The organism is Paraburkholderia terricola, from assembly GCF_900142195.1.
GTDB classification, from domain to species: Bacteria; Pseudomonadota; Gammaproteobacteria; order Burkholderiales; family Burkholderiaceae; genus Paraburkholderia; species Paraburkholderia terricola.
The window spans coordinates 173,015-228,883 of sequence record NZ_FRAB01000008.1; the positions used below are offsets into that span (position 1 = coordinate 173,015).

A 55,869-nucleotide genomic window follows, 5' to 3' on the forward strand; every position below is an offset into this window, starting at 1 on the left:
TCACCCAGTAGCGCAGGCTGTCGGTCACCATTTGCAGCACGCGCGGATGCGACAGGTTCAGCGTATTGCCGGTGCCCGTGTCGTTGATGTAATAGCGCGGCTCCTCGGGCAGCAGCCGGTAGTAGGACGCGTTGTCGAGGCCCTTGAAGGAAAGCGTCGGGCCGCGCTCGTTGCCCTCGGCGGTGTGGTTGTAGACCACGTCGAGAATGACTTCGAGGCTGGCGTTATGAAAGCGGTCCACCATCTCCTTGAATTCGCCGACCGATTCGGTGGATGAAGCAAAGAAGCGCGGGTCGGCCGCGAAGAAACCGATGGTGTTGTAGCCCCAGTAGTTGGTGAGACCTTTTTCGAGCAGATGGCTGTCGTTGACGAAGGTCTGTATCGGCATCAATTCGACTGACGTGACGCCGAGGCTCTTGATGTAATCGACCACCACCTGCTGCCCGAGCCCCGCAAAGGTGCCGCGCAGATTGTCGGGTACGTCGGGATGACGCCGGGTAAATCCGCGCACGTGGGTTTCGTAGAAGATCACGCGCTCCCACGGCAGCGCACTGCGCTCGGGATGGCTCCACGAGAAGTTGGCGTCCACCACCTTGCACTTCGGCACGAAGGGCGCGCTGTCGCGTTCGTCGAACGAGAGGTCGCCTTCCTCGGCATCGAGCGTATAGCCGAAGATTTCCGGCGTCCATTTGAGTTCGCCGATGTGCGCCTTGGCATACGGGTCGAGCAGCAGCTTGTTGGGATTGAAGCGATGCCCCTGTTCCGGTTCATACGGCCCATGCACCCGATAGCCGTAAACCGCGCCCGGTTTCAGGTTGGGCACGAACACATGCCAGACCTCGTCGGTATATTCGGGCAGCTCGATGCGCTCGATTTCGTTCTCGCCGGTTTCATCGAACAGACACAGTTCGACTTTCGTTGCATGCGCCGAAAAGAGCGCGAAGTTGACACCACTTCCATTCCACGTCGCACCGAGCGGAAAAGGCGTGCCTTCCGCGATGCGCGTCGAGTAGCTGCTCTGGGATGACATAGGGGTTCCTGTGGAAGCGCGAGCGCGTGCACGCGTGTTCTAGTGTATGGCCAAACAGCAAGCGCGCCCGAAGGAGCAAATTGCGGGCCCGGCTTTCGCAGGTCTCGCTTCGCGGAGCACGCGGCCTCCGGCCAATGAAGCGGCACGAGTTTTGCACCAGCATGATGAAAAGCTTGTCGACCCCGCGCCGTTACAAGCGCAAGAACAACAGGGAGAAGAGTCATCATGCGAAGCCTACATACTGCGCCGCTCGTGGCGGCGGTACTACTCGCCGCGACGCTCGCCGCCAACGACACCTACGCTCAGGGCGCGCCCCAGGCCATCACCGAAAGACGCACGGACGTGGTCCAGCTCGCGAGCGGCTACCGCGCGTCGAAACTGACCGGCGCCGATGTCTACAACAGGAACAAGGACACCATCGGCACCCTGGACGATCTGATCGTCTCGCCGAGCGGTGACAGAAGCACCTACGCGATCCTGTCGGTGGGCGGCTTCCTCGGCATCGGCAAGCATCTGGTGGCCGTGCCGTTCAACGATTTGCAGATCAACAATCGCCGCATCGTGCTGCCGGAAGCGACCAAAAAATCGCTCGAAGCGCTGCCTGAATTCAAGTACGCGGATTGATCCGCGGGCTATCCGCCGCCGGCGGTTCGGCTAGAACGTTGATTGCCCGCGCTGACCGGTTGCAAGGAGCGGAGCCTTGCGAACCGGTTAGACGCGCGGATCGCCATACGGCGATGAGCGTTCAGCCGCGCGGCCTTCACGCGAACAGTTTGTCGAGCGTAATCGGCAAATCCCGCACGCGCTTGCCCGTCGCGTGCCAGATCGCATTGCCCACCGCCGCGGCCACGCCCACCACGCCGATTTCGCCCACGCCCTTCACGCCGAGCGGATTGACGATGTCGTCGTGCTCGTTCACGAACAGCACGTCGATATCGTGGATGTCGGCATTCACCGGAATGTGATACTCGGCCAGGTTGTGGTTCATCTGCCGCCCGAGCGCGTGGTCGAACTGGCCGTGCTCGTGCAGCGCCATGCCGATGCCCCACACCACGCCGCCGGCAATCTGGTTGGCCGCCGTTTTCGGGTTCACGATGCGGCCCGCGGCGACGGCGCTGACCACGCGCGTCACGCGCACGGTGCCGAGCGCTTCGTCCACGCGCACCTCGGCGAACACCGCCGAATGCGTGCCCATCGAATACGCCTGCTGCTTTTCATGCGGCTTGACGCTCGCCTGCTCTTCCAGCGTCTCCAGACCCGCGCGGGCCAGCAGCGCGTCGATGCCGATCGCGTCGTCGGAGCCGCTGCCGCAGACGAGCCGGTTGCCGGCGCGTCTCACCTCGTCGCGCGCAACCATCGCGAAGCGCCCGCCGCCGTATTGCCGCGCCAGTTCGACGAGGCGGTTTCGCAGCCGCTCGCACGCGACATGAACCGCGCTGCCCACCGACGACACCGTCCACGAGCCGCCCTCGATCGGCGCTTTCGGCAAGCGCGTGTCGCCGAGCTCGAAGTCGACATCGTGAATCGACACGCCTAGCGCATCGGCGGCGATCTGCGTCATCGCCGTGTAGGTGCCGGTGCCGATGTCGGCGGTGGAGCTCGACACTTCCACGCGGCCGTCGGGCGTGAGCACGGCGCGCGCCGCCGCTTCATTTTGCATTGCGTCCCATGCGCCGGTCGCCATGCCCCAGCCGATCAGTTCGCGGCCCTCGCGGCGCGCGCGCGGCGCAAGCGGCCGCCCCTCCCAGCCGAAGCGCGCGGCGCCTTCGCGATAGCAGTCGCGCAGCGCCTTGCTGGAAAACGGCAGATTCTTGTTGGCGTCGCGCTCCGCATAGTTGATGAGCCGCAATTGCAGCGGGTCCATCTGCAACGCTTCGGCCAGTTCGTCCATCGCCGTTTCGAGCGGGAAAAGACCTTGCGCCGCACCCGGCGCGCGCATGTCGGCCGGCGTCGGCACGTCGAGCTTGACGACCTTGTAGCCCAGCGTGACGTTCTCGCATGCGTACAACTGGCCGGCCCAGTTCACGAGCACGTCGCAGTAGTCCTCGTAGCGCGAGGTTTCCGCGACCGCCTCGTGAATCACCGCCTGCAGTTTGCCGTCCGCCGACGCGCCCAGCGCCACGCGCTGAATCGATTGCGGCCGATGCGCGAACGTGAACATCTGCTGGCGCGTCAGCGTGACCCGCACGGGCCGCTTCAGATCGCGCGCGGCCATCACGGCGAGCGGCAGATGATATTGCGGCCGCAAGCCCGAACCGAACGCGCCGCCGACGAAGGGCGACTCCACCTGCACCTCGTCGTCCTTCAGGCCGAACACGGCGGTCAGATAACGCTTGGTGTTGACCACCCCCTGGGTCTTTTCATAAACGATCAGATGCCCATGCTCGTCCGGCACCACGGTGCAGCCGTGCATTTCCATCGGATTGTGATACTCGGCGGGCGTGCTGTAGAAGCCGTCGACCCGCACCGCCGCGCTCGCCAGCGCGCGGTCCGCGTCGCCGCGCGGCGACGGCGGCGGATCGAACCCGCCCTTTTCCGTGGACGGCGGCACAGCGCTCATCAACGCTTCGCTCATTTCCGTCTGATGCGGCGTGTGTTCGTAGCGGACCTTGACGAGCGAGGCCGCATGGCGCGCCAGTTCCAACGTTTCCGCCACCACCAGCGCGACCGGTTGTCCGCTGTACCACACGCGGTCGTCCCAGAGCGGCCTGAACGGCGTGCCGCCGGGGGCGACCATGTCTTTGTAGGGCTGGTCCGCCAGCGGCAGTGGCGGGCGATTCAGATGCGTCAGCACGAGCAGCACGCCGGGTAGTTCGAGCGCCGCCGACGCATCGATCGCCACGATACGGCCGCTCGCGATCGTGCTCGACACCACGAAACCATACGTCAATCCATTGGCGGCGTAGTCCGCCGCATACTGCGCGGCGCCGGTGACTTTCAGCTTGCCGTCGACGCGCTTGTGCGGCACGCCCACGGCGCGCGTCGCCGGAAAAGTGTCGGACCCGTTCATGATGGGCCCTCCTCGAACGAACGCTGCGTCGCCAGTTCGAACGCGCGCACGATCACGCGCGTCGCCAGTTCGATCTTGAACGCATTGCCGCGACGCCCTTGCGCCTCGCGCAACAGCGAGTCCGCGAAACCGCGCACGGTGGCGGCGTTCAGCGGTCTGCCGCGCAGCACGGCTTCGGCATCCAGATCGCGCCACGGTTTGTGCGCGACGCCGCCGAGCGCGCAATGCGCGCGAACGATGATGTCGCCGTCCAGTTCGACGCCGAGCGCGACGGACACCAGCGCGAACGCATACGAGGCCCGGTCGCGCACTTTCACGTAAGCGTGATGTTCGGCGAAGCCTCGCCTGGGCAATTCGACGGCGATCACCAGTTCGTCGTCGCGCAGGTTCGTATCGATGTGCGGCGTCTCGCCGGGCAGGCGATGGAACTCGGCGAACGGCAGCGCGCGCGTGCCGTCGTGGCCGGCGAGATGCACCGTCGCGTCGAGCGCCGCCAGCGCCACGCACATGTCCGACGGATGCACGGCGATGCACTGATCGCTCGCGCCGAGAATCGCGTGCATGCGGTTGACCCCTTCCATCGCGGAGCAGCCGGTGCCCGGCTCGCGTTTATTGCACGGCGTGCCGGCGTCGTAGAAGTAAAGGCAGCGGGTGCGTTGCAGCAGATTCCCTCCGACGGTCGCGACATTGCGAATCTGCGCGGACGCCCCCGCCAGGATCGCCTTGGCAAGCAGCGGGTAACGCGCGGCCACGGTCTCGTCGTAGGCCACCGCGGTATTCGTCACCAGCGCGCCGATTCTCAGGCCGCCGTCGCCGGTGGCTTCGATCTGCCTGAGCGGCAAACGGTTGATATCGACCAGCGTGGCCGGATGCGCCACGTCCTCGCGCAACAGGTCCACCAGATTCGTGCCGCCCGCGATGAACGCGGCGGCGGCATGCGCGCGATGCTGGTCGATCGCCTCGGACACCGCGCTTGCGCGGGTATAGGAAAAGCGGTTCATGGCCGCGCTCCCGGCGCCGTGAGCGGCTGATCGGACCGCTGCGCCGCATCCAGAATCGCCGCGACGATATTCGTGTACGCGCCGCAGCGGCACAGGTTGCCGCTCATCAGTTCGCGAATGTCGTCGGCGTTTTTCGCGTGGCCTTCGGCGAGCATCGCAACGGCCGAGCAGATTTGCCCCGGCGTGCAGTAGCCGCACTGGAAGGCGTCGTGATCGATGAACGCCTGTTGAACCGGATGCAGCGTGTCGCCGTCGGCAAGACCTTCGATCGTCGTGATCGACGCGCCGTCGCGCACGGCCGCGAGCGCGAGACAGGTATTGATCCGCTGGCCGTCGACGATCGCGGTGCAGGCGCCGCATTGGCCGTGGTCGCAGCCTTTCTTGATGCCGCTCAGGTGGCAGCGTTCGCGCAGCAGATCGAGCAGCGTGGTCCACGGCTCGATCTCGAACCGGTGTGTCTTGCCGTTGATCTCGAACGTCACCGGCACGCGCTGGACGTCGCTCGGCGCGAGGTCCAGCGCCGCTTGTGCTGTGGGGGTTTCCATTGGATGTCCTCCGGACGGTAGGTCGCGCAATACGAACGGCGCGCGCAAGCCACGTGCCACCATGCCGCCGTGCCAAGGCGCCGGCCGCGCTTCGCAGGCACGCGTGATGCGCGTTTTTCATGGGGCGGCTCGCGAGCCTCGCACGCGAGTCCTCCCCACGCGTGGCACGCGAAGCAAGCCGCACTCGCGGCAACGCCGCTGCCGGCCGGCGCGGCGGGCATTGCAAGATGTGCAGCGAACCCGCATTTCTTTCAATCGGCTCCGCGCAGCCGGCATCACGCGCCGCGGCAGTGCGAGAACACTGCTTGCCATGCGCTTCACACTCCACTCGTTCAGGAGGTATCCATGCATCACGTCCACGAAATCATGTCGCGCGACGTCGTCAATGTGACACCCAACGACACCATTCAGCATGCCGCGGAATTGATGCGGCGCTACGACGTCGGATCGTTGCCGGTGTGCCAGAACCATCGGCTGATCGGCATGATCACCGATCGCGATCTCGCGGTGCGCGCGTTGTCCACCGGCTGCCCGGCGAACACGCCGGTACGCGATTTCGCCAGCACCGATGTGCAATGGTGTTTCGACGACGACGACGTCGACGCCGTCCAGCAACGCATGGCCACCGCGCAGGTGCGCCGCATGCCGGTGGTCGATCACGACAAGAACCTGGTCGGCGCGCTGTCGCTCGGCGACATCGCCACGCGGGCCGACAGCGCGTCGCGCGACGAGGTCGCCAACACGCTCGAAGGCGTTTCGCAACCCCGCATGCACTGAGAAGGAGAGACACATGGCACAGCATCCCAGTCACTCGCAGGACCATCGGCATCCCGGCCAGCCGAATCCGATCGAGGTGCAAAAGGCGCTGCACGGTGTCGACTATCCGACGACGCGCGAAAAACTGGTGGAAGCCGCACGCAGCAACGGCGCAAACCAGGACATCGTGGATCTCGTCGGTGAGTTGCCGGATAAGAACTACGACAGCCCGGCCGCGGTTTCCAAGCAACTGTCGCGCACGCAGTAGCTTGGACCCGGCACCAGGCTGATAAAAACAGAACCGGCGCATCGTCATGCGGCGATGCGCCGGTTTTTTTCTTCATGCCGCCATGCTGCGGCAATGCGCAAGCCAGTTAAATAATGGGCGACCCGCCGGTGACCGCGATCGTCGCGCCGGAAATGTAGCTGGCGTCATCGGAGGCGAGCATCACATAGGCCGCCGCGAGTTCGGCGGGCTGACCGGGGCGCTTCATCGGCACCTGCTGGCCGAATTTCTCGACTTTCTCGGCGGGCATCGTCGACGGAATCAGCGGTGTCCAGATCGGCCCGGGCGCCACGCAATTCGCGCGTATGCCCTTCTCGGCCAGCAATTGCGCGAGCCCGCCGGTGAAGTTCTGGATCGCGCCCTTGGTGGTCGCATAGGCGATCAAGCCGGGGTTCGGATGATCGGCGTTGATCGACGTGGTGTTGATGATCGAGGCGCCGGGCTTCATCTGCTTGACCGCCGCCCGCGTGATCCTGAACATCGCGCCGATGTTGGTATCGAAGGTCTTGTCCCACTCCTCGTCGCTGATCGCGTCGAGCGACGGGTAACTCATCTGGTACGCGGCATTGTTGACCAGCACATCGAGCCGGCCGAACGCCTCGACCGCGCGCCTGACGATCTCCTCGCAATGCTCGGGGCTCGTGATGTCGCCGCGCAGCAGCACCGCCTTGCGGCCCGCCTCTTCCACCCAGCGCGCGGCTTCGCGCGCGTCGTCGTCTTCGTTGAGATAAGAGATCAGCACGTCCGCGCCTTCGCGGGCGAACGCGATCGCCACGGCGCGGCCAATGCCGCTGTCGCCGCCCGTGATGATCGCCGCCTTGCCGGCGAGACGGCCCGAGCCTTTATAGGATTTTTCGCCGTGGTCGGGCTGCGGTTTCATTTCCGCCGTGGTGCCGGGCGTGTGATCCTGTTGCTGCCTGGGAAACGGTGGCGTGGGACGTTGCGTGTCGGTCATGGCTATCTCCAGAGTGCGAATGAAGAGGCGCGGCGCGTCGTGAACCGGCGCGGCCGTTGTGTTGCACGCAGCAACCCACGGACCCGCGAGGGATCGCGCACGATGCGTTTCGAGCCAGGGGTTTTTGCCTAAGGGTATGCCGTCGCGAAGTGTGCCGCGAAATGTGCCGCGAAGTGTGAAGAAGCGCGCCGGGATGTGCCGCGTTGGTGGCGAAGTGTCCAACCGGGCCGGCATATCGACGTTGTGGTCGTGCATGAATCGGCTACTGCTCGCATGCGTGCCCATGCGTTTTTTCAAACGTTGCGCAACTTTACGGCGGCCCGGCCGCATGCAGCGCGGCCGCCGATTCGAGTACCCGCAGCAGGCGTTCCGGCGTCAACGGCTTCGCGCAGTGGGCGTCGAAACCCGCGGCTCGCGCGCGCGCCCGGTCGTCGCGCGAGGCGAAAGCGGTGCAGGCGATCAGCAGCATATGCGCGGTCAATGGATCGGCCCTTAGGCGGCGCGCCAGTTCGAGCCCGTCCAGGTCCGGCATCTTGATGTCCAGGACCACCGCGAAGGGCTGCCATTCGCAAGCCATCTCGCAGACCGCGAGCGGATCTTCGAGTGCGCGGCACTCGAAGCCGTCGGCGTTCAGCAGCATTTGCAACGCGTCGGCCGCTTCGCGGTAGTCGTCCACCACCAGCACGCGCCGGTGCGAGGCCATCGCGTACTGGATAGGCCGCCAGACCACCACGTCGTCGCTGTTGTCCATTCCTCGGTCGAGCGTCACTGTCTTCTCCCTGTGCTTGTTCTTCGGTCGCGCTCGAGCGGCGCTCGAGCAACCTGCGCGAGCGGTGCAAGATTCGCTCCCGCAGCGCGGCGAACCAGGCCGCTTGCCGCGCAACGTCCGCTGTTTTCCGACACGGTCTCGCAGCGCGCAGCCGGTACACGGTCCCACGAGGCACACGACACCACCATAGCGCAACGCGGGGAACGGCGTTTGCTGTTTTGCGCATGTCGATCCATCGCCCGCCGGCACCGGATCTCACCTCGGAGTTCTTATGAAACGCACATTCATCGTGCACGCGGCCCTTGCCGCGTGCATCGCGCAATCCCTTGTTTTCGCCGTTCCGGTCCACGCACAAACCGAAGCCGCCTCGACGACGACAGCCAATCCCCTGCCGGAAGCGGACAAGAAATTCGTCCAGGCCGCGTCGATGTCGAGTTCAACCGAAATCGACGCCGCGAAACTCGCCATGAGCCGCTCGAGCGATGGCGACGTGAAGAAATTCGCCGGCCACATGGCGGCCGATCATACGAAGCTGACCGTGCAACTCAAGATGGCCGCGCCGCGCGGCGTGAGCGTGCCGAAGGACAACTCCGACACGGCCCTTCTCGACAGCCTGCGTCCGTTGAAGGGCGCGGAGTTCGATACGGCCTACATTCAGAAGGTCGGCTTGCAGGGGCATAAGGAAGCGGTGTCCGCGTTTCAGGACGAAATCGCCAACGGCCAGGATGCGAAGCTGAAGAGCGCGGCGCAAAAGGCCTTGCCGACAATCGAGAAGCACTATCAGATGGCGCAGGACCTGGCGAAGAAGAAGAACGTCACGGCGCCGTAACACGCGATACGCGACGCCGGCGCGGTCGATCGCGCTGGCGTCTTTCGAACGCTTCGAAGCTCATCATGCCCACCTCGAAATCCGGACGATCGCGCTCCACCGCCGCGGGTGCCGATGCAGACGCCTCGGGCACAGCGGACGCCGCCGCGGACGTGCAACCGGATCAGCAACCCAGGTCGCTCGACGCGTGCCGTCGCTGCGCGCTATGGAAAAACGCGACGCAAGCCGTGCCCGGCGCGGGGCCGAAGCATGCGCCGATCATCCTCGTCGGCGAACAGCCCGGCGACAAGGAAGATCTGGCGGGCAAGCCGTTCGTCGGCCCGGCGGGCGCGCTGCTCGATCACGCGCTCGAGCAGGCCGGCGTCGCGCGGCATGACGTTTATGTGACCAACGCGGTCAAGCATTTCAAATGGACGCCGCGCGGCAAGCGGCGCATGCATAAGACGCCGGCCCAGCGCGAGATCGACGCCTGCGCTTACTGGCTCGAAAAGGAATTGCAGTCCACCGGCGCGCGCGTGATCGTGGCGCTGGGCGTCACCGCGTTGAAGGCCGTGCTGGAGGACAAGAACGTCCGCATGCAGGACGTGCTGGGCCGGCCGATCAAGCATGGCGAGTACAGCGTGGTGGCGACGTATCACCCTTCGTTTGCGTTGCGCGCGCCCGATCCGGAAACCCGCGAGCGTGCCTTCGCGGCGATTGTCGACGCGCTGCGGCAAGCGGGCAAGCTGGTGTGAACGTGGTACGAAAGCGATGCTTGCCGCTTGCTGCGCTTATTGCACTTATTGCGCGCGATCGTCGATGAAGCCCTTCAGCATCGCCAGCGTGTCGGCGTCGTCGATATGCTTGTCGGTGCGCCAGCGCAGCATGCGCGGAAAGCGCACCGCCACGCCCGACTTGTGACGCGGGCTCGCCTGAATCCCCTCGAAGCCGATTTCGAACACGAGCGTGGGCGTCACGCTGCGCACCGGGCCGAATTTCTCGACCGTGGTCTTGCGCACGATCGCATCCACCTGGCGCATTTCCTCGTCGGTGAGACCGGAATAGGCCTTCGCGAACGGCACGAGGGTACGCACGCCGTCCGCTTCATCCCACACCGCGAAGGTGAAGTCGGTATAGAGACTCGCGCGCCGGCCATGACCGCGCTGCGCGTAGACCAGCACCGCGTCCACCGCATACGGATCGATCTTCCATTTCCACCATGTGCCGGAGGCTTTCGTGCGGCCCACGCCGTACATCGAATCGCGCGCCTTGAGCATCAAGCCTTCGACGCCGCGCGTCCGGCTCTCTGCGCGCAGCGCGGCGAGCGTTTGCCAATCGGACGCGCGCACCAGCGGCGACACGCGCAACAGATCGCGCGCCAGGCTGCCGTCGACGGAAGCGGCCAGCGCATCGAGGCGCGCGCGCCGCTCGACGAGCGGCGTCATGCGCAGATCATCGCCCTGCGCTTCGAGCAGATCGTAGGCGAGCAAGGTGGTGGGCGAATCGGCCAACACTTTTTTCGTCAGCGTTTTACGCGCGATGCGCGGTTGCAGGCGCGCGAACGGCAACGGCGCCGTCGCGCCGGGCTCCCACGCGAGAATCTCGCCGTCGATCACGAAGCCGTCGGGCAACGCGTCGCCGAGCGCCGTGACCTCGGGAAAGCGCTCCGTGATCAGATCCTCGCCGCGCGACCACAACCACACGCGGCCCGCGCGTTTGACGAGTTGCGCGCGAATGCCGTCCCACTTCCATTCGATCAGCCATTGCATCGGCTCGCCGAGCGTCGCCGGGTCGGTCTGCAACGGATGCGCGAGAAAGAACGGATAAGGCAAGCCCGCATCGTCGTCATGCGCGGCATGATGCGCTTCTAGGCCTTGCCGCGCCTCTTCGCTGCCGCTCTCCGGAGCGATCAGGCGCAGATAACGCGCGGCGTCGGGTTTCTGCCGCGAGTCGGTCCAGCCCACCATGCGTTGCGCGATCCGTTTATGGTCGACGCCCGCCACTTCCGCGAGCGCGCGCACCACGAGTTGCCGCGCCACGCCGACCCGAAAGCCGCCGCCGATCAGCTTGGTCAGCAGAAACCGTCCGCCCCAATCGAGTTCGTCCCAGTAACCGAGCAAGCGCGTGCGCAATTCCTCCGGCGCGAGGCCGCGAAGCGTCAGCACGCGTTGCTCGATCCATTGCGTGAGGCCGAGTTCGGAACTGCGTTGCGCGGGCGGCAGGATATGGGCGATGGTTTCGGCGAGATCGCCCACCGCGTGATACGACTCCTCGAATAGCCACGGCGGCAAGCCGGCCCGCTCGCGGGCGATTTCGGTCAGCAGACGCGTGGGCACCGATTGACGCGGCTTGCCGCCGGCGAGAAAGTACGACGCCCATGCGGCGTCCTCCGGTTCGGCCGCCGAGAAATAGCTGTTGAGCGCTTCGAGTTTGTCGCGCGTCGAGGTGGTCGCGTCGAGCGCGGTATAGAGGGCGGCGAAGCGTTTCATGGGCCGCTCGTCGTGTTGTCGGCCGCGGGTCGGGCTTCGAGATCGGCCGCGTTCGGCGTGTCATCTCGTGTGGCTTGTGTGGCTTGCGTGGTTTGTGTGGCTTCCACCGGCGAGGCGCCGCTCGTCGCGGCCGTTTCGTCGCCGCCCGCGGCGTCGGCCTCCACCGTGTCGTCTCCGTATTGCGTGTCGAACGCGCCTGCTTCGAGACCCTGTTCGCGCAGCCAGCGCACCATCGGCTCGACCGAGCCATGCGTGACGATGACGCGCCCCGCGCCCGTCGCATGAATCGCGCTTTGCAGGCCGGGCCAATCGGCGTGATCCGACAGCACGAAGCCGCGATCGACGCCGCGCCGGCGCCGCGCGCCGCGCAAGCGCATCCAGCCCGACGCGAACGCGTCGCTATAGTCGCCGAAACGCCTGAGCCATGCGCTGCCTTGCGCGGACGGCGGCGCCACGATCAACGCCTGCCTGAAAGCGGCCTTGTCCCTCGCCGCTATTTCGCCGACGACGCGCACCGGCGGCAAGCGCACGCCCGCCTCGCGATACGCGCGATTGAGCGGCGCGATGGCGCCGTGACAGAAGATCGGTCCGATGGCGGCGTCGACGCTCGCCAGCACGCGCTGCGCCTTGCCGAACGAATAGCAGAACAGCACCGACGCGCGTCCTTGCGACGCGTTGTGACGCCACCATGAATCGATGCCGTCGAACACGGCTTGCGGCGCGTCCCAACGATAGATCGGCAAACCGAACGTCGACTCGGTGATGAACGTCTCGCAGCGCACCGGCTCGAACGCAGCGCAGGTCGGATCGGGGTCGAGCTTGTAGTCGCCCGATGCGACCCACACGCGGCCCTTGTGCTCGATCCTGAGTTGCGCCGAACCCAGCACATGTCCCGCCGGGTGAAGCGAGACGGTCGTGCCGTCGAAGTCGAGCCGCTCGCCATAGGCGAGCGTTTGCAGCGCGATGCCGGGCAAGCGCCACAGCAGCACGTTCGCGCCCGCTTGCGAGGCAAGGTAATGACGGTGCCCGAAGCGCGCGTGATCGGAATGGGCGTGCGTGATCACCGCCCGCTCGACCGGCCGCCAGGGATCGATATAAAAGTCGCCGCACGGGCAGTACAAACCTTCTGGCCGGGCGACCACGAGGTCGGGATCGTGCGGGTTTTCCGGCTTGTCAGACGCGTTGTTCAATGTATGGGATTCCGACAGACTCCAGGCAAGGTCGATGAAAGGCGCAGCAAATCGCATTCCCGCGACTGATGTCACGCGAGTCGAGTTCAGCCACGCGGGATGGCTGCGTTCTTGCTTACGGTACGACAACAAGCGCGCCCGCACCCGCTGCATGTCGGCGGGCTCCGCGACGCGCGTCGTGAGCGACCATGCGAACCATCATCGACGAACACGCGTTGTATGTGGCGAAACATCCCGGCACCTTCGTCCTGCAAACGCTGAAGGCATTTCGCGCGAATCAGGGCTTGCTGCTCGCCGGCGCGGTGGCGTATTACGCGCTGTTGTCGATCGTGCCGCTGATGATCCTGATCGTGATCGCGTTGTCGCGCGTGGTGCCGGAGCACACGTTGCTCACCGCGCTGGGTCATCTTTTGCAATGGCTGGTGCCGGGTCAATCGGGCGCGCTGGTGCGCGAACTCGCCCATTTCCTGGCGCACCGCGAGGTGGTCGGCTGGGTGTTGTTCCTGACGATGCTCTTCTTCAGCTCGCTCGCCTTTACGGTGCTGGAAAACGCGATGTCGCTGATTTTCGTGCATCGCGTGGTGATCCGCCGGCGGCACTTCCTGCTTTCCGCGCTGCTGCCCTATTGCTACATTCTCTTTCTCGGCGTGGGCTCGCTGATCGTCACGCTCGTGTCGAGCGGGCTCGACGTGATGGGGGCCGAAGCGGTCGATCTGTTCGGCACGCATGTTTCGTTGCAGGGATTCTCGCGCGTCGTCCTGTATCTGCTCGGCCTCGCCGGCGAGATTTTCGTGCTGACCTCGATCTACATGGTGATGCCGGTCGGGCGGCCCTCGCTCAAGCATGCGCTGCTCGGCGGGATCGTCGCGGCGCTCCTGTGGGAAATCACGCGGCATGTGCTGGTGTGGTACTTCGCGACGCTCTCGCAGGTGAGCGTGGTGTATGGGTCGCTGACGATGGCGATCGTCATCCTGTTCAGCCTCGAATGGCTGGCGACCTTGCTGCTGTTCGGCGCCCAGGTGATTTCGCAATACGAGCGCTTCGGGCTGGAACCGCCGGACGCGCCGCAGCCGCGCATCAAGACCGGTTGACTGGCGATCAGCGCGCCTCACCGCCGACGCGCCTCGCGGATCGGCAAGACTGCGGTAACATTCCGCGAATGCCGGGCCTCGCGTGGTCTCGCGCGGGTCTCCTACATTCACGTTTTATTCCGTGCACGTTCCAGGATCGAGCATGCTTTATTCCCTGCACGTCTCAGGACCCACCATGAGCATCGCCCAGTGCGGCGACATACCGGTTTCGGGCAGCAACGAGCGCGTCACGGTGCTTGAGCATGGCTTCGGCAGAACCATGCTGTCCGGGTAACGCGATGCACAGCATGGACCCGCCCTTGCCGTCCGCCGATGCGTTGTTCGAGCATGCCGCCTGCGGCCTGCTCGTCGCCGATCCCGACGGCCTCATCCTGCGCGTGAACGCCACGTTCTGCGACTGGCTGGGCTATGGCGCCGGGCAGCTCGCGGGAACCCGCCGCATCGGCGACCTGCTGAGCAGCGGCGGCAAGGTGCTCTACGAGACGCATTGGGCGCCGCTTCTGCGCACGCAGGGCTCGGTCGCCGAGATCAAGCTGAACATGATGCATCGCGACGGCCATACGGTGCCGATGCTGCTCAACGCGGTGCGCCGCCGTCATGGCGACGCGAGCTACCTCGAAGTCGCGGTGCTGGTCGTCGCGGATCGCCACAAGTACGAACAGGAATTGCTGCTGGCGCGCCGCAACGCGGAGGCGTCGGTGGCCGCGCATCAACTGGCGCGCAAGGAGTTGCAGGAAAGCCGCGACGTGCTGAGTCTCGCGATGCGCGGCGCGCGCATGGGCGCGTGGTCGCACGAGCCGAAGTCGGGCAAGTTCTGGTGGAGCCGCGAACTCGAAGCGCTCGCGGGATACGCCGAGGGGCGCTTCGCCAACATGCGCGGCGGCTTTTTCGAACTGATTCATCCGGGCGACCTCGCCGCGCTGAACGAGGCCGTCGACCGGGCGGTGGCAAGCGGCGACGATTACGTCGCGGAATTCCGCTTCCTGCATGCGAGCGGCGACTGGTGCTGGATGGAAGGCCGCGGCCGCGCCACTTACGACGAACGCGGCGAGCCGCTGACCATCTACGGCCTCGGCATCGACATTACCGAGCGCAAGGAAGCGCAGACCGTGCTGCTGCGCCAGGCGGCGATTTTCGAGCACCTGAGCGACGCGATCGTGATCACGGATCTGCGCGGCAACATCACCGATTTCAACGTGGGCGGCGAGCGCATGCTCGGCTATCGCATGGGCGAGATTCTCGGCAAGCCGGTCTCGATGTTCCACCCGCCGGAAGACGCGCTGCGCATTCGCCGCGAAGCGCTCGCCGCGCTCGCCGCCGAGGGCACGTGGCGCAGCGAACTGCCGTTCGTGCGGCGCGACGGCTCGCGCGGGGTCTGCGAAACCGTCGTCAAGCCGCTGGCGAACGCGCGTGGCGACGTTTACGGCGCGGTCAGCGTGAACCGCGACATTACCGAACGCAGACGCGCGGAGCAGCAACTCAAGCGGCTGAATCTCGAACTCTCGAAAGCCGATCGCCGCAAGGACGAATTTCTCGCCACGCTCGCGCACGAATTGCGCAATCCCCTCGCGCCGATGCGCAACGTGCTCGAAATCTTGCGCCTGAAGGAATTCGCCGATCCGCAACTGAACTGGTCGCGCGACGTGTTCGACCGGCAATTGCAGCACATGACGCATCTGGTGGACGATCTGCTGGAAGTCTCGCGCATCACGCAGGGCAAGCTCGAATTGCGCAAGCAGCGGCTCGAACTGGCGCGCTCGATGCAATCGGCAATGGAAGCGGCGCGGCCCACCGTGCAGGCCTCGTCGCATCATTTGAGCGTGACGTTGCCGCGCGAGCCGCTGTATCTCGACGCCGATCCCACGCGCCTGTCGCAGATGATTTTGAATCTGCTGAACAACGCGGCCAAATACACGCCGCCCGGCGGCAGCATCTCGCTCGCCGCCGAACGCGAGGGCGACCAGGCGGTGATCGTCGTACGCGATTCCGGCATCGGCATTCCGCCCGAGCATCTGGGCAGCGTGTTCGAAATGTTCTCGCAACTCGCGCCGGCGCTCGATCGCTCGCAAGGCGGCCTCGGCATCGGGCTTGCGCTGGTGCGCGGCCTCGCCGAACTGCACGGCGGCACGGTCGCGGCGTTCAGCAGCGGACCCGGCACCGGCAGCGAGTTCGTGATCCGCCTGCCGCTTTCGCACGCGCCGGCCGAGGCGAGCGACGGCGCGCCGCTCGAGACGGCGCCTCAGGCCGCGCTGCGCGTGGTGATCGTCGACGACAACGCGGACGCCGCCGACAGCCTCGCGATGGTGCTCGGACTGGAAGGCCACGAGGTTCGGACCGCCGGCGACGGCATGGCCGGCTTGGCCTTGATCCGCGAGTTCGGTCCGCAAGCGGTGATTCTGGATATCGGCTTGCCGCTGCTGAACGGTTACGAAGTGGCGCGGCGCATTCGCGACGAACACGAGGAAGCCGATATTCTGCTGATCGCGGTGACCGGGTGGGGCCAGCAGCAGGACAAGCAAACCGCGGTGGCGGCCGGCTTCGACCATCATTTCACCAAGCCGGTCGATCCGCGCGAGTTGCAACGGGTGATGACGCGGCAATCGGCTTGATCGGCTGCGGGCTTTCGGCGCATGCCTTACCGTCTCATCGCCTCACCGCCCCATTCAAGCGCCCGACACGTCGATGACGAGCTTGCCGCGCACGTGGCCCTTTTCGAGCCGCGCAAGCGCTTCGGCCGCCGCGTCGAACGGGAACGTGCCGGCCGTTTTCACCTGCACACGCCCCTTGTCGATCAACGCGCCGATTTCGGCGAGCTGTCTGCCGTTCGGCTGCGCGGTGTAGCGCTCGGCGCGCGCGCCGCGATCGGCGGCCTCGGTTTGCGAGGGTTCCGTGAGCGTCGAGATCAGCGCGCCGCCGTTCTTGAGCACCGTCCACGAGCGGCGCTGCGTCTCGCCGCCGATCAGATCGAACACCAGGTCGACGTCGCGCGCGGCGTCCTCGAAACGCTGCGCGCGATAGTCGATCACGTGATCCGCGCCGAGTGCGCGCACGAATTCGACGCCGTCGCCGGAAGCCGTGGCGAACACTTCCGCGCCCTTGACCTTGGCGAACTGCACGGCGAAGTGGCCGACGCCGCCCGAGCCCGCATGAATCAGCACGCGCTCGCCGGCTTCGAGACAGCCGTGATCGAACAGACCTTGCCACGCGGTGAGCGCGGCGAGCGGCACGGCGCCCGCGGTGACGAAATCGATCGTTGACGGACGGCGCGCGAGCGCGCCTCGATCCACCTTGACGAACTGCGCATACGCGCCCTGCCCTTGGCCGACGAAACCATAGACTTCGTCGCCCTCGCGCCAGTCCTTCACATTCGCGCCCGCGCGCGCGACCACGCCGGCGAAATCGCGGCCGAGCGTATAGGGCAGTTTGTCTTCGCGAATCGCCGGGTACTGGCCCTCGCGCGTCTTGATGTCGACCGGATTGACGCTGGCCGCGCGCACGCGCACCAGCACTTCATTCGCGCCCGGCTCGGGCACGTCGATCGCTTCGGCGATGAACACTTCGGGACCGCCGAAGCGGTGAATACGATAGGCACGCATCTGGCTCATGAGTGGCTCCTTGCAAGGCGGGTCGTCGCATGACGCGGTGGTGCGTGTGCGTGTGCGTGTGCGTGTGCGTGTCGCGGCGCTTGCGCGGCCCGTGGTTCATCTCACGGACCGCGCAAACCCCGTTCCTTGCAGCGGGCTTACGGTCTTGCGGTCTCGCGCGAGCGCACGCATCGCACCACGCTATCGCCCCTACTCCTGGCTGCGCTTCGACTGCACGCGCGCGATCTGCTGCTTCGCGGCCTCGTAGATGCGCTCCGGCGTGAAGCCGAATTTCTTCTTCAGATCGGCAAGCGGCGCGGAAGCGCCGAACGTATGCATCACCACCTGCGCGCCGAGCCGCCCGACGTAGCGGTCCCAGCCGAGCGTCGCGGCCTGCTCGACGGCCACGCGCGCGTCGAGGTCGGGCGGCAATACCGAGTCCTGATACGCCGCGTCCTGACGCTCGAAAATATCCCACGACGGCATCGACACCACGCGCGCCGCGATGCCTTCACTCCTGAGCTTCTCGTACACGTCGACGCATAGCGAAAGTTCGCTGCCCGTGGCCAGCAACACGACCTGCGGCTTCTCACCGCCGGGTGCATCGGCGAGTACGTACGCGCCCTTCTTGACCCCCTCGGCGGATGCATAGCGGCCGCGGTCGAGCGTCGGCAACGGCTGGCGCGACACGACGATGCATGACGGCCGCCGCGGATTCGACAGCGCCACGCGCCAGGCTTCGGCTACTTCGTTGGCGTCGCCGGGACGCAGCACGGTCAGCCCCGGCACGCCGCGCAGCGACGCGAGCTGCTCGATCGGCTGATGCGTCGGACCGTCCTCGCCGACGCCGATCGAATCGTGCGTGAACACGTAGATCGACGGCACTTCCATGATCGCCGAGAGGCGGATCGGCGGCTTCATGTAGTCGCTGAAAATCAGGAAGGTCGAACCGAACGGCCGCAGATTCGACAACGCGAGACCGTTCACCACCGCGCCCATCGCATGTTCGCGAATGCCGAAGTGCAGATTGCGCCCGCCATAGTTGTCATGCTCGAAACTGCCTGCGCCCTCGAACTTCAGATTGGTCTTGGTCGACGGCGCGAGGTCGGCCGCGCCGCCGATCATCCACGGCACGCGCGCGGCAATCGCGTTCAGTACCTTGCCCGACGATTCGCGCGACGCGACGCCCTTAGCGTCGGCGTCGAAGGTGGGAATGCCGCTGTCCCAGCCTTCGGGCAACTCGTGCGCCTGCATCTGCGCGAATTCGCGCGACAGCTCGGGATACTGTTTGCCATACGCGTCGTATCGCGCCTGCCATTGCTCGCGCGCCGCCTTGCCGCGCGCGCCGATGCCTTGCGCGAAACGTTCGTGCACGCCATCCGGCACGTAGAAGAATTTGTCCTCGGGCCAGCCGTAGAACTTCTTGGCGAGCGCCACTTCGTCCACGCCGAGCGCCTCGCCGTGCGCGGCCGCGGTGTCCTGCTTGTTGGGCGCGCCCCAGCCGATGATGCTGTTGACCACGATCAGCGTCGGCCTGTCCGTGACGCTTTTCGCCTCCACCAGCGCGGCTTCGAACGCGGCGGCGTCGTTCGCGTCGTTCACATGCAGCGTGTGCCACTGGTAGCCGCGAAACCGGCTCTCCACGTCGTCGCTGTAGGCGAGATCGGTGTGGCCTTCGATGGTCACGCGATTGCTGTCGTAGATCCAGATCAGGTTCGACAGCTTCAGATGACCGGCCAGCGACGCGGCTTCGTGCGAGATGCCTTCCATCATGTCGCCGTCGCCGCACAGTGCATAGACGCGGTAATCGAACAGCGGCGCATCGGGCTTGTTGAAACGGTTCTCGTACCAGCGCCCCGCCATCGCCATGCCGACGCTGTTGCCGAGCCCCTGGCCGAGCGGTCCCGTCGTGGTTTCGACGCCGGTGGTCATCCGGTATTCGGGGTGGCCGGGCGTCCTGCTGTCGATCTGGCGAAAGCGCTCGATGTCGTCGAGCGAGACGGCGGGCGAGCCGGTCGGCTTGCCGTGCTCGTCCACGGCCTTGACGTTGGCCAGATGCAGCAGCGAATACAGCAGCATCGACGCATGCCCCACCGACAGCACGAAGCGGTCGCGGTTCGGCCACAGCGGCTCGTCCGGGTCATAACGCAAATGGTGCTGCCACAGATGATAGGCAACCGGGGCGAGCGCCATCGGCGTGCCGGGGTGGCCGGAATTGGCCTTTTGCACGGCGTCCATCGATAGCGTTCGGATCGTGTTGATGCACAACTGATCGAGGGCGGGATCGTTTTGCATGAGGACACTCCTTGTTCGGCGATTGAGAACCTGGCCGGCATGCGCGGCGTCGGTGCGTTCGGCGCGGCGTGTTCGTGGAAGCACGCGCGAGGCGCCGCGGCCGGCTTACGGGTGTGATGCGCGGTGTAGATGCGGGTGTGATGCGCCGATACGCCGAAATGCGCAGCGTGCGTGACATGCGGCACCGCGTTCGTTCGATGATCGGCGCCGGGTCTTTCAGACGGCTCGCGGCCTGGGGCGGTCGCTGCGATCCGCGTTCGGCATTGTCTCGGCCTGCGCGATGTCCCGCGCCTTCACTTCTCCCTTCACCTGTCCTTCACTTACGCGCCAGGCGATTTCCGCCCGCATCAAGCCGCGTGCAGCCAGTGTTCGAGCAGCGGGCCATGCTTGCCGTCGACCGGGTCCATCGCGGGGAACGGCAAGGCGTCCATGACCGCCTGTTCGTCGGGTGTGAGCGCTTCGCGGCGAATGTCCCACTGCTGGCCGCGCGGATAGCCGCCCACCACCTTGAACTGGCGCTCGAACGATTGCATGCAATGGCCGGTGCCGGCGGGCAGCAACAGCGCGTCGCCCGCGGCGATCGTCACCAGCCTGCCGCCTGGTCCGCCCACGATGACTTCCGCCGAGCCGTCGGCGACGCCGAGCACCTCGTGCGCCGTCGCGTGGAAATGGTGGTAGTCAAAAATGCGGTCGCGCCATTGCGGCGGCCATTCGTTGCGCTCGAAGAGGATCTCGAAGGCCGCGGCGAGATCGCCGGTGTGCGGCGACAGCGCGTGGCGATAAATCACGACCGGCAGCTTGCGGTTGTTCGGCACCCAGTCGTGCGGTTCCAGCATGAAGGCTTCGTACTCGGTTTTGACCGCGTCGAAGCCGTGCTTCGAATCGTTGAACATGGTTAGCTCCTGTGCGTGCTGATGCGGTGGCGCGCTGGCTCTCGGGGGTCGGCTGGGAGTCCGGGTCGAGTTCGGTCTACGCGTCGAGTTCGGCTACGCGCGATGGCGCTTGCGCGCCGCGCGCTTCCGCGGATCGCAAGCTTACGGACCTCGTGGCGCATTGCGCCATGAGCTTCCGCGCGTTGCGACTTGCGGCCGTGCGTCCTCGTGCGCTTGCGCGATTCGCATCACGCGGTGTGCGAGCGCGCAACCGTTGCCGCGCCGCATAAAGCAGGCCTGACCGCGCGCGAACGCGCGACGCGCGAACACCTGCGAGTTCACGCGCCGCTGGACTGCACGATTGCATTGCCGCGCCAGTGAAATTTGCAAACCGATTTGCAAACCGGGCTGCAAACCGGTCACATCAACCGGCGCGGTCCGCGCGTCACTGCGCCCTCAGCCGCCGCCGATGCCTTGCAGCACTTTCCCCGTGCCGCCGCATACGGTGCATTGCTCCCCTTCCACCTTGCCGGTGCCGTGACAGGCGCGGCAGATGTCCTCGCCCACGCCGGGCGCGTCAGGCGGTGCTTCGTCGCCGGGATTGAGCGGCTCGTTGTCCTGTTGCATCAGTTTCTCCATGTGGTGTTTGCCTGCATGCGACGGCGCGCCGCGCCGGCGTGTCAGCTCTTGCGGTGCGACGCGTGTCCGCCGCCGCCCGGCGGTTCCGCATGCTCGCCGGTGCCAAGCGGCACCTCCGCGGTTTGCTTCGGACGCTCGCTCGAACGCCGCGGATTGGTCTGCTTCGCCACGTCCGTTTGCTCGACCGGCTCGATGCCTAGCGGACTCGGCTCGACGTACTGCGTGCCGCTCGGCTTCGCGCGCGGCTTCGCATCGGATGCCGCGCCGGGTGCATTGCGGCTCTGGCCGGATTTGCTGTCGTGCGTATCGTGCATATCGTGCGTATCGCGCATCTCGCCCTCCTCGAATCGGCTCCATTGGCAGTGCAGCAACATCCGGTCCCTCTCCGCGATGCGTGCCGTGCAGCGTTAACGCGGCGACCTGGCACGGCCGTTGCGGCATAAAACGAGGGAGGTCCGTAGTCGTTTTTTGTAAAAAGGAGATCCTCATGAGCATCATGACGATTCGCGTGTCCGATAACGAGGTGCAAGTCGAACGAACGGTGTACACGTTCACGCAGAAGAGCGACGCCGACGCGTTCCAGCGCTGCCTCGCCGATACTTCGATCGACAACTGCTATAAGAGCCATCCGCCTGTGTCGGTGCGGCCCACGCCGCCGGGCGAGCGTCCTGACGATCCCGGCCGCGACAGCACCATCTCGCCGTCGCTCGGCGGGATGCCTTGAATGCCGGTTTGAACGGCGGCCAGCGGGGCCGCGCTTCGACGCGGCGCGCAACGTATCACTTCTCAGGAGCCGCGCGATCCGCGGCCACGATCTCGCGACCGTAGTCGATCGCGGCGCGGCGCGCCTCGTCGGCGGTCGCATACGGGCCGATCTCCGGCGCGCCGTCGAACGGAAACAGCACCTTCCGGTCCGCTTTCCTGACGACCTTTAGTCCGCCCACGTAGCGGCCGTCGCCGGTTCCGTGATAGCTCGCGTAGATCTCGAAATCGTCGTCGGCAACGTCGGCCTTATGTCGCGCCATGTGTGATTTCCCTTATCCCTGCACCTTCGGCGCGTCACGTTATCGTGGGCGGCGCGGTTCGTGCGAACGGTTCGGACGAATAGGCGAGCCGCACCGCGTATGGGGTTTCCAGCAACACGTGTTCCACGCGATGCGAGCCGATGCCTTAGCGAGCCGATGCCTTATCTAGCGTGGCGATCGCGCTATAGCCGCTATGGCACGAGGGTTGCGAGACAGAGTGCGGACATCGAATCCGCCTGGCTCGTGTTGCCGGTTCGAGTCCGGTCCCCGGCACCGGACGTCAACGCGAGCCCGACCGCACGTCACGGAGGTAGACCATGAAGTTGCCCAGCACGCGCTCGATGCGGAGGCTGCGATTGCATGTACCGACGCCGCCGGAAATCGATCCCGAAACGCCGCCGCCGCCGAACATCGATCCCGATCCGCCGCCCACGCCCGAGGATGATCCCTCGCACGATCCGCCCGAAGGCGATCCACCCGTCAAGCCGCCGCCCATGCGCGCGAGCCCGGCCGGAGCCGGCCGATTGCGGCGCGCTCGCAACTTGCGAAGCCGCACTTCATGCGGGCTCGCCGATCGGCAATAGAAAAGGCGCGCCGGATCGAACCGGCGCGCCTTTCAAATGCCGCACACATCGTGAATCGATATCGACCGATTCACGCTCGCTTCAACTTCAACTTCAATCTCAACGCAGCTTCGCGACGTCCTTCTCGCTCACTCGCGTCGTCGACGGATTACCGAACTGCGTCGTCACGTAGTTGGTGAGCGCGGCGATCTGCGCATCGTTCAACTGCGTCGCGAAGGCCGGCATGCCGACATCGCTGTCCGCGGTCTTGCGCTGCACGCCGTGCAAAATCACCTGCACGAGATTGACCGGGTTGGATGCGCCCACCGTCGAGTTATGCAATAGCGGCGGATAGTAGCCGTCCGGTGTGCCCTTGCCGTGCGCCTGGTGGCAGGTCGCGCAATTGCCGAGGTACAGGCGCGCCGGGTCGAGCGTACCGTCGCTCGACGCGACACCGCGCAAACGCGCGACGTCCGTCGACGGTTTGCCCCACGCGCTGCGCGAGCGCGTGCCGCCGTCGCTCACCGCCGGCACCGTGCGCACGTAGGTTGCGATCGCGTCGATGTCGGCGCCGGTCATCTTCGAGAAGCTGTGCTCCACAGCTTCGCCCATCGGCCCGGCGGCCTGCGCGAGACCCGGCACGCTGCCGGTTTGCAGATACTGCACGAGCTGCGCATGAGTCCACGCGCCGATGCCGCTGTCAGCCGAGGAAGTGATGTTGTAGCCGTCCCATCCCGCCAGCACCGAACCGCCGAGGAAGCCGCCGCCGGTCTCGTCGAGCGCCTTCTCCTGCATGCCGAAGCCGCGCGGCGTGTGACAGGTGCTGCAATGCGCGAGACCTTGCACGAGATACGCGCCGCGATTCCATTCGGCGCTCCGGTTCGGCCTGGCTTCGTAGGGGCCGCTCTTCAGGAACAGCCAGTTCCATACCGTCAGCGGCCAGCGCATGTTGAGCGGCCACGGAATGTCGCTCGCGCGCGTGGCCGCGTTCACCGGCGCGACGCCGTAGCGGAAGTACGCGTAGAGCGCCTTCACGTCGTCGTCGCTGACCTTTGCGTAGGACACGTAGGGCATGGCCGGATACAGATTGTGGCCGTCCTTCGAGACGCCACGGCGCAGCGCGCGGTCGAAATCAGCGAGCGTCCATGTGCCGATGCCCGTTTGCGGATCGGGCGTGATGTTGCTCGAATAGACCGTGCCGAGCATCGGCACCTTGAGCGGCAGGCCGCCGGCGAACGGCTTGCCCTTCGCCGTGCTGTGGCAGGCCATGCAATCGCCGGCCGTCGCGAGGTACTCGCCGCGCTTGATCAGCGCCGTGTCGTTGCTGTTTACCGCGTTGGCCGACGTATCGGCATGCGCGAATGCGGGCAGAGCCAGAGCGCCGGCCAGCAGCCAGAAAAAGGTTTTTTTCAGCACGTTCAAACTTCCTTCTTCAACTGGTCGGCCATGCGAAGCGCCAGGGCGGCAATGGTCAGCGTCACGTTGACGGTGCCCACCGTCGGCATCGTCGCGCTGCTGGAGATGAACAGGTTCGGGTGGTCGAAGGTGCGGCAATGCTTGTCGACCACCGAATCGCGCGGATCACTGCCCATGATCGTCGCGCCCGTGATGTGGTTGTTCGGCGCGAAATCGTCCTGGTACTCGATGTCCGTGCCGCCCAGCACCTTCGCCGCGTTGGCGTAGACCTCCTTCGTATGCGCCGCGCCGCGCTTCACGTAATCGTCGATGCGATAGGTGATCTCCGGGCGCGGGATGCCGATCGCATCCGTCTCGGTCCTGCTCGGCACGATGCGGTTTTCCGGCGCGGGCAGGATTTCGTGGAAGCAGTCGAATTCGACGAAACGCGCCGAGCGGTCGCGAATCCGGGCGTCGAGTTCGGCCGGCTTGATCAGCTTGCCTTGCTTGAAAATGTTGCGCGTTTCCTGATCGACGCGCGACAGGTTCGACAGGTGGATTTTCTTGGCGGCTTCGGTGGCGCGAAACGCGCCGTCGCGAAAGCCGATCAGTGAGGTCATTTCCTGCGGGCCGCGGCCCGGCCACAGCTTTTCGTCCGCGTAGAACGTGACGCCGGTGCCGGGGTGGTCCATCAGATTACGGCCCACCATGTCGGAACTGTTGCCCACGCCGTTCGGAAAATCGTGGCTGGTGGACATCAGCATGATCTTCGGCGTCTCGATGCCGTTCGCGGCGAGCACGAAATACTTGCCCTCCACGCGATGCTCGTTGCCTTGCGGGTCCTTGTACAACGCCGCGGCGATGCGCTTGTCCGCGCCGACTTCGAGCTTGTACACCACCGCGTTGTCGATCAGCCTCGCGCCGGCCTGCTCGGCCTTTTCCACATGCACGATGCCGTTGTACATCGCGCCGATCGGGCAGATCGGCATGCAGTTGTTGTTGCCGCAGCAGGTCGGGCGGCCGTCGTACGGACGGCTGTTGCGCGCGACCGGCTCGGTCACGACGTGATACCGCGAGTCGAATGCGTTGAGCTTGCTCTTGATGGTCTGCTCGTTGTACGAGAGCGGCAGCGGCGCCATCGGATACGGCTGGCTGCGCGGCGAGCCGAGTTCCTCGTCTGTCGGGCCCCATACGCCGAGTTCCTCTTCGGCGCGCTGGTAGTACGGCTCCAGTTCCTCGTATTGCATCGGCCAGTCGCGGCCCACGCCGTACACGGTCTTCATCCTGAAGTCGTTCGGCATGAAGCGCCATGCGGACGCGGCCCAGTGCCACGTCGTGCCGCCCACCGCGCGAATGTACTGCGAGTTGAATTTGTGCTCGCCCTTGAGGATCAGGTAGTCGTTGGGCGGACCGTACTCGGGATGCGGCGCCCATTGGCTCGACGGATACGGCGCCATGAAATCCATCTTGTCGGTCTGATTGCGAAAGCGCTCGACGATTTCCCAGCGCGGCATGCGCGGCCCGGCTTCGAGCAGGATCACGGACTTGCCCGCGAGCGCCATTTGATGCGCGACGATCGCGCCCGCCACGCCGGAGCCCACGACGACGACATCGGCCTGGCTGGTTTGTTGTGCTTTATCGGCCATGCTCAAGCTTGCCTTTCGATCGGTTTAGCCGCCCAGAAACCGGGCTTGTTGGGGCAGTAGGAACGGATGATCAGCGTGTCGGAGACCACCTCGAACATCAGCGCCTGCTCGTAGGTGATCACGACGTTGTCGACCGTGCCGAGATACCACGCTTCCATGATCTTCAGCGCGAGCGCTTGCTGGGCCGCGTCGGCGGAGTTCGAGGCCAGCGCGCCCGCCAGCTTCGGCAATTGCCGCGCGAGATCCGGCGTGGACTTTTGCAACGCGGCGAGAAGGCGCGTGCCGACCTCGCGATCGAGACCGGACTTCGCGCTCAGCGCTTGCGACAGGGTCATGAAGGCGTCGAGGGGGGCGGCGGACGAATCGTCGGCGAGCGCCTTGAGTGTGAGGGAGCCGGTGAGGCCCGCCGCCGTGATGGCCAGCGCGCCCTGGAGCCAGCGACGGCGCGTCATCGCCGACGGCTCACCGCGCGCGGCGTCGGCCCCGAGGGAAGCGTCCGGGTGGGACGCTCCGTGAGAGTCGTGTGGAGTCAATTGTTGGTTATCCCTTGTGAGGCGTTTTTGTGAGGCGTTTTCAATGTGTTTTTCGAAGCGTGTTTTTCAATGCGTTTTTTCAATGCTGATAGCGGGCAATGCGGTGTTGCCCGGCTTACCGCGGAGGTCGCGGCTGACGCCGCGAGAAGCGCTTCAGAACTGATGCAGCATCCCGACATACGCGCCGGTTTGCGATTCGCCAACGAGCGGGCTGGTATTGTTCGCCGCGTCGCGCGGCGACGCCTCGAGCGAAAAATTCGCGTTGCCGCTGTTGCGCACATAGCCCACCGTGCCGTACAGGAAGGTGCGCTTCGACAGGTTGTAGGTGGTGCCGAGCACGTACATCATCGCGTGGCCGGAGGGGTCGTGCGCGGCATCGCCGCCGCCGTCGCCGACCTTCACGTAGTAGCCGCCCGCCGTCACCGCCCAGCGCGGCTGGACGTTGTAGGTCGCGCCGAGCCAGTAGTGATCGGCGCTGTCGGCCACGCCCGCCGGCGAGTCGGGCGCCGAGTAATGCGTATAGGCGCCCTGAATCTTCACCGCGTCGACATGCACGTTCGCGCCCACGAAATATTCGCGCGAGCTCTGAAAGATGTTGCTGAAGCGGCCATTGCTGTCGCGCAGTTCGTCGTAGATGCCGCGCACGTCGAAGAGCGGCGAGTGATACGTCAGCATGATGCCGTCCGAGCGGCCGAACTCGCCGCTGGCGCCGCTGTTGAACGCGCCCGGCTGATTGCCGAACGCGTATTGCGCCTGCACGTCGAAGCCCCGGAACACCGGGCTGTGATACTCGACGTTATTGCTGGTTTGCTGCCAGTTGCGCCCGCGCACGAGCGAGGCCGATGAAAACGCCTGCTGCACGAACGGGTCGAATTCCCATACGCCGTCGCTGTCGATGAAGAGGTTGCGCCCGGCCTGCAACGTGCCCCACTGCTTGCTGCTCAGGCCCGCGAAGGCGCGCCGCGACCATAGCCGCCCGCCGCTGGTGGTGCCGTTCATGACCTGCAAGCCCGTTTCCAGATTGAAGATCGCGTTCAATCCGCCGCCGAGATCTTCCGTGCCTTTGAGACCCAGCATACTGGTGCCCCAATCGCCGCCTTCCGCGCTCCATCGGCTCGCACTGCCGCCCGAACCATTATTGATGTGATTCAGATATTCGACGCCGCCGTCGAGACGGCCATATAAGCTCACGCTCGTTTGACCGTGAGCGAGCGATGCGGCCAGCGGACTCGCCAACGCGACGGCAGTGATTAATTTCGTTGGTAGTCTCATCATCCTGAGTGAGTTTTCTGTCGCAATGTAGGGGCGATGCGGGCGGCGGCGTGAATAAAAACTACTCGACGCGCCATGCTGCGATTTCAATGCTGCGAGGGCTGCAGAACATCTGCCGGATTGGCGTTTCGGCGCTTCGCGCGGGCGGTTCAACGGCATGCGCATTGACTTGCCGCGCACACCGGACGAAGCCGGTTCCACGCGTGATTCGCACCGGCTCGCGATGACGATGTTGTAAAACTACACAGTTGGTCGCGGAACTATAGGTGATACACGCCGGACGGACTAGCCCTTTTACGCAATAAACTTTTGCGGACGGCGTACTCGACTTTCACGGCGGCAATGAAATTGGCGCCGCGACCTCGATGCGAAACGAAAGCTGCGCCGGCTAAGATAGCCGCTCATTCGGCCCGAGCCGAATCCGGATTCTCCATTGCTTATCAAACCTTTAACTTCGCCATGAACGCGCCCGAACTGACCGAAGACGAAAACCTTGGCCTTTATCAACGCGCGACCGAAAACGGCCCGGAATGGTGGCGCGTGAGCGTGGCCGACCGGCCGGAAAACTATCGGCTGGAGCATGGCGTGGGCGACGGTCACGGCGCCGGAGCGGTCGACATGGATCTGGTGGTCGACGCCGAAAACCTGCGCGCGAAGCTGAAGAAGTGGCGCCGCGAAGGCTTCGCGATCGACACCGCCGACGCCGCGAGCGAAGACAGCGCGGCGGAACGGGCCGCCTTCATGCCGGCCTTGCGGCGCGCGGCGGCGCTGGCCCTGGCGGAGAAACGTCGCGAGACGCAAGGCACGGACAGCACGCGCGACACCGTGCGTATCGGCCATATCGACGTGCCGTGCGGCATCGCCAACCCGCTCGTGCCGCGCCTCAATCCGGCCTATCTGTTCTCCGAGCGCTTTAACGACATCGTCGAGGACATCGTCGAAAACCGGCGCGTGATGCTGATCGGTCACACGGGCGCCGGCAAGACCAGCCTGATCGAACAGGTCGCGGCGCGCTCGCGTCACGGCGTGTTGCGCTCGAACATGAACGGACAGACCACGGTCGGCGATTTCGTCGGCTTCTGGACGGTCAAGGGCGGCGAGACGCTGTGGGTCGACGGCGTGCTGCCCACGGCGATGCGCGAAGGGCTGTGGCTGATCGTCGACGAAATCGATTTTGCCGAACCGTCGATTCTCGCCGCGCTCACCGCCGTGCTCGAACCGCACGGCCGGCTCGTGCTGAAGGAGAAAGGCAACGAGATCGTCGCGCCGCATCCGGCGTTTCGTCTCTTTGCCACCGCGAACGCGGTGGGCGCGATGAGCCAGTTCCGTCATCTGTATCAAGGCGCGAATCTGATGAACGAGGCGTTTCTCGATCGCTGGCGCGTGTACCAGCTCGACTATCTGACGCCCGCCGAGGAAGCCGACGTGCTGATGCGCACGCTCGCCCCGCACATGACCCGCCCGCTCGCCACCACCCTCGCCGCGATTGCCGCCGACTGCCGCGCGGCATTTGCCCGCGAGGATCTGTCGAGCGCGTTCTCCACGCGCCGCCTGCTCGACTGGGCCGAACTGATGCTGCGCACCGGCGACCCAGAGCGCGCGGCCGGCCCGGCGATCTACGCGAAGATCAGCCCCGAGGACGCCGCGTTGATTCGCGGCATCGTCCGTCATCACATCGCGCCGGCCGCGTGACGGTGAGCCGAATGAACGCGGCGCGCACGAGCGCGAAGCACGCGGCGCGCGACACGCGAGGCTTCGCGTTCGAATCGACGCTCGGCAAGGTGGCGCGCGTGCTCACCGGGCAATACGGCGTGACGGTCGCGTTCAGTCCCGATGGCCCGCGCGTCGAACCGGGCCGCATCGTGATTCCCGATTACGAGTTGAACGGCGGCGTCGAGCGCGACGTGCTGATCGGTTATCTGGACTTGCTGGTGGCGCGCGCCAAGCATGCTTCGCTCGCGCAACTCGACGCCTTGCCGGCCGGCGTCGCGGCCACGCTTGCGCAAGTGATCGACGACCGCCGCGTGTGCGCGCAATTGCTCGACGAATATCCGGGCGCGCGCTGGTTCATCGGCAAGTTGCGCGTGCATGCCGCCGAACGGGCGCGGCAACGCTGGCCGAAGCTGCACTGGCGCGACCGGCTCGTGTGGCTGGTGGAGCGTGCGCTGTGGGACGAACAGCCGAGCCCGACCGAAGCGAGCCATTCGTTGATCGCGGCGCTGCATGCGTCGCAAGATTTGCTGGACGAAGCGCGCGCGAGCGGTTCGACCGCGCGGAGCATCGCGACAGCGCAGGCGTTGGTGGCGCGCGTACGGGCTTTGTCGGCGGGCGACGTGAACAGCATGGCGTTCACCGCCGATCCGCTCGAAGACATCGAGACGGAAACCGTTGCCGCCTCGTCCGCGCCGTTCAACGACGACGACACCCTGCTCCCCGATCAGGGCAACACGGCCTCGCCGCCGTCCGATCAAAGCGGCGGCGCGCAGGCGGACAACGCGGTGGGCATGGGCCAATCGCCGGCCGATACGCAACAGCCCTCGGCCCGCACGGAAGGCGAAGCTGCCGCCGTCCCGCACGCCGCGCGCGCACGCCTGTCGATTCCGCTCGCCACCGAATTCGACGACATCGCCGACCTCACCGGCCAGGGCGACAGCACGGCGTGGCGCGAGCTGCGCGCGCAGGCTCGCGCGGACACCGCGCCGCTGAAGAAAAAACTCGAACGCGCGCTGAGCGCCGACGAGCGAACCCGTTGGCGGCGCGAACAGGAGCGCGGCGAGATCGACCGCACGTCGCTCGCCAGGCTCGCGACCTCGCCGGGTTATCGCACGCCGTTTCGCACGCAGCGCGCGGCCAAGGGACGCGACGTCGCCGTGAGCTTGCTGATCGACCGCAGCGGCTCGATGGCCGGACGCAAGATCGAACTCGCGCGGCTGTGCGCGGCGGCGCTGTGCGATGCGCTCACGCAGTTGTCGTTCGATTGCGAGGTGCTCGGCTACTGCTCGCTCGAATCCGCGCCGATGAAGCAGCTATACGAGCGGCAGCGTGCGGCCGGCGCGGATTTGCGGCGCTATAACCGCTTCGTCGAACGGCTCGATCTGAAGGTCTACAAGCGCTTTGGCGCGGCCGATCTGAGCGGCATCGCGCGGATCGATTGCGGCCACGAGAATCCCGACGGCGAGGCGCTCGCCTGGGCGGCGACGCGCCTCGCCGATCATCCGGCCGAACGGCGCATCCTGATGGTATTTTCCGACGGCTATCCCTCGACCGGCGACGGCGACACGCAGGTGTTGCGCAGCGATCTGCGCGAACGCGTCGCGGCCATCGGCAAGCGCGGCATCGAACTGGTCGGCATCGGCGTGCTGACCGATGCGGTCGAGGACTTCTATCCGCACAACGTGGTGGTAAGCCGCCTCGCGGAATTGCCGTCGACGGTGTTCTCCGTGTTGAGTGCGATGCTGCTGAAGCGCTAGCGCTGCGCGTCAACCGTCAGAACGCGTTCAACGGAATCTTCAGATAGCGCACGCCGTTGGCTTCGGGCTCCGGCAGCGCGCCCGCGCGAATGTTGATCTGGATGGCCGGCAGAATCAGCGTCGGCATGCCGAGCGTGCGATCACGGGCGGTGCGCATCGCAACGAATTCCTCGACCGTCACGCCGTCGTGCAAATGAATATTGTCGCGGCGCTGCTCGGCGACGGTGGTCTGCCATTGCGGCCCGCGCGAGTCCGGCGGGTAGTCGTGGCACATGCACAGCCGCGTCTGTGGCGGCAGCGCCAGCAAAGTCCGCACCGATTCATACAGGATGCGCGCATCGCCGCCCGGAAAATCGCAGCGCGCCGAGCCGCCGTCCGGCATGAACAGCGTGTCGCCCACGAACACCGTATCGCCGATCCGATACGCCATGTCCGCCGGCGTATGACCGGGCACATGCAGCGCCTGCGCGCTCAGTTGGCCGATGCCGAAGGTCTCGCCGGGCGCGAACAGATGATCGAACTGGCGGCCGTCGGCGTGCATCTCGTCGCCGAAATTGAAAATGCGCTTGAATGCCGCCTGCACGATGCGGATGCTTTCGCCGATCGCGATCTTGCCGCCCAGCGTCTCCTTCAGATAAGGCGCGGCTGAAACATGATCGGCATGCGCATGGGTTTCCAGCAGCCATTCGACACGCAAGCCATGCTCGCGGACGAAAGCGACGATGCGTTCGGCGCCCGCCGTCGACGTGCGGCCGGATTTCGGATCGTAGTCGAGCACCGGGTCGATCACCGCGCACGCCGAGCCTTCGCCCGCGTAGACGACGTAACTGAAAGTGCCCGTGGTGGCGTCGTAGAAGGCTTCTATCCGGGGTGTCATCGTCCGCTCCTTTTTTGTTTGCCGCCGCGCGCGGGCTATTTGACCGGCTGCATGGTCGCGATCGGGATCAGGAATTCGGAGAAGCCCGTCAGCATGATCTGAACGCCGATGCACAGCAGCAGAAACGAAGATACACGCATGGCGACCTTGGTTCCCTCCGCTCCGAGATAGCGGGCGAAAACCACCGCCTTGCTGTAGACCAGATAGACCGTGGCGGCCACCACCAGCGAGATCACCACGGAAGCGATGCCCGAGAGCACGAACTCCGAGAGCTTGTGCGTGCGGTTGGCCGTCAGCGCGATGGCGGTGGCGATCGAGCCCGGTCCTGTGGTGAGCGGAATGGTGAACGGGAAGAACGCCTTCGACATCGCATTGTCCGCGTCCACGCGCTTCACGCCCGGCTTGTCCGCGGGTTGCGTGTCGGGCGCATTGAGCATCTGCCAGCCGCCCACCGCGACCGCGAGGCCGCCGCCGATGCGCAGCGCCTCCATTGAAATGCCGAAGAAATGCAGGATCGGCGTGCCGATGAAAAACGCCACCAGCAGCACGCACAGCACGTTGATGGCGATTTTCCTCGCGAGCGCGGTGCGCTCCTCGGTGGTCAGCGAGGCGGTGCGGTCAAGGAAAACGAAAGCAATGCCGATCGGGTTGATGATGCTGATCAACCCGGTAAAGCCAAACAGAATGTCCGCGATCAGACTTTCGACCATATGCGACCCGTGGCGGGCGGCGGCTCGGGCGGCTCGACTGTCCGCGCATGAAAAGGCGCCGCGCTAGGTTGAACGAACCGGAGCCGCGCGGGCGGTCCGGATGATGCTTGCGTTGCGTGGCGAGCATCATAGCGCGGCCGAAAGGTGTGCCGGCAACTTTCAGAAAGCCTACACGCATTTTTGATCGACTTTACGCAACCAAAGCATCAGGCATACAGTCGCTGCGAAGCCGCACTTTCAACGAGACGTACTGACCGGTTCGAGGAGTTGCCCCCTATGTTGCTTCGTGTACTCGCCGCCTTGCCGTTCATCGGCATTCTGCTCGGCGTTCCGTTTGTCAACCGTGTCGAGCCGCTGATGCTCGGCATGCCCTTCGTGCTCGCATGGATCGTCATGTGGGTGGTGCTGAGCTCGCTCATCATGGCGATCGTCTATCGCCTCGACGCGTCCAATCGCCACATCGCCGCCGACGGCGAGGAGGTTCGCTCATGAGCGCCCTCGTCATCATCGCGGCCATCACGGTGTTCGCGCTTTACCTCGGCATGCGCGCGCGGCGCGGCCACGACATGAGCCTCGAACAATGGACCGTCGGCGGCCGCAGCTTCGGCACCGCGTTCGTGTTCCTGCTGATGGCGGGTGAGATCTACACGACCTTCACCTTCCTCGGCGGCAGCGGCTTTGCTTATGGCAAGGGCGCGCCCGTCTACTACATTCTGGCCTACGGCACGCTGGCCTACATCCTCTCTTACTGGATGCTGCCGCCGATCTGGCGTTATGCGAAGAACCACCGGCTCGTCTCGCAGCCGCATTTCTTCTCGCGCAAATATGAAAGCCCGGCGCTCGGCACGCTCGTCGCGCTGGTGGGCGTCGCCGCGCTGATCCCCTACCTCGTGCTGCAACTCAAGGGGCTCGGCATCATCGTCGCGACGGCTTCCTACGGCGTGATTTCATCGACCGCGGCCGTGTGGATCGGCGCCGCGGTGGTGACGTCCTACGTGATCGTCTCGGGCGTGCGCGGCTCCGCGTGGAATTCGGTGGTGAAGGATCTGCTGATTCTGGCGATCGTGCTGTTCCTCGGCATCTATCTGCCGCTGCACTATTACGGCGGCCTCGGCGAGATGTTCCATGCGATCGACGCCGCGCGTCCGGGCTTTCTCACGTTCCCCGCCAAGGGTTCGAGCGTGACCTGGTTCCAGTCCACCGTGCTGCTCACGGCGCTGGGCTTTTTCATGTGGCCGCACACGTTCGGTTCGATCTTCACCGCGAGGGACGAGCGCATTTTCCGCCGCAACGCGATCGTGCTGCCGCTGTACCAGTTGATTCTGCTGTTCGTGTTCTTCGTCGGCTTCGCGGCGACGCTGAAGGTGCCGGGGCTCAAGGGCGGCGACATCGACCTCTCGTTGTTCCGCCTGTCGTTGCAGACCTTCGACCCGTGGTTCGTCGGCGTGATCGGCGCGGCGGGCGTGCTGACCGCGCTGGTGCCGGGCTCGATGATCCTGACGGCGGCCTCCACGCTGCTGGCGAACGACGTGTATCGCGGCATGGTGAACCGCAATGCGTCGGATGCGGCGGTCGCCAAGCTGGCGCGCTTTCTGGTGCCGGTGGTGGCGCTCGTCGCGGTGGGCTTCACGCTGCATGGCGGCGAGACGATCGTCGCATTGCTGCTAATGGGCTATAGCTTCGTGACGCAGTTGTTTCCGGCGGTGATTTGCAGCCTGCGGCCGAATCATCGCGCCACGAAGGAAGGCGCGTTCTGCGGGATTCTCGCCGGCGTCGCGGTGGTGGCGGTGACGACCAGCATGCATTTGAGCGTGGGCCAACTGATGCCGTTTTTGCCCGATGCGTTGAAGGACGTCAATATTGGTTTTCTGGCGCTGGCGGTCAACGTGATCGTTTTTGCCGCGGTGAGCGCGGCGACGCAAACGCGGCAGGCTGAACGGACGCAGGCGTCGGCGAATTGAGGATGAAGGGCGGTGGCGGGTGAAGGGGCCCAGCGCGCGTTGTCGCGTCGGCGCCGATCACAACGTCGCCGCCCTACGCCCCTGATCCACGAACGCATACCCGTTCTTGCCGCTGCGCTTGACCTGGTACATCGCCTCGTCGGCCGCGCCGATCAGGCGACGGTAGTCGTCGACGAGATCGGGGAAGCTGGCAATGCCGATGCTCGCGCGAACCAGGCCGATTCCCATCTGCTCGTCCGTGCGAACCACGCACGCGATGAGCCGCCCGGCAATCTCGACGAGTTCCGCATCCGTCGAGAATCCCCGCACCAGCACGGCGAATTCGTCGCCGCCGATCCGGGCGACGACGTCGGCCTTGCGCACCGAGCCGCGAAAACACTTCGACACCGCGACCAGAAATTCATCGCCGACGCGATGACCGAGTGAATCGTTGACCTGCTTGAATCCGTCCAGATCGACATACAGCACGGCGATCTTGTGAGTCGCCGACTCGGCCTGCCGCCGCATCGCGGCTGCTTCGAGGGCGGCGAACAGCTTGCGCCGGTTCGGCAGACCGGTCATCGGATCGTGTAGCGCGGCGTGCTCGAATTCCTGCGACTGTCCCGCCAACTGGCGCGTCCGTTTCGCATACATGCCGAGCGCCGTGATCAACATGCAGAACAGCAGCGCGGCCAGAGCGATCACCGTGTACGCCACATGCGTGATCCGCACCCGCACGTCGGCGCTGTCGATGTCGCGTTGCGCGTGCCAATAGGCCGAGGCGTTGCGCAGCAGCGCATCCGTGTCGCGAAGATTCGCGTCCGGCGACAGCGCGGCGGGCGCGGCGGGCGCGGCGGGCGCAATACGCGGCGCCGCGGACGGGCTCGCGTTCACCAGCGCGGCGAGCGACGTGAGACGGCGAGCCAGTTCGGCGCGCGCGTTTCGCCGCCCCTCCGCCCTCGCCTCGCTATCGACCGGCACATGCTCCCATACGTCCGCGAGATGGCGCGCGCTGTCCGCGCGTTCGATCTCTTCGAGAACCAGGCTCGCATATTCCTGTTTGATCTGATCCGAAAAGACCATCCTGATCTGCAAGGCAAGGTACAGCAGGCCGATCAGCAGGCACAGCACCGACGCGACAGCCATCGTCGCGGGACCCGGCCCCAGGCGCAGCGTCGGGACGCGCACCGCGGCGCGCCGGGGACGATGCCGCTCAGGGATGGGAATAGATGTCTTGCTGGCTTGCGCGGCCATGTTGCCGGTAGCTCGTGCGTTTAAAGAAAAGGCTCATCCGTGTGAACACATTGCCTTTCGGTTTTGCGTTGACGGGCGTTGCCCGCCGCTCCTGCTGAGCGGCTCGCGCGTCCTTGACCGGCCGCGCCGCCGCGAACGGCTGCACGATGGGATCGGAGCCGCTGCTCGCGCGCCGGCTCGATCGGACCGACGTTGCAGCCGGCGCGGAGGTAGCGTTGGATGCGCCGGCTTGAGCGATCGTGGTTGCGGGGCGCCGCATGACACGGCCTGACCAGACTGCCTGTTTGCGGCCTTCTTCGCCCTCCGAGGTGAGTGTCGCGACGGAGGATGCAGGCGTTGCGGGCGGTTTTGGTGCGGGCGGGTTCATGGCCGGCTTGCTGTCCGGGGTTGCCGCGCCGGGTGTTGCGGGCCCCGTTACCGCCGTATCCATGACCGCCGCGCCCATCGGGGCCGTGAGCGGCACATTCACGGGCGCCGCCGCGACGGGCGCGGACGGCATGCCCGGCCCCGCCATCGTCATCGACATCGGCGGTCCCAGCGATGACGCCGACTTCGCGAGCACCGCTGCGCTCGCCGCCGACGCCGGCACGCCGAGCGCGCGCCGCGCACCCGCCATGGCTTCGGCATAGGCCTGCTGATCGTGATTGAACCAGACGCCGTACGCGACCGTCCCCACCACGCCGAAGGCGAGCGCGCTTGCGGCGGCTACGCATAGCGCGAGACGTCCGAAGCGTGGCGGCGGCGCCGGATCCTGTTCGGGCTCGTCAGTGTCGAAGCCGGCATCCCGGCCGGCCCTCCTGGACCTCGACAACTCGGTATCGTCGAACATCGCAATACTCTCCGGAACCCTTCCGTCCGACGGTTCGTCGGACCTGGTTCAACATTCTTCCGACGGTTTTGCTAATTCGCTCATCGGGTAACGACAACACGACAACGCCGCGCTTCACATGCCGGCTCTGCGAGTCGGCTTCGCGCTGCAAGGTTGTAAAAGATTCAACGTCACGTGTAGATGCGGACGGTACGGCGCGACCTCGATGGCCGCTCGTGCAGGTGATATCGCGGGCAGACGAATAGGCGCATGCTCGCGGCCTTCTGGCATGCAACAAACACGCCTATGAGAAGCGCGGTCGGCGGCGTTGCATCGGGGAATGAAGGGTATAAACGATGAATTGGCCGCGCGCTAGACCGCTCAGGCCCACGAGAAACGGCCACGCTGGGGCGGTTTGCGATGACTTCCGCCTCGCTGGATCGTGGCGGCCCGCACCTGGATTTCGGCTGCTATTGGCTACTTTTGCGAAGGTGCGAAAGGTAGCCGCGAAACGGCAAAACGCGTGGCTCCTGAAACGTAAAGGCGGTGGCCCGCATCGCATGACGATGCGGACCACGGCCCTGCTTTTCAGCGCGGCTCGATAACGCCGGCCGCTTATTTCGCCTGCTGCGCTTGCTGCTTCGACCTGAGCTTGCCCTGGAAGCGGATCTGCGGACGCAGCGATTGCGTCGTCGGCGGGGTCATGAGCATCTGACGCGCGAGCGGCGTAGCAGTCGGGTTCAACGAACCGATGCTGGTTTCACGCGACGGATCGGCGAGACCGTTCTTCACCAGCAGCTTCGCTTCGAGTTGCAGATTGGTCAGCAGAACCGGATCCTTCAACGCGTTGCCCTGCGCGAGCAACTGACTCCACGCGGTGTTGCCGTAATTCGTCACGTAGTAGTCGAGACCGCTCGGATCGGCGAGCACCGCGGAACAACCGTTCAGGCGCACCTGCGTTTGCATGTCTTTCATCGCAACCGTCTTGCGCGACGTGAGCCCGTCGCCGTAGGCGAGCGTCAACGGAATGGTCCACTGCGTGCCGGGGTACGGGTTCTGGTTCGGAAACGGCGACTGCTTGAGCGTGACCACGGTCTGATTCGAGACCAGATCGCACTGCGTGTCGAGCGAGATCAACGGCACGCCCGTTTGCCGCACGAAGCTGTCGCCGATCGCCACCATCGGCTCGCCGCTTGCCCTGGTCAGTTCATCCCACAGGCGCCTTGGCGTGACATTGCCGAGCGCATAGTCGGCCAGATACGATTGCAGCCCCTTGCGCATCACTTCCTCGCCGAGATAGTTCTCCAGCATCTTCAGCACGTGGCCGCCCTTGTCGTAGGTGAAGGCGCTCGCGCTCAGCACGAAGTCGTTCGAGGCCCAGCCGTTGAAGTTCGGCTGCACCGGGAACGCGGTGGATTTCAGATCGGCATTGATCACCGCGTACTTGTTCTTCACGTCGTCGACCCAACTGAAGCGGTCCGGGAAGAAACGCACCTTGGTCTTGTTCTCGAAGAAGGTGGCGAACGACTCGTTCAGCCACACATCGTCCCACCAGTCGAGCGTGACCAGATCGCCGAACCACTGGTGCGCCGCTTCGTGCGTGAGCACCGTCACGCCGTAATCGGACATCTCGGTGCCCGGCGCCGGCAGAATGTCGTCGGCGAATTCCAGAATCGCGCCCCAGTTCTCCATCCCGCCGAAGTTCAGGTCTTTCTGCTCCTTGAACGCGTCGTTCGCCGCGATCGTGTCGAACTTGGTGAGCGGCAACGCAATGCCCGTGTAGCGATAGTAGTAATCGAGCGCCTGCTTGGTCTGCTGCATCGCCGGCTTGGCCCAGTCACGCATGCCGGGCGGCGTGAAGATACGCAGATGCAGACCCTTGCCGTCCGGCAGCGGGCTCGTGAAATCGTCCTCGAGAATATCGAACTGGCCGCCGCCGAAGAAGAGCAGATACGAAGGCATCGGCGGCGTCTTTTCGAACGACACCAGCTTGTAGCCGCTGTCCACGTTCACCGCCGGTTTCTCCGCCGCGTTCGAGACGACGTTCCAGTTTTGCGGGACTTCCGCGCTCACCTCATAGGTGGGCCGGAAAGCCGGCTCGTCCCAGCCGGGGAACCATTGGCGCGCGAGATTCGATTCGCCTTGCGTGAGAATCGCGCCGCTCGTGGTGCCGTCCGTCGCCTTCAGATCGACGCGGAACACGCCTTCGGCCGCCGAGCATCCCGGATACGGATCGTCGCCGCAACTGCCGCCGGTCTTGGTGACCGGATCGTCATAGCTCTTGAAGTTGATGATGCCGCTCCACTCCATGTGCAGCGAGTAATTGCCGGCCGCGATCTGGCCGCTGACGGGCCGAAGCTGATAGAAGTCGCCGTCGTCCTGCGGCGTGGCGATCAACGGGATGTTGCCAGGCTGAAGCGTGATCGTGCCATTGGTGAACTTGACGCGGTGGCCCGCGATGGTGATCGCGTTGACGGCCTTCAGCACCTTGATCTGCACGTCGGCGCGGCCGTCGAATGACGACAGCGCCGGGTTCGGCCGGAACCACAGCTTGTAGTTGACGGGCATGACCGTGTCGGGCAGTTCGACCGGCGGCACCGTCTTGTCGATCGACGGATTCGCGGCGATCGGCGCGGTGGGCGGCGCCAGCGCCGTGTCGGAAGCGGCCGTCGGCGTCTGCGCGGACTTGCTCGTCAGCGTGGAGGCGCCATCTCCCGCGCCGCATCCCGCCAGAACCATTATTCCGGCTAGCGCCAGGCACTGTATCTGCAATCGGAAATTTATACTCATGATTAATCCTCGACTGACAATATCGGCATAAAGAAAGTGCGATGAATGCTTCAACTGGTTTCTCTGTTTTTTCAGAGAAAAAGGTCTCCCGCACCAACACCGAATTGCTGGCGAGAATATATGGACGTGTTACACCCTCAGCACTTGCGGCTGATTTTTAAATAACGGCGTTTAATCATTACAATGCTTTCAGCGAAACGGATTGGAACCGTTTCGTTCAGCTTCCATGCGATCGTCTGACTGATGGGCAAAGCGGCGGCTTGCCTGCGTCTCCGGGCAGGGGTAAATTTTTTTAATCAGTTTTGACGACAGTGCGTAGCCTAGTTTGGCAAACGTTCCCGTGTCAACTTCCTTTCACAATCTTTCCTGAAGTTTCACACGGTGTATGCCGTTCGAATGGAATCCCAGTAAATGATCCGAGTTAATACTCTAGAAACCCCGCGATTCCCGATTGCCTACGGAAAACCTAGCTTTCCATTTCCCGGAATGTGCTATGGATTGACGCGCGAATAAATGCAAAACGAATGCGCGGGGTTTTGCGTTGAAAACACCTTGCGCATCCGCGCCCCTCACGAAAACACGGCAGCAGGTTCAGGAGCGAATCGACCACGCGGTGTTCAACCGCCCACCGCCGCCACGATCCGCGCGCACATCGCTTTATCGGGCAGCGGACCCGAGCCGGCCCGAACGTTGTCGGCCATGTATTGCGGACGCCCGGTGCCGGGAATCACCACCGTCACCGCCGCTTGCGCGAGCACGAACTTGAGGAGCAGTTGCGCCCAGCTCGTGCAGTCGATCTCCGCGGCCCACGCGGGCAGCGGCGTTTTGCCGACGCGCGCGAGCAGGCCGCCGCCGCCGAAAGGCTGGTTGATCGCCACCGCGATACCCAGCTCCGCCGCGAGCGGCAAGATGCGCGCCTCGGCGGCGCGGTCATCCGCTGCATAGTTGATTTGCACGAAGTCGGGCTTTTCGCTGCGCATCACGGCCGCGACTTCGCCGAATGCACTCGACGTGTAGTGCGTGACGCCGATATAGCGAATCCGGCCGCGCGCTTTCCAGTCGCGCAGCGTGGCGAGTTGCGTGCGCCAGCCGAGCAGATTGTGGACCTGCATCAGATCGATGCGCGGTTGTTGAAAACGGCGCAGCGATTCCTCCATCTGCGCGATGCCGGCCTCGCGTCCCTGAGTCCAGACCTTGGTCGCGACGAAGGCTTTGCGGTGCGCGTCGAGTTGCGTCAGCAGCGCGCCGGCAACAGCTTCCGACGAGCCGTACATCGGCGACGAGTCGATCGCCGAGCCGCCTGCCTCGAAGAGAATTCGCAGCACGTCGGCAAGTTGCGCGCGAGCGCCGGGATCATCGCCGACATCGAACGTGCGCCACGTGCCGCAGCCGATGACCGGCAAACGTTCGCCAGTCGACGGAATCACACGCTGTGCGATACGCGAGGGCGTGGCGGTTTGCGGTTGTGGTTGCGGTTGTGGTTGGGCCTGCGTTTGCGCCGAGGTCAAACGCGGCAGAGCGATCGAGACCGGCAAGCCGATGGCGGCGCTTGTTACCGTGCGCAGAAAGGAGCGTCTGCCGGCGCGCCGCACGGCGTCGTTCGATGAAAGTGCCATGACGTGCCCTCGATAAGCAACGAACAAGCTTCGAGTCTGCACGATACGGCAATCGGGCGCGGCGTGTGGCGTGAGGAGACCACCGCGCCTGGACACGACGCCCCGCTATCTGATGAAATGCCCACAAATCGCCACGGCACTAAAGCGCATATACAAAGACGACTGCGAAGACTGCGCCGCGCCCGCCGCGAATCGATCCGCCGCCAACGCGGACCCGCCCGCCGCGCCGAGCGCGGCAACCACAATCGCCATACCGCGCAGCCGCCCGGCGCGGCCGACGAGCGTGCCCGACACGCTTCGCCAACTCGCCAGCAAGGTCATGCCGAGCGCCACGATCGCGCAACACATGGCCGTTCCTTCAACCGTTCGCGACGGACAGCGCCGGCCGCGCCGGAAACGGATCGCGCCAGGCGTCGAGCGCGTTCAACCGATCGTGCCAGCGCCGCACATGCTCGAACTCTTCGAGCGGCATCGCCGCGCTTTTCGCGTAAGGCAAGGTCGCGCCGACCGAAAAGTCCGCGACGCTCAGTTCATCGCCAAGCAGCCATGTGCGATCCTTGAGATGCCGATCGAGCACGCCCGCGTGCTTGCGAAACCAGCCCTGCGCTTCAGCGACTTTCGACGCATCCGGCTCGCCGAGTCCGATCCGCGGCTTGACCAGATGCTCGAAATAAAGCGTGCCGCCATGCCGGTAAAAATGCTGGCTGTTCCAGCTGAACCAGCGCACCGCATCGGCCTGCCGCGCGCCGCGCGGCCAGAGATCCGATTCCGCGCGCTGCGCGAAATGGCAGATGATCGCGTCGGCTTCCCAAAGGCTTTTATCGCCGTCGACGAGACACGGCACCTTGCCGTTCGGATTGATCGCCAGATAAGCGGGTTCATTCTGCTCGCCCTTTGCCAGATCGACGAAAACGTATTCGATGGGCAAGCCCAGGTACTTCGCCACGGCGCACGCTTTTCTGGGGGCCAGGGTTTCAGAATAGTAGAGCTTCATGTTCGACCTCGATATGGGTTGAATTCGGTCCGATGCGCTTTATTCGCCTGTGTCGTTCAGTTCGGCGATCAGTGCCTCGAGCTTGTCGAAGGAGCCGTTCCAGCCGACCTGATGCGCGTCGCGCGCGGCCGCGTCGAAGAATTGCGAGTGCGTGAAATTGAGTTCGGTGCCTTCTTCGATCGGACGCAATCGGATCGTCACGAGAGACTGGCGCTCCGGCATCGTCACCCACTGCCAGGTAAAGACGAGCTTGCTGTCCGGTTCGACTTCCTGGTATTCGCCGCGGCAGTCGTGCGTTTCGCCGTCGAGCGTCTGGAACACCACGCGAAAGCGCCCGCCCACGCGCGGATCGGCTTCGGCGCTCAGCACCGGCCCGGCGTCGGGCCCCCACCAGCGCGCCATCAGTTCGGGGCGCGTCCACGCTGCGTAGACTCTCGCCGGCGGCGCCTTGATGCGCCGGATGATGGTCAGGCTGGGCTTTTCCTTGATCATTCCTCTTCCCCCTCCACAAAGTCGGTAAGTCGATCGAGACTGGCGGACCAGAAGCGCTCATAGCGTCGTAGCCACGCCATCGCCTCCTCCATCGGGCCGGCGACGAGGTCCACCGAAACGGTCCGGCCTTTCTTGGTACGCGCCACGAGACCCGCTTCGCTCAGCACGTCGAGGTGCTTCATGACAGCGGGAAGCTTGAGCGGCAGCGGACGCGCGATCTCCGTGATCGACAGGCCGGGCTCCCGCTCCAGACGCGCGAGGATAGCCCGCCGCGTGGGGTCCACGAGAGCGGAAAACGTACGATCCAACTGACTGACCGGATACTTCGCCATGTGGTGAACTATAGAGATTGATCGTGAAGTGTCAAGCTTTTTTGCAGGGCCGCCTCGTCATGCGGAGGACGCGAGCGCATCCAACCGGTTGACGTGTCCTTGCGCCCCGAGACCGGCACGCGCCGCCGTGTCGCCGTTCTAGAATGTCGCCTCGTTGCCGCGCTCGCGCCAACCGGTCACATCACAAGGACAACACGTATGGACATGCTTCAGGCGATGACGGTGTTCAAGCGCGTCGTGGACGCGTCGAGCTTTTCCAGGGCGGCCGATTCGCTGGAAATGCCGCGCGCGTCGGTGTCGACTGTCGTGCAGAACCTCGAAGGCCATCTCGGCGTGCGGCTCCTGAATCGCACGACGCGCAGCGTTCAGGTCACCGGCGACGGCGCGCTCTACTACGAATATTGCGCGCGCATTCTGGCCGAGGTCTCCGACGCCGAGTCGGCGTTATCGAACAAACGCCAGAGCCCGCGCGGCACGATTCGCGTCGACACCTCCGCGACATTCGCCACCAACGTGCTGATTCCCGTGCTGCGCGATTTCAACGCGCGCTATCCCGACATCGCGGTGAAGCTGGGTATCGCCGATCGCAACGTGGATCTCGTGCAGGAAGGCGTGGATTGCGTGATCCGCATCGGCGTGCTCGACGATTCGAGCCTCGTCGCGCGCACGATCGGCAGCGTGCGCATGACCACCTGCGCGGCGCCCGCCTATCTCGAACAGATGGGCGAGCCGGCCACGCCCGACGATCTCGAGCGGCATCGCGCGGTGAATTATTTTTCGGCGCGCACGGGGCGTGTCTACCCCTTCGAATTCGAAGTCGACGGCGCGCTCGTGCGAAAACCAATGGAAGGGATTCTGGCGGTCAACGACGGCCAGGTTTACATCACGTCCGCGCTCGAAGCCTTGGGAATGATCCAGGTGCCGCGCTTCATGGTGGCGAAAGCGATCGATGCGGGCGCGTTGCGTGAAATTCTGCGCGGCTTCCCGAGCCCGCCGATTCCGCTTTCGATCCTTTACCCGCACCGCCGCCTGAGCATGTGCGTCAGAGTATTCAGCGAGTGGGTGCATGAACTCGCGCAGCAGAATCCCGACCTGAACGGCTAGCGGTTTGCGCGGCAGGCAACCGCAAACACAAACACAAACACAATCGCAAACGCAAACGCAATCGCCTGCGCACCCGCGCAAACCGCCAACGACTACGCGCCGTTGCCGCCCACCGTCTTGATGCTCTTCCATTGCCCTTGCTGAACCTGGAACAGCGTATAAGGCGGCTTGATCAGATCGCCATACGGATCGAAGGTGATATTGCCGGTCACACCCGTGACCGTGACCTTCGACAGGCTCTCGACAATCTTCGCGCGATCGAGCGAGTCGGCGCCGTGGATCGCCTTGATCATCGCGAGCGCGGCGTCGTAGGCGAACGGCGCGTAGAGCTCGACATCCTGATTGAAGCGCGCCTTGTAGCGCTTGCCGAACGCCTGCGCGGCGGGCAGCTTGTCGAGCGCCGGACCCGGCTCGAGATCCTGGGTGCCGTCGCCGGCCGCGCCGGATATCTGCAGGAACGCATTGCTCTTCAGCGCGCCCGCGCCGAACAGTTGCGCGTTGATGCCGAGCGAGCGCATCTGCTTGACCAGCATCGCGCCCTGCTCGTCCAGGCCGCCGAAGAAGATCATGTCGACGTTCTTGCTCTTCAACGTGGTCAGAATGGCGCGGAAATCGACCGCCTTGTCGTTGGTGAACTCGCGATCGACCACGTTGCCGTTCGCTTCCTTGACGCCTTTTTCAAACGCATCCGCGAGACCTTGCCCGAATGCGGTGCGGTCGTCGATGATGCCGATGCGTTTCGCCTTCATCTGCTCCACCACGAAATGCCCCGCGACGACTCCGCCGATGCCGTCATGGCCCATCGTGCGGAAGACGTTTTTGAAGCCCTGCTTGGTGAGTTGCGGATTGGTCGAGCCCGGCGTGATCATCGCCACGTTCGCCTGGTGATAGACCGTCGAAGCCGGAATGCTGCAACCCGAGTTGTAGTGGCCGATCACCCCCACCACGCCTTCGTCGACCAGCTTCTGCGCGACCTGAATCGCCACGCGCGGGTCGGCCTGATCGTCCTGCACGTCGAGCACGAACTTGACCGGCTTGCCGCCGACGGTCGGATGCTTCGCGTTCTCTTCATCGAGCGCCAGTTGCGCGCCATATTGCAAGTCTTTGCCGACTCGGGCCACCGGACCGGTCAACGGCCCGACGAAACCGATCTTGACGACTTCGGGGTCGGCGGCCCACGACAACGGCATGTACGTGGCGAGTGCACAGACAGTGGCACTCAACAGCCAATAGCGGCGATTCATGATGCGCTCCTTGCGAGATGTGACGTCGCGCGTGTAGTAGGTTGACCGATCCGATGCGCGACGCGTCGAAACCGTCCTGCGATGCCTGTGGTGAAACGTGAAAACTTCGTTTGGCTGTCCCCTGCAAAATCAAAAACGCGTGGCCGCGTAGGGCGCGAGATCGAGCGACGGCGCCCGCCGCGCGATCAGATCCGCGACGATGCGCCCGCTCACGCCCGCCAGCGTCAGGCCCAGATGCTGATGGCCGAAGGCGTAGATCACGCGTTCGCTCGCGCGCGATCGCGCGAGCACCGGCACGCCGTCGGGCAGCGTCGGGCGAAAGCCGAGCCAGTTGCTGTCAGGCGTAGCCAGCGCGGGTAGCGCGCGCTTCGCGGAAAACGTCAGCAAGTCGAGCAGCGAGCGGTTGCGCGTGTCGCCGAAACCGGCGAGTTCGACGGTGCCCGCGACGCGCAAGCCGTCGCTCATCGGCGTCATGTAGAAGCCGCGTTCGGCCCAGCCGACCGGCCGCGACACCAGTTGCTGCGCGCCGGGAAAACGGACGTGATAGCCGCGCTCGGTGTCGAGCGGAACCGGGTCGCCGCATTGGCCGGCGAACTGCGCGGAGCGCGCGCCGGTTGCCACCACCACGTAATCGAAACGGCGCGCGATGCCGCCGACGCTGAGGCTCGCGCCTTCGCCCGAAGGCTGCACGCGCTCGACCGCCGCGCGCTCCAGCGTCAAGCCTTGCGCGGCGAGTCGATCATGAAGCGTCTGCAAGAAGCCTTGCGGGTCGGAGAAATGCCAGCTATTCGTGAACAGCACGCCGCGCTCGAAGATCGGTGCGAGCGACGGTTCCAGCGCACGGATATCGTCGCCCTTGAGCAGATCGAAGGTGACGCCGAGCTTCCGGCGCAGATCGAGCGCGGCACGCGCGGCATCGAATGAAGCCGCGCTCGAATACAGATACAGGCACTCGCGCGGACGAACGAAGCTCGCCAGTTCCGGGTTCGCGAGCAGCGGCGCATAGCCGTCATACGCGTGATCGAGCAGCGCCGCGAGTGCGGCGGCGCTGGCCTCGTAGCGGCGCGGCAGCGAACTCATCATGAAGCGCACCAGCCACGGCGCGAGATGCGGTAGATAACCCCAACGCAATCTGAACGGACTCTGGTTCGATAACAGAAAGCGCGGCAAGTCACGGAACACCGACGGGTTGTTGACCGGAATGCACGCATACGGCGCGAACGTCCCGGCGTTGCCGAACGACGCGCCCTGCCCCACGCCGGCCGGATCGAACAGCGTGACGCGGTGGCCGTCGCGCATCAACGCGGCCGCGCTCGCCAGGCCGATGAACCCCGCACCGATGATGGCGACGTCCGGCATCACGCGCGCCTTTCGGGTACGGCGGCGCAACGGCCGAGGACGGGCGGCGCACCGCGTTTCGACACGCATCCGCGTGGTGTGGACTGAGGAAAGCGCATCCAGCAAGCTCCGGCTAATAAGTTTCGAATGCTGTCCGGTAGCGGCTCATTTCCCGCGCCACCGAACAAAACCATGAGCACAGAATCACACAATATTTTTTTGTGTGCAATTAAAACGCGCATTGTGTGGCATCGGCGTTTTCCCTGGATGGTCTGCGCCGCAAACGGACAGCCCGTGCCCGAGCCGTGCGAAGCCGCCCTGCCTACGCACTTTTAGCGTTTGCAGTCCCGCTGTCTGGTATAGAATCGGCAAAACTCCGCACAATCGCGGACAAAGCATTTTTTGTATGGAGACATCGGTTCTTATGGCTTCTGGCAAAGGCACGGCGCGTCGGACTAACGGGTCGAGCGCGCAGGCGAAGCGCTCCACCTACGTCGAGGTGTCCAGTTCGATCGAGAACGAGATCCGCAGCGGCGTCTATCCGCCGGGCAGCCGGCTGCCGCCGCAGCGGCAACTGGCGACGGAACTCGGCATCAACGTGTCGACGGTTTCGCGCGCGTACAAGGAATTGCAGTTGCGCGGACTGGTGATCGGCAGCAAGCGGCGCGGCTCGCTCGTGACCGGCGGCGCGATGCCGAGCGTCGAGCCCGCGCAGCCGGCGAGCAACACGGCGATCGATCTGACCGTCAACCGCCCCGCCACCAGCGAATTTCTGAACTGCCTCGCGCGCACGCTCGCGGACCTGCCGCGCGATCCGCGCTATCCGCAATTGCAGGAGTATCAGCCGCCGCAAGGGCCGTCATGGGCGCGCGCCGCGGGCGCGCAGTGGATGGCCGCGCCGGGCTTCGCGCCGGCGCCCGAATATGTGGTCGTGACGAGCGGCGCGCAACACGGTTTGTATGCGGTGCTCAACAGCCTGATCGGCACGGACGGCGTGATCCTCGCCGACCAGCTCACCTACTACGGCCTGAAAGCGCTCGCGCCGGTGTTTCAGTTCGAGATCGTCGGCATTCCCAGCGACCGCGAAGGCTTGCTCACCGACGAAGTGGAGCGCGCCTGCCGGCGCATGCCGGTGAAGGCGATCTTCACCGTGCCGAATCTGCAGAACCCCACCGTGACGACGATGAGCCTCGAACGCCGCATGGCCCTCGCCGACATCGCGCGCCGCCACGGCGTGGCGATCATCGAGGACGACGTCTATGGACCACTGGTGTCGCAACGTCTGCCGACCATCGCGAGCCTGTGTCCCGAACTGACGTTTCACCTTGCGGCCACTTCGAAGATCCTCGCGCCCGGCCTGCGGCTCGGCTATCTGCTGAGTCCCCCGGACAGCGCCGCGCTGTGCGCGGAAGCCGTGCGCACCACCGCATGGATGCCCGCGCCGATGTCCATGTTGATCGCGTCGATCTGGATCGAGGACGGCACCGCGCGCCGCATCATGGACGCGCAACTTGCCGAGATTCGCGCGCGCCAGGACCTCGCGCGCGAACTGTTGCCGCAGGAGATGCTGCAGACCGACCCCGCCTGCATGTTCGTGTGGCTCAAGTTGCCGCCGCCGTGGCGCGCCGACGATTTCGCGGCGAACGCGAAGGCGCGCGGCGTGGTGGTGATGCCGTCGTCGGCGTTCGCCGTGGACCGCTCGGAGATCGAGCACGGCGTGCGCATCAACCTCGCCTGCGCGACGAGCCGCGATCAACTCGTGAGCGCGTTGCGGCTCTTGACGGGCACGCTCAAGGATCGTCCGCGCGCATTGTTCGGAACGATCTGAAGCAAAAGATTTCCGCGCCGCTGAGGGAATAAAGCGGCAAGGCCACACGTTTGAATAGCCTCGACGATCCATCGGTCGTGACGGAGGTGTGGTCATGAAATCTGTGCTTAAGGTACTGGGCGCCGTCATGGGCGCCGCGGCGTTGACGAGTCTCGTTGCATGCGGGGGAAGTTCCGGCTCGCTCAACGCGCAATCGTTCACGTCCACCGTGCTGGTGTCGGACGGCGCGGTCGCGGCGCCGCATACCGATGCCAATCTGAAGAACGCGTGGGGCATCGCGTTCAATCCAAAAGGTTTCGTGTGGGTGGCGGATAACGCAACCTCGCTCGCGACGCTCTATGACGGCAACGGCGTGCCGCAATCGCTGGTCGTCAGGATTCCGGCCGGCGCGAGCGGTTCGGCGAACCCGACCGGCATCGTGTTCAACGGCACGACGGATTTCATGGTCACGCAGGGCGGCAAATCGGGCGTCGCCGCATTCATCTTTTCCGGCGAAGGCGGCAACATCACCGCATGGGCGCCGGCGGTCGCGCCCACCGCGGCAATCACCGTGTTCGACGACGGCAACGGCGGCGCGGTCTACAAGGGACTGGCGCTCGCCAGCAACGGCACCGCCAATCTGCTCTACGCCACCGACTTTCACAACAACAAGATCGACGTGTTCGACAAGAACTTCGCGAAAGTCGCGATGCCCGGCAAGTTCCAGGACGCTCTGCTGCCGACGGGTTTCGCGCCGTTCGGCATTCAGGCCATCGGCGCGAAGCTCTTCGTGACCTACGCCAAACAGGACGCGGATGCGCATGACGATGTTCACGGCGCGGGTCTGGGATTCGTCGACATCTTCGATACGTCCGGCAATCTGTTGCAGCGCTTTGCTTCAGCCGGTGCGCTGAACGCGCCGTGGGGCGTCGCGCAAGCGCCGGCGAATTTCGGCCGCTTGAGCGGCGACGTGCTGATCGGCAACTTCGGCGACGGCACGATCAATGCGTTCGACCCCATCACCGGCCAGTCGCTTGGCGCCGTCAAGCTGTCGAATGGAAACGCGTTCGTGCAGGACGGCCTGTGGGGTATCGCGTTCGGTAACGGGCTCAATAATCAGCCGGTCAACACGCTGTTTTTTGCCGCCGGGCCCAATGACGAAGCCAACGGAGTCTATGGACGCATCGACGTGAAGATGTGACGGGCGTCAGCGCATCTAGCTCTTCACGCCGCGCAGCGCGTAAGCCGACAGCGTGGCGAGGCGCTCGGCGCTGAGCATCCTGACCATCCGCTTCACCGCGTGACGCATGCGGCCGCGCAGATGCGCGTGACGCATGCGCCGCCAGAAACGGGTCGGCGCGAACTCGACAAAGCGCGCCTCCTTTTCCAGCAGATATTTGCCGCCCGGCAAATGGATGAACGAACAGCAGCAGAACCAGCGGAAGTCCCGATAGTTGTTGCCGGGCCAATGACGTCCAACCGCCTGATAGGCGCCGACCTCGACCACCGTTTGCCCCTCGTCCACGAGCGCATTGAGCGCGGCGGAAATGAAGGCCTCATCGCCGTGATGTCTCAGGCGTTCGCTTTCGTCCAGGTAACGCGCGTAACTGGCGCGCGCACGCGGCACCAGCCGGCGCAACGATGCGGGCGTCGCGAGCATGAATTCGCCGCCGTACCAGCGCGGATTCGCGAGCCGCCCGTCCGCGACGATTTCCAGATCCGCCACCACGCGTTCGCTGCCGTATGCGGGAAAAACCTGGTCCGAAATATCGTAGACACCGAGGCCCGCCTCGGCGCATCGCTCGATCAGCGTGTGATCGAGCGGCAACCACGCGACCATGTCGGCGTCGAGCAACAGCATCATGGTGTCCGCGGGCAGCGCATCGGAGAGTTGATCCATTAGATCGAGCTTGAAATGCGCCGCGTAGAACGGCGTGTTCTTCGGCAACTCGATCGTCGCGGTGAGCTTCGTCACCGCCGGGCGCTTTTCCGGCGGCAGGCCTTCGAGCCGCTTTTCGACCTGTGCCGGCGCGTTCGTCATGATCGTCAGCGTCGGCATGCCCACGCGCCGCAAGCTGTTGTTCAGGCAGATCGCCTGGCTCACATACGAGAGCGGATCGCGATTCGTCGAGTTGGGACCCGGCTTCGCGTCGACATCCACATAAACAAGCGTGCACGGAAAGAGATTCACATTGCTCCTCACCACGCGTGAGAGACGGTTCGCATCGTTAGCGCTGCCGTTACTGCTCGCAGGTCGGTTCACATGTGCTTTCGCCGGGCGAGCCCCAAGCCGCGCGATGCGCGCCTTCATGGCGTCATGCACGAACCCGATCGCGATAGCAGGTCTGCGCTATCGTTTCACGTCCTTGCGGCGCGTTTCCGCCAAAACTCAGCGGGACGCAACGCGGCGGCCGACAATGCGTGCTTGCCGATTGTCGGGCGCAATAATTGCGGAGTCGCGATTGCGTGTGAGAGAACAAGTTACCTTGTCGGTTGCCTCGATCGACGCGTGAGCATTTCCGTTGCCGTTCATGAGGTTTTCGAGCGGCTTTCAAGCGGTCTTTCGCCGGAACGGCCTGAAGAACCGGCGAATCTCCGCCGCGAGCAGATCGGGCTTTTCCATTGCGGCGAAGTGTCCGCCGCTCGGCATGTCCGTCCATTGCACGACGTCGAAGGTCCGTTCAAGCCAACTGCGCGGCGGACGGCTGAGTTCCTTCGGAAAACGCGCGTAACCGACCGGCGGCACGACCCGCGGTCCGTCGGCGAAACGCATCGGCTGAAGGCGGTTTTCCCAATACAGTTGCATCGACGAACCGATGCTCTGCGTGTACCAGTAGAGCGAGATGTTGGTGAGCAGTTCGTCCTTGGAAAACACCCGCTCGACGTCGCCGCCGCAATCGCTCCAGGCGCGAAACTTTTCCCCGATCCACGCCGCGAGTCCCATCGGCGAATCGTTGAGCGACGCGGCCAGCGTCTGCGGCTTCGTGGCGTGCATGTGCGAATAGCCGCCTTCGAGCGCGGCCCATTCGTTTCTCTCGCGCAAGAAATTTTCTTCCGCCGACGTGAGCGGCGTTTGAGCCGCGCCGATTGCGGGCTCGTAGGAACTCGGCAAGAAGTTCAGGTGAATGCCGTCGACCGCCGTGTCATGCCGCGCGGCAAGCGCGACCGACACGCCCGCGCCGAGATCGCCGCCCTGCGCGCCGAAGCGCTCGTACCCGAGGCCGCGCATCAACGACACCCACAGGTCCGCGATCTGGAATGCGGACATGCCAGGCTGCGCCGGCGCCGGCGAGAACGCGAAGCCCGGCAGCGACGGAATCACCACATCGAAGGCATCGCCGGCGTCGCCGCCGAATGCGGCGGGGTCGCACAACTGGTCGACGAGTGTGTGGAACTCGAAGAACGAACCCGGCCAGCCATGCGTCACCACTAACGGATAGGGCGCTGCGCCCGCGCCGCGCCGATGGACGAAGTGAACGCGTTGACCGTCGACGTCGGCGAGAAACTGCGGTTGCCGGTTCAAGCCGCGCTCGGCCTCGCGCCAATCGAAACGCTCGGCCCAGTAGCCGGCGAGCTCGCGCAGCCATGCCGGATCGGCGCCCTGCTGCCACGCGGGCGCGGGCGTGACCGGCGACCAGCGCGTCGCGCGGATGCGCCGGCGGAGATCGTCGACGTCAGGTTCGGGTATGGCGATCTGAAACGGTGCGATATGCATGGCGATTTCCTCGGCACAAGGGAATGGGGTGACACGCACGCGGCATGCGCTAACGATGAAGACCGGCAAGTGGACAAAGCCCGGCCTCGAACACGCGAAGCAACTTCGCATCGTACACAATCAGCGCTTTCGCGTTTGGCGTGCCGCGGACCTCCTGTTTGCGGCGCTCGACAGGACCCGTGGCGCATAGTTTGAAGCCCCCTTCAATCTGTGCGATGCTAGCGACGGCCCAGCAATCGTATGAAATAAGAGTGGGTGTGAGGCAGACCAATCCTGTTGTCCATTCCCCAGGAGGAGACATGATTGTGTCATCGCAATGGCGCGCCATCCGCGCCGCTCGCACGGCTTTCCAGCCTTCGCCCCTTCCCTCTGCGCCGCGTTCCGGAATGAAAAGCCTGCGGCGAGCAAGCGCCGCTTCCAGCTTCGTCTTTCTGCTCGGTCTCGCCGGCGTCTGCCATGCCGACACCCAGGTCGGCAGCACGCTTCCACCCGCGCCCAGTACGCTCTACGGCGACCTGTTCGTAGCCGTGCAAACCGCGCAGATCTATCCCGACCAGAAGACCTTCGTCGACGCGACGCCGAACGCCGACCCCGCCACGATCGTGCAACTGTACGAACAGCAGAAGAGCAATCCCGCCTTTTCGCTGGCGAATTTCGTCAACCAGTACTTCACGCCGCCGAGCGAGCCGGTCATCACGCCGCCCGCGAATCAAACGCTGCGCGAACATATCAACTGGTTGTGGCCCGCGCTCACGCGCACCACCACGAGCGCGCCGCCGAACAGCTCGCTGATTCCCTTGCCGAAGCCCTATGTGGTGCCCGGCGGCCGGTTCCGCGAAGGCTACTACTGGGACACCTATTTCACGATGCTCGGGTTACAGGAATCCGGCCATGAGGATCTCGTCGACAACATGCTCGACAACTTCGCCTACGAGATCGATACCTTCGGCCACATTCCGAACGGCAATCGCACCTACTATCTGGACCGCTCGCAGCCGCCGTTTTTCTCGCATATGGTGGCGCTCGCGGCGAAGGTGGAAGGCAACACCGTCTATCAGAAGTACTTGCCCGCGCTGCGCAAGGAATACGCGTACTGGATGCGGGGCGAGACCACGACGCAACCCGGTCAGGCCACCCGCAACGTCGTCGTGATGCCGGACCGCACGGTGCTCAACCGCTACTGGGATGAACTGGATACGCCGCGTGACGAGTCGTATCTCGAAGACATCAAGACCGCGCAACAGGCCAGCGGCCGCAGCCCGAACGAGGTGTACCGCGAGTTGCGCGCGACCGCCGAAAGCGGCTGGGATTTCAGCTCGCGCTGGTTCGGCGACAACATGACGCTCGCGACGGTGCGCACCACGTCGATCATTCCCGTCGATCTGAACAGCCTGATGTTCCACCTCGAAATCACCATCGCGAAAGGCTGCGGTGCGACGCGCGATTTCCGCTGCGTCGGCGAGTTCGCGCAACGCGCGGCAAAACGCGCGCTCGGCATCAACAAGTACCTGTGGAATGCCAACGGCTACTACGGCGACTACGACTGGCAGCTCGCCAGGCCGCGCGACAACAAGACCGCGGCGATGGTGTTTCCGTTGTTCGTCGGCGCGGCCTGGCCGGAGCGCGCGCAAAAGACCGCGCGGCAAGTGCAGTCCACGTTGCTGCAAGCGGGCGGCCTCGTCACGACGACCTATAACACCACGCAGCAGTGGGATGCGCCGAACGGCTGGGCGCCGCTGCATTGGGTCGCTATCGAAGGCTTGAAACGCTATGGCCAGGATGAGCTTGCCCAGCAGATCGGCACGCGTTTTCTCGCTGACGTGAAGGGCGTTTATGCGTCGGAGAAGAAGCTGGTCGAGAAGTACGTGGTCGAAGGCGCGGGAACCGGTGGCGGAGGCGGCGGCGAATATCCGCTGCAGGACGGCTTCGGCTGGACAAACGGCGTGACGCTCAAGCTGCTCGATCTGTACAGTCCGGGCGAATGAAGGCGGGCAACGCCGCCTGCCCGGGTTCGCCAAAACTACTGTATAAAATCACAGTACAATGACGTGCACGAGGCGCCCGTCGCCGTCCGAACGGGCGCTCGTTACCGCAACGTTGAAATCATGGCGTCCCAGCAAGACCTCTTCGCACCCGAGCCCGTCTCTCTCGTTCGTGACGGCGAAGGCGGGATTCGTTACCTGCCCGAGTCGATCGCGGCCGCCGTCGCACAACGGTGGTTCGAGGAGGCGTTCCGCAATATCGGCTGGCTGAGCCAGCAGCGCGTGATGTACGAGCGCGAAGTCGCGGTGCCGCGTCTGATCGCCACCTTCTCGCGCGACTGCGCGGATTTGCCCGCGCCGTTGAGCGAAGCGTTCGAAGCCGTTCGCGCACTGGTCGGCGCACCGTTCAACCGCGTCGGTCTCAACCTCTATCGCGACGGCAACGACAGCGTCGCGCCGCACGGCGACAAAACGGAAAAGCTCCTGCCCGCGCAGCCGATTGCGATCGTCTCGCTCGGCGCGAGCCGCCGCATGTCGATCCGGCCGAAGGCGCGCGGCGGCCGCACGGTGCATGTGGAACTGGAGGCCGGCAGTTGCATCGTGATGAGCTATGCGTCGCAATTCACGCACGAGCACAGCATTCCCAAGACGCCGGCCGTGACTGAACCGCGTATCAGTCTTGCGTTTCGCTGCTTCAACGGTTGAGCGCACTGCGCGGTGCGGTTCGGTTGCTGGTGGGTCTTACTCCCGGCTCGCAGGCACGCGGTAGGCAACCCGCTTGCTTGCGTGGCACAGCGCCGTCACGACACATGCGGCCAATCGGCGGCGCCAAACGAAAAAAACCCCGGCTGGGGAATCAGTTCCAGCCGGGGCCAACTCTCTCGCTCGCACACGGAAACCGTGCGTGCATCGGCACTGTATCCGCGCCAGTGGCACGGATATATAGGCCGCGTTGGAAGAGACTGTTCCAAGGCAACGTTGCAGCCGCCGCCACCCTGCGCGCCTTTCCCGCGCGGAGCGCCACCCGATCGGGACTTACTGGCTCGCCGGGCGTGCCGGCGCGATGCCGACCGGCGGGGTCACACGCTTTGCCGCGTCGCTGTTACCGGTGCCGCTCGGCGCGGCCGAGTTGCTCATCACGCCGCTGCTGCCCGAACTCATCGTGTCCCTGCTGGTGTTGTCCACGCGCTTGCAACCGCTCGCACCCACGGTCAGCGCGGCGATCGACGCCGCAATCAACGTGCTTCTCAGGATCGAATTCATGACGACTGCCCTCCCCTCCAACTTGTTTTACGCGGCTTCGCGCCACGCCCGGACTTCTGCACGAAGCGCAGCATTGGCCATGCCTGCTTCGCTTGCGAAACAGGCGCGCAGTCGGGTCGAAGATGAAAAGACGATGATCGTCAGTCGATGAGCGGCGTCATTCGTTGGTGGGGTTGCCCGGGTCGGTCTTGCCTTTGCGAATGTTCTCCTTTTGGTCACCCAGGTCTTTCCGGTTTGCGCCGTTCATGATCTGCACGTCGCCCTCGACCTTGCGGTCCTCGTTGCCGGTCACGGCGCCCAACCCCTTGTTGACGAGGCCCTTCAATTGTTCGGCGATACCTTTCGATTGATCGCTGCTCATGCGCTAGCTCCTTGTCCG

The 55,869-nt window shown here is 64.9% G+C and carries 52 protein-coding genes (1 of these 52 running past the window's edge); 19 read left to right on the forward strand and 33 right to left on the reverse strand.

What is annotated here, in order from left to right; translation table 11 throughout:
• Positions 1-1,030, reverse strand: the beginning of a protein-coding gene (glgX, locus tag BUE39_RS09675; RefSeq protein ID WP_073428418.1) for a glycogen debranching protein GlgX. Its footprint begins 1,187 nt before the window's first position; 1,030 of the gene's 2,217 nt are visible here — the first part of the coding sequence; the start codon lies at positions 1,028-1,030; the stop codon falls past the left edge of the window.
• 225 nt (positions 1,031-1,255) lie between these two features.
• Between glgX and BUE39_RS09680 the strand changes: the two genes are divergently transcribed.
• Positions 1,256-1,654 (forward strand): PRC-barrel domain-containing protein, encoded by a 399-nt coding sequence (locus BUE39_RS09680; RefSeq protein WP_090518724.1) that lies wholly within the window; start codon positions 1,256-1,258, stop codon positions 1,652-1,654.
• Positions 1,655-1,790: 136 nt separating this feature from the next.
• Here the strand turns inward: BUE39_RS09680 and BUE39_RS09685 are convergent, their stop codons facing one another.
• From BUE39_RS09685 to BUE39_RS09695, 3 genes are read right to left on the reverse strand one after another with little or no spacing between them, the layout of a single operon-like run.
• Complete coding sequence (locus tag BUE39_RS09685) at positions 1,791-4,040, reverse strand: xanthine dehydrogenase family protein molybdopterin-binding subunit (RefSeq protein WP_073428420.1); 2,250 nt, start codon at positions 4,038-4,040, stop codon at positions 1,791-1,793.
• The gene (locus tag BUE39_RS09690) at positions 4,037-5,041 is read right to left on the reverse strand and encodes an FAD binding domain-containing protein (RefSeq protein WP_073428421.1); all 1,005 of its coding nucleotides are present in this window, start codon (positions 5,039-5,041) and stop codon (positions 4,037-4,039) included. Before BUE39_RS09690 ends, BUE39_RS09685 begins: the two co-directional genes overlap by 4 nt.
• Positions 5,038-5,586, reverse strand: a complete 549-nt coding sequence (locus BUE39_RS09695; RefSeq protein WP_073428422.1) for a (2Fe-2S)-binding protein — start codon at positions 5,584-5,586, stop codon at positions 5,038-5,040. The genes BUE39_RS09690 and BUE39_RS09695 overlap by 4 nt, the downstream gene beginning before the upstream one ends.
• Positions 5,587-5,931: 345 nt before the next feature.
• Here BUE39_RS09695 and BUE39_RS09700 point away from each other — a divergent pair, with 345 nt between their 5' ends.
• Positions 5,932-6,363 (forward strand): CBS domain-containing protein, encoded by a 432-nt coding sequence (locus BUE39_RS09700; protein WP_073428423.1) that lies wholly within the window; start codon positions 5,932-5,934, stop codon positions 6,361-6,363.
• Between the two features lie 13 nt (positions 6,364-6,376).
• Positions 6,377-6,610, forward strand: a complete 234-nt coding sequence (locus BUE39_RS09705) for a DUF2795 domain-containing protein (protein WP_073428424.1) — start codon at positions 6,377-6,379, stop codon at positions 6,608-6,610.
• A gap of 106 nt (positions 6,611-6,716) precedes the next feature.
• Here the strand turns inward: BUE39_RS09705 and BUE39_RS09710 are convergent, their stop codons facing one another.
• A complete protein-coding gene (locus tag BUE39_RS09710; protein ID WP_073428425.1) occupies positions 6,717-7,583 on the reverse strand; it encodes an SDR family oxidoreductase in 867 nt (288 codons plus the stop codon).
• A 310-nt stretch (positions 7,584-7,893) separates the two neighbouring features.
• Complete coding sequence (locus tag BUE39_RS09715; RefSeq protein WP_083082420.1) at positions 7,894-8,352, reverse strand: response regulator; 459 nt, start codon at positions 8,350-8,352, stop codon at positions 7,894-7,896.
• A 271-nt stretch (positions 8,353-8,623) separates the two neighbouring features.
• On the opposite strand from BUE39_RS09715, the gene BUE39_RS09720 reads away from it, so the two are divergent.
• Together BUE39_RS09720 and BUE39_RS09725 are read left to right on the forward strand one after the other, a co-directional pair.
• Positions 8,624-9,181, forward strand: a complete 558-nt coding sequence (locus tag BUE39_RS09720; protein ID WP_073428427.1) for a DUF4142 domain-containing protein — start codon at positions 8,624-8,626, stop codon at positions 9,179-9,181.
• 65 nt (positions 9,182-9,246) lie between these two features.
• Positions 9,247-9,915 carry a UdgX family uracil-DNA binding protein gene (locus tag BUE39_RS09725; RefSeq protein ID WP_073428428.1) on the forward strand — a complete coding sequence of 223 codons (669 nt, stop codon included), beginning with the start codon at positions 9,247-9,249 and terminating at the stop codon, positions 9,913-9,915.
• Positions 9,916-9,960: 45 nt separating this feature from the next.
• Here BUE39_RS09725 and BUE39_RS09730 read toward each other — a convergent pair whose 3' ends face one another.
• Together BUE39_RS09730 and BUE39_RS09735 are read right to left on the reverse strand one after the other, a co-directional pair.
• Positions 9,961-11,649 carry an ATP-dependent DNA ligase gene (locus BUE39_RS09730; RefSeq protein ID WP_073428429.1) on the reverse strand — a complete coding sequence of 563 codons (1,689 nt, stop codon included), beginning with the start codon at positions 11,647-11,649 and terminating at the stop codon, positions 9,961-9,963.
• Positions 11,646-12,839 carry a ligase-associated DNA damage response exonuclease gene (locus BUE39_RS09735; protein ID WP_073428430.1) on the reverse strand — a complete coding sequence of 398 codons (1,194 nt, stop codon included), beginning with the start codon at positions 12,837-12,839 and terminating at the stop codon, positions 11,646-11,648. The genes BUE39_RS09730 and BUE39_RS09735 overlap by 4 nt, the downstream gene beginning before the upstream one ends.
• A 188-nt stretch (positions 12,840-13,027) precedes the next feature.
• On the opposite strand from BUE39_RS09735, the gene BUE39_RS09740 reads away from it, so the two are divergent.
• Positions 13,028-13,930: a YihY/virulence factor BrkB family protein gene (locus tag BUE39_RS09740; RefSeq protein ID WP_073428431.1), complete on the forward strand. Its 903-nt coding sequence runs from the start codon at positions 13,028-13,030 to the stop codon at positions 13,928-13,930.
• A 287-nt stretch (positions 13,931-14,217) separates the two neighbouring features.
• The gene (locus BUE39_RS09745; protein ID WP_227470543.1) at positions 14,218-16,539 is read left to right on the forward strand and encodes a hybrid sensor histidine kinase/response regulator; all 2,322 of its coding nucleotides are present in this window, start codon (positions 14,218-14,220) and stop codon (positions 16,537-16,539) included.
• A gap of 54 nt (positions 16,540-16,593) precedes the next feature.
• On the opposite strand, the gene BUE39_RS09750 is transcribed toward BUE39_RS09745, so the two are convergent.
• From BUE39_RS09750 to BUE39_RS09775, 5 genes are all read right to left on the reverse strand, one after another.
• Positions 16,594-17,535: an NADP-dependent oxidoreductase gene (locus tag BUE39_RS09750; protein WP_073428433.1), complete on the reverse strand. Its 942-nt coding sequence runs from the start codon at positions 17,533-17,535 to the stop codon at positions 16,594-16,596.
• Between the two features lie 189 nt (positions 17,536-17,724).
• A complete protein-coding gene (tkt, locus tag BUE39_RS09755) occupies positions 17,725-19,809 on the reverse strand; it encodes a transketolase (protein WP_073428434.1) in 2,085 nt (694 codons plus the stop codon).
• Between the two features lie 347 nt (positions 19,810-20,156).
• Positions 20,157-20,702 (reverse strand): cupin, encoded by a 546-nt coding sequence (locus BUE39_RS09760; RefSeq protein ID WP_073428435.1) that lies wholly within the window; start codon positions 20,700-20,702, stop codon positions 20,157-20,159.
• A gap of 435 nt (positions 20,703-21,137) precedes the next feature.
• Entirely contained in the window at positions 21,138-21,308 is a 171-nt protein-coding gene (locus BUE39_RS35145; RefSeq protein WP_167363277.1) for a hypothetical protein, read from the reverse strand.
• A gap of 53 nt (positions 21,309-21,361) precedes the next feature.
• Positions 21,362-21,634 carry a hypothetical protein gene (locus BUE39_RS09775; RefSeq protein ID WP_073428493.1) on the reverse strand — a complete coding sequence of 91 codons (273 nt, stop codon included), beginning with the start codon at positions 21,632-21,634 and terminating at the stop codon, positions 21,362-21,364.
• Positions 21,635-21,807: 173 nt separating this feature from the next.
• Here BUE39_RS09775 and BUE39_RS09780 point away from each other — a divergent pair, with 173 nt between their 5' ends.
• Complete coding sequence (locus tag BUE39_RS09780; RefSeq protein ID WP_073428438.1) at positions 21,808-22,044, forward strand: hypothetical protein; 237 nt, start codon at positions 21,808-21,810, stop codon at positions 22,042-22,044.
• A 55-nt stretch (positions 22,045-22,099) separates the two neighbouring features.
• Here the strand turns inward: BUE39_RS09780 and BUE39_RS09785 are convergent, their stop codons facing one another.
• Positions 22,100-22,345, reverse strand: a complete 246-nt coding sequence (locus BUE39_RS09785; RefSeq protein ID WP_073428439.1) for a DUF6723 family protein — start codon at positions 22,343-22,345, stop codon at positions 22,100-22,102.
• 317 nt (positions 22,346-22,662) lie between these two features.
• Between BUE39_RS09785 and BUE39_RS09790 the strand changes: the two genes are divergently transcribed.
• A complete protein-coding gene (locus BUE39_RS09790; RefSeq protein WP_073428440.1) occupies positions 22,663-22,929 on the forward strand; it encodes a hypothetical protein in 267 nt (88 codons plus the stop codon).
• Between the two features lie 99 nt (positions 22,930-23,028).
• On the opposite strand, the gene BUE39_RS09795 is transcribed toward BUE39_RS09790, so the two are convergent.
• The 4 genes from BUE39_RS09795 to BUE39_RS09810 form a co-directional block, all read right to left on the reverse strand.
• Positions 23,029-24,324, reverse strand: coding sequence for a cytochrome c (locus BUE39_RS09795; RefSeq protein WP_073428494.1), 1,296 nt, complete (start codon positions 24,322-24,324; stop codon positions 23,029-23,031).
• A 2-nt stretch (positions 24,325-24,326) separates the two neighbouring features.
• The gene (locus BUE39_RS09800; RefSeq protein ID WP_073428441.1) at positions 24,327-25,949 is read right to left on the reverse strand and encodes a GMC family oxidoreductase; all 1,623 of its coding nucleotides are present in this window, start codon (positions 25,947-25,949) and stop codon (positions 24,327-24,329) included.
• A gap of 2 nt (positions 25,950-25,951) precedes the next feature.
• Positions 25,952-26,401 carry a sugar dehydrogenase complex small subunit gene (locus BUE39_RS09805; RefSeq protein ID WP_083082424.1) on the reverse strand — a complete coding sequence of 150 codons (450 nt, stop codon included), beginning with the start codon at positions 26,399-26,401 and terminating at the stop codon, positions 25,952-25,954.
• Between the two features lie 234 nt (positions 26,402-26,635).
• A complete protein-coding gene (locus BUE39_RS09810) occupies positions 26,636-27,754 on the reverse strand; it encodes a porin (protein WP_073428495.1) in 1,119 nt (372 codons plus the stop codon).
• A 459-nt stretch (positions 27,755-28,213) separates the two neighbouring features.
• Between BUE39_RS09810 and BUE39_RS09815 the strand changes: the two genes are divergently transcribed.
• Together BUE39_RS09815 and BUE39_RS09820 are read left to right on the forward strand one after the other, a co-directional pair.
• Positions 28,214-29,446, forward strand: coding sequence for an AAA family ATPase (locus BUE39_RS09815; RefSeq protein WP_073428443.1), 1,233 nt, complete (start codon positions 28,214-28,216; stop codon positions 29,444-29,446).
• A gap of 11 nt (positions 29,447-29,457) precedes the next feature.
• Positions 29,458-31,224, forward strand: coding sequence for a cobaltochelatase CobT-related protein (locus BUE39_RS09820; protein ID WP_073428444.1), 1,767 nt, complete (start codon positions 29,458-29,460; stop codon positions 31,222-31,224).
• Positions 31,225-31,240: 16 nt separating this feature from the next.
• Here the strand turns inward: BUE39_RS09820 and BUE39_RS09825 are convergent, their stop codons facing one another.
• Complete coding sequence (locus tag BUE39_RS09825) at positions 31,241-32,101, reverse strand: MBL fold metallo-hydrolase (protein ID WP_073428445.1); 861 nt, start codon at positions 32,099-32,101, stop codon at positions 31,241-31,243.
• 35 nt (positions 32,102-32,136) lie between these two features.
• On the reverse strand, positions 32,137-32,811 hold the full coding sequence (locus tag BUE39_RS09830; protein ID WP_073428446.1) for a MarC family protein: 675 nt from the start codon (positions 32,809-32,811) through the stop codon (positions 32,137-32,139).
• 276 nt (positions 32,812-33,087) lie between these two features.
• On the opposite strand from BUE39_RS09830, the gene BUE39_RS09835 reads away from it, so the two are divergent.
• On the forward strand, positions 33,088-33,303 hold the full coding sequence (locus BUE39_RS09835) for a DUF3311 domain-containing protein (protein WP_073428447.1): 216 nt from the start codon (positions 33,088-33,090) through the stop codon (positions 33,301-33,303).
• Positions 33,300-34,772: a sodium:solute symporter family protein gene (locus BUE39_RS09840; protein ID WP_073428448.1), complete on the forward strand. Its 1,473-nt coding sequence runs from the start codon at positions 33,300-33,302 to the stop codon at positions 34,770-34,772. The genes BUE39_RS09835 and BUE39_RS09840 overlap by 4 nt, the downstream gene beginning before the upstream one ends.
• A 57-nt stretch (positions 34,773-34,829) precedes the next feature.
• Here the strand turns inward: BUE39_RS09840 and BUE39_RS09845 are convergent, their stop codons facing one another.
• From BUE39_RS09845 to BUE39_RS09880, 8 genes are all read right to left on the reverse strand, one after another.
• Positions 34,830-36,005 (reverse strand): GGDEF domain-containing protein, encoded by a 1,176-nt coding sequence (locus tag BUE39_RS09845; protein WP_073428449.1) that lies wholly within the window; start codon positions 36,003-36,005, stop codon positions 34,830-34,832.
• Positions 35,965-36,834, reverse strand: coding sequence for a hypothetical protein (locus tag BUE39_RS35150; protein ID WP_073428450.1), 870 nt, complete (start codon positions 36,832-36,834; stop codon positions 35,965-35,967). The genes BUE39_RS09845 and BUE39_RS35150 overlap by 41 nt, the downstream gene beginning before the upstream one ends.
• A 594-nt stretch (positions 36,835-37,428) precedes the next feature.
• The gene (locus tag BUE39_RS09855; RefSeq protein WP_073428451.1) at positions 37,429-39,603 is read right to left on the reverse strand and encodes a M1 family metallopeptidase; all 2,175 of its coding nucleotides are present in this window, start codon (positions 39,601-39,603) and stop codon (positions 37,429-37,431) included.
• Positions 39,604-40,220: 617 nt separating this feature from the next.
• A complete protein-coding gene (locus BUE39_RS09860; protein WP_073428452.1) occupies positions 40,221-41,219 on the reverse strand; it encodes an aldo/keto reductase in 999 nt (332 codons plus the stop codon).
• A gap of 105 nt (positions 41,220-41,324) precedes the next feature.
• A complete protein-coding gene (locus tag BUE39_RS09865; RefSeq protein ID WP_073428453.1) occupies positions 41,325-41,567 on the reverse strand; it encodes a hypothetical protein in 243 nt (80 codons plus the stop codon).
• Between the two features lie 10 nt (positions 41,568-41,577).
• Positions 41,578-42,213 carry a glutathione S-transferase family protein gene (locus BUE39_RS09870; RefSeq protein ID WP_073428454.1) on the reverse strand — a complete coding sequence of 212 codons (636 nt, stop codon included), beginning with the start codon at positions 42,211-42,213 and terminating at the stop codon, positions 41,578-41,580.
• Between the two features lie 39 nt (positions 42,214-42,252).
• Entirely contained in the window at positions 42,253-42,705 is a 453-nt protein-coding gene (locus BUE39_RS09875; protein ID WP_073428455.1) for an SRPBCC family protein, read from the reverse strand.
• Entirely contained in the window at positions 42,702-43,037 is a 336-nt protein-coding gene (locus BUE39_RS09880) for an ArsR/SmtB family transcription factor (RefSeq protein ID WP_073428456.1), read from the reverse strand. The genes BUE39_RS09875 and BUE39_RS09880 overlap by 4 nt, the downstream gene beginning before the upstream one ends.
• Before the next feature lie 198 nt (positions 43,038-43,235).
• Here BUE39_RS09880 and BUE39_RS09885 point away from each other — a divergent pair, with 198 nt between their 5' ends.
• Positions 43,236-44,141, forward strand: a complete 906-nt coding sequence (locus BUE39_RS09885) for a LysR family transcriptional regulator (protein WP_073428457.1) — start codon at positions 43,236-43,238, stop codon at positions 44,139-44,141.
• Positions 44,142-44,233: 92 nt separating this feature from the next.
• Here the strand turns inward: BUE39_RS09885 and BUE39_RS09890 are convergent, their stop codons facing one another.
• Together BUE39_RS09890 and BUE39_RS09895 are read right to left on the reverse strand one after the other, a co-directional pair.
• Complete coding sequence (locus BUE39_RS09890) at positions 44,234-45,385, reverse strand: branched-chain amino acid ABC transporter substrate-binding protein (RefSeq protein WP_073428458.1); 1,152 nt, start codon at positions 45,383-45,385, stop codon at positions 44,234-44,236.
• Between the two features lie 129 nt (positions 45,386-45,514).
• Positions 45,515-46,744, reverse strand: coding sequence for an NAD(P)/FAD-dependent oxidoreductase (locus tag BUE39_RS09895; protein ID WP_073428459.1), 1,230 nt, complete (start codon positions 46,742-46,744; stop codon positions 45,515-45,517).
• 403 nt (positions 46,745-47,147) lie between these two features.
• Here BUE39_RS09895 and BUE39_RS09900 point away from each other — a divergent pair, with 403 nt between their 5' ends.
• Together BUE39_RS09900 and BUE39_RS09905 are read left to right on the forward strand one after the other, a co-directional pair.
• On the forward strand, positions 47,148-48,551 hold the full coding sequence (locus tag BUE39_RS09900) for an aminotransferase-like domain-containing protein (RefSeq protein ID WP_073428460.1): 1,404 nt from the start codon (positions 47,148-47,150) through the stop codon (positions 48,549-48,551).
• A 94-nt stretch (positions 48,552-48,645) separates the two neighbouring features.
• Entirely contained in the window at positions 48,646-49,731 is a 1,086-nt protein-coding gene (locus BUE39_RS09905; RefSeq protein ID WP_073428461.1) for a TIGR03118 family protein, read from the forward strand.
• A gap of 15 nt (positions 49,732-49,746) precedes the next feature.
• Here BUE39_RS09905 and BUE39_RS09910 read toward each other — a convergent pair whose 3' ends face one another.
• Together BUE39_RS09910 and BUE39_RS09915 are read right to left on the reverse strand one after the other, a co-directional pair.
• The gene (locus tag BUE39_RS09910) at positions 49,747-50,721 is read right to left on the reverse strand and encodes a hypothetical protein (protein WP_073428462.1); all 975 of its coding nucleotides are present in this window, start codon (positions 50,719-50,721) and stop codon (positions 49,747-49,749) included.
• Positions 50,722-51,081: 360 nt separating this feature from the next.
• Complete coding sequence (locus BUE39_RS09915; protein ID WP_073428463.1) at positions 51,082-52,245, reverse strand: epoxide hydrolase family protein; 1,164 nt, start codon at positions 52,243-52,245, stop codon at positions 51,082-51,084.
• Between the two features lie 299 nt (positions 52,246-52,544).
• Here BUE39_RS09915 and treA point away from each other — a divergent pair, with 299 nt between their 5' ends.
• The 3 genes from treA to BUE39_RS34830 all read left to right on the forward strand — a co-directional run bounded on the left by treA (position 52,545) and on the right by BUE39_RS34830 (position 55,641).
• Positions 52,545-54,230 (forward strand): alpha,alpha-trehalase TreA, encoded by a 1,686-nt coding sequence (gene treA / locus BUE39_RS09920; RefSeq protein ID WP_073428464.1) that lies wholly within the window; start codon positions 52,545-52,547, stop codon positions 54,228-54,230.
• 120 nt (positions 54,231-54,350) lie between these two features.
• On the forward strand, positions 54,351-54,932 hold the full coding sequence (locus tag BUE39_RS09925) for an alpha-ketoglutarate-dependent dioxygenase AlkB family protein (RefSeq protein ID WP_073428465.1): 582 nt from the start codon (positions 54,351-54,353) through the stop codon (positions 54,930-54,932).
• Positions 54,933-55,290: 358 nt separating this feature from the next.
• Positions 55,291-55,641, forward strand: coding sequence for a hypothetical protein (locus BUE39_RS34830; RefSeq protein WP_159442551.1), 351 nt, complete (start codon positions 55,291-55,293; stop codon positions 55,639-55,641).
• A gap of 6 nt (positions 55,642-55,647) precedes the next feature.
• On the opposite strand, the gene BUE39_RS09935 is transcribed toward BUE39_RS34830, so the two are convergent.
• Positions 55,648-55,851: a CsbD family protein gene (locus BUE39_RS09935; RefSeq protein WP_073428467.1), complete on the reverse strand. Its 204-nt coding sequence runs from the start codon at positions 55,849-55,851 to the stop codon at positions 55,648-55,650.
• Positions 55,852-55,869 lie beyond the last annotated feature (18 nt).

What these genes read in the sequence shown, in the direction of transcription:
- BUE39_RS09695 (WP_073428422.1), bottom strand. Translation starts at nt 5,586, where the DNA reads ATGGAAACCCCCACAGCACAAGCGGCGCTGGACCTCGCGCCGAGCGAC.
- BUE39_RS09825 (WP_073428445.1), bottom strand. Translation starts at nt 32,101, where the DNA reads ATGACACCCCGGATAGAAGCCTTCTACGACGCCACCACGGGCACTTTC.
- BUE39_RS09690 (WP_073428421.1), bottom strand. Translation starts at nt 5,041, where the DNA reads ATGAACCGCTTTTCCTATACCCGCGCAAGCGCGGTGTCCGAGGCGATC.
- BUE39_RS09890 (WP_073428458.1), bottom strand. Translation starts at nt 45,385, where the DNA reads ATGAATCGCCGCTATTGGCTGTTGAGTGCCACTGTCTGTGCACTCGCC.
- BUE39_RS09760 (WP_073428435.1), bottom strand. Translation starts at nt 20,702, where the DNA reads ATGTTCAACGATTCGAAGCACGGCTTCGACGCGGTCAAAACCGAGTAC.
- BUE39_RS34830 (WP_159442551.1), top strand. Translation starts at nt 55,291, where the DNA reads ATGCCGACCGGCGGGGTCACACGCTTTGCCGCGTCGCTGTTACCGGTG.
- BUE39_RS09810 (WP_073428495.1), bottom strand. Translation starts at nt 27,754, where the DNA reads ATGAGACTACCAACGAAATTAATCACTGCCGTCGCGTTGGCGAGTCCG.
- BUE39_RS09925 (WP_073428465.1), top strand. Translation starts at nt 54,351, where the DNA reads ATGGCGTCCCAGCAAGACCTCTTCGCACCCGAGCCCGTCTCTCTCGTT.
- BUE39_RS09720 (WP_073428427.1), top strand. Translation starts at nt 8,624, where the DNA reads ATGAAACGCACATTCATCGTGCACGCGGCCCTTGCCGCGTGCATCGCG.
- BUE39_RS09865 (WP_073428453.1), bottom strand. Translation starts at nt 41,567, where the DNA reads ATGTGTTGCGCGATCGTGGCGCTCGGCATGACCTTGCTGGCGAGTTGG.
- BUE39_RS09935 (WP_073428467.1), bottom strand. Translation starts at nt 55,851, where the DNA reads ATGAGCAGCGATCAATCGAAAGGTATCGCCGAACAATTGAAGGGCCTC.
- BUE39_RS09870 (WP_073428454.1), bottom strand. Translation starts at nt 42,213, where the DNA reads ATGAAGCTCTACTATTCTGAAACCCTGGCCCCCAGAAAAGCGTGCGCC.
- BUE39_RS09905 (WP_073428461.1), top strand. Translation starts at nt 48,646, where the DNA reads ATGAAATCTGTGCTTAAGGTACTGGGCGCCGTCATGGGCGCCGCGGCG.
- BUE39_RS09845 (WP_073428449.1), bottom strand. Translation starts at nt 36,005, where the DNA reads ATGGCCGCGCAAGCCAGCAAGACATCTATTCCCATCCCTGAGCGGCAT.
- BUE39_RS09885 (WP_073428457.1), top strand. Translation starts at nt 43,236, where the DNA reads ATGGACATGCTTCAGGCGATGACGGTGTTCAAGCGCGTCGTGGACGCG.
- BUE39_RS09820 (WP_073428444.1), top strand. Translation starts at nt 29,458, where the DNA reads ATGAACGCGGCGCGCACGAGCGCGAAGCACGCGGCGCGCGACACGCGA.
- BUE39_RS09700 (WP_073428423.1), top strand. Translation starts at nt 5,932, where the DNA reads ATGCATCACGTCCACGAAATCATGTCGCGCGACGTCGTCAATGTGACA.
- treA (WP_073428464.1), top strand. Translation starts at nt 52,545, where the DNA reads ATGATTGTGTCATCGCAATGGCGCGCCATCCGCGCCGCTCGCACGGCT.
- BUE39_RS35145 (WP_167363277.1), bottom strand. Translation starts at nt 21,308, where the DNA reads ATGCAACAGGACAACGAGCCGCTCAATCCCGGCGACGAAGCACCGCCT.
- BUE39_RS09880 (WP_073428456.1), bottom strand. Translation starts at nt 43,037, where the DNA reads ATGGCGAAGTATCCGGTCAGTCAGTTGGATCGTACGTTTTCCGCTCTC.
- BUE39_RS09840 (WP_073428448.1), top strand. Translation starts at nt 33,300, where the DNA reads ATGAGCGCCCTCGTCATCATCGCGGCCATCACGGTGTTCGCGCTTTAC.
- BUE39_RS09785 (WP_073428439.1), bottom strand. Translation starts at nt 22,345, where the DNA reads ATGGCGCGACATAAGGCCGACGTTGCCGACGACGATTTCGAGATCTAC.
- tkt (WP_073428434.1), bottom strand. Translation starts at nt 19,809, where the DNA reads ATGCAAAACGATCCCGCCCTCGATCAGTTGTGCATCAACACGATCCGA.
- BUE39_RS09900 (WP_073428460.1), top strand. Translation starts at nt 47,148, where the DNA reads ATGGCTTCTGGCAAAGGCACGGCGCGTCGGACTAACGGGTCGAGCGCG.
- BUE39_RS09805 (WP_083082424.1), bottom strand. Translation starts at nt 26,401, where the DNA reads ATGACGCGCCGTCGCTGGCTCCAGGGCGCGCTGGCCATCACGGCGGCG.
- BUE39_RS09745 (WP_227470543.1), top strand. Translation starts at nt 14,218, where the DNA reads ATGGACCCGCCCTTGCCGTCCGCCGATGCGTTGTTCGAGCATGCCGCC.
- BUE39_RS09895 (WP_073428459.1), bottom strand. Translation starts at nt 46,744, where the DNA reads ATGCCGGACGTCGCCATCATCGGTGCGGGGTTCATCGGCCTGGCGAGC.
- BUE39_RS09710 (WP_073428425.1), bottom strand. Translation starts at nt 7,583, where the DNA reads ATGACCGACACGCAACGTCCCACGCCACCGTTTCCCAGGCAGCAACAG.
- BUE39_RS09680 (WP_090518724.1), top strand. Translation starts at nt 1,256, where the DNA reads ATGCGAAGCCTACATACTGCGCCGCTCGTGGCGGCGGTACTACTCGCC.
- BUE39_RS09725 (WP_073428428.1), top strand. Translation starts at nt 9,247, where the DNA reads ATGCCCACCTCGAAATCCGGACGATCGCGCTCCACCGCCGCGGGTGCC.
- BUE39_RS09835 (WP_073428447.1), top strand. Translation starts at nt 33,088, where the DNA reads ATGTTGCTTCGTGTACTCGCCGCCTTGCCGTTCATCGGCATTCTGCTC.
- BUE39_RS09730 (WP_073428429.1), bottom strand. Translation starts at nt 11,649, where the DNA reads ATGAAACGCTTCGCCGCCCTCTATACCGCGCTCGACGCGACCACCTCG.
- BUE39_RS09830 (WP_073428446.1), bottom strand. Translation starts at nt 32,811, where the DNA reads ATGGTCGAAAGTCTGATCGCGGACATTCTGTTTGGCTTTACCGGGTTG.
- BUE39_RS09685 (WP_073428420.1), bottom strand. Translation starts at nt 4,040, where the DNA reads ATGAACGGGTCCGACACTTTTCCGGCGACGCGCGCCGTGGGCGTGCCG.
- BUE39_RS09705 (WP_073428424.1), top strand. Translation starts at nt 6,377, where the DNA reads ATGGCACAGCATCCCAGTCACTCGCAGGACCATCGGCATCCCGGCCAG.
- BUE39_RS09875 (WP_073428455.1), bottom strand. Translation starts at nt 42,705, where the DNA reads ATGATCAAGGAAAAGCCCAGCCTGACCATCATCCGGCGCATCAAGGCG.
- BUE39_RS09740 (WP_073428431.1), top strand. Translation starts at nt 13,028, where the DNA reads ATGCGAACCATCATCGACGAACACGCGTTGTATGTGGCGAAACATCCC.
- BUE39_RS09750 (WP_073428433.1), bottom strand. Translation starts at nt 17,535, where the DNA reads ATGAGCCAGATGCGTGCCTATCGTATTCACCGCTTCGGCGGTCCCGAA.
- BUE39_RS09855 (WP_073428451.1), bottom strand. Translation starts at nt 39,603, where the DNA reads ATGAGTATAAATTTCCGATTGCAGATACAGTGCCTGGCGCTAGCCGGA.
- BUE39_RS35150 (WP_073428450.1), bottom strand. Translation starts at nt 36,834, where the DNA reads ATGTTCGACGATACCGAGTTGTCGAGGTCCAGGAGGGCCGGCCGGGAT.
- BUE39_RS09800 (WP_073428441.1), bottom strand. Translation starts at nt 25,949, where the DNA reads ATGGCCGATAAAGCACAACAAACCAGCCAGGCCGATGTCGTCGTCGTG.
- BUE39_RS09780 (WP_073428438.1), top strand. Translation starts at nt 21,808, where the DNA reads ATGAGCATCATGACGATTCGCGTGTCCGATAACGAGGTGCAAGTCGAA.
- BUE39_RS09860 (WP_073428452.1), bottom strand. Translation starts at nt 41,219, where the DNA reads ATGGCACTTTCATCGAACGACGCCGTGCGGCGCGCCGGCAGACGCTCC.
- BUE39_RS09915 (WP_073428463.1), bottom strand. Translation starts at nt 52,245, where the DNA reads ATGCATATCGCACCGTTTCAGATCGCCATACCCGAACCTGACGTCGAC.
- BUE39_RS09790 (WP_073428440.1), top strand. Translation starts at nt 22,663, where the DNA reads ATGAAGTTGCCCAGCACGCGCTCGATGCGGAGGCTGCGATTGCATGTA.
- BUE39_RS09815 (WP_073428443.1), top strand. Translation starts at nt 28,214, where the DNA reads ATGAACGCGCCCGAACTGACCGAAGACGAAAACCTTGGCCTTTATCAA.
- BUE39_RS09775 (WP_073428493.1), bottom strand. Translation starts at nt 21,634, where the DNA reads ATGCACGATACGCACGACAGCAAATCCGGCCAGAGCCGCAATGCACCC.